This is a genomic window from Spirillospora sp. NPDC049024 (genome assembly GCF_040649235.1).
In the GTDB taxonomy this organism is placed as follows: domain Bacteria; phylum Actinomycetota; class Actinomycetes; order Streptosporangiales; family Streptosporangiaceae; genus Spirillospora.
The window spans coordinates 1-49,838 of record NZ_JBEZFD010000038.1 but is presented as its reverse complement, the minus strand read 5'-3'; the positions used below and the strand labels follow the sequence as shown (position 1 = coordinate 49,838).

Below are 49,838 nucleotides of genomic sequence, written 5' to 3'. Positions count from 1 at the left end.
AAACACCCGGTCCCATCCCGAACCCGGAAGTTAAGCCCTTCAGCGCCGATGGTACTGCATGGGAGACCGTGTGGGAGAGTAGGACGCCGCCGGACTTGAATTGGTCGAGGGTCGCCCCGGATTGTGCGGGGCGGCCCTCGACGCATGTCGTGGCCAGGCCAAAGTAGGCTGAAGAGTCCACCGAACCACATCAAAAACAGTGACGGACGTGATGAGCGCGGAAGAGGACGGCCGCGGCGACGACAGCCGCGAGCGGCGGGGCGACAACGGGCGGCGGAACACGCCGGCCCGGCGTGGGGGCGATTCCCGCGGCGGCCAGGGAGGGCCCGGGGCCCGCAAGGGCGGTGGTCCTCGCGGCGGGGCGTTCCGCGCCGGTGGCCCGCAGGGCGGGCGCGGCCGTCCTGGCGGCGGGCAGGAGCGGGACGCGCGCGGTAAACGCGACGACCGCAAGCCCGGCCGCCCCTTCAAGCGTTCCGAGGAGGGGCGCCCCGAATCCCGTGAGGGCCGCTCGGACAGCCGCTTCGGCGGCCAGCGCGGCGGTGAGCGCAGAGACACCCGGTTCTCGGGCCAGCGCGGTGAGCGCAAGGAAGGCCGCTTCTCCGGTCAGGGCGGCGAACGCCGCGACGGTCGGCCCTCGGGTCAGGGCGGTGAGCGTCGGGAGAGTCGATTCTCTGGTCAGCGCGATGAGCGTCGGGACAGCAGGTTTTCCGGGCAGCGCGGTGAGCGCAAGGAGGGCCGGTTCTCGGGCCAAGGCGGCGAGCGTCGCGACAGCCGTTTCTCCGGCCAGCGCGATGAGCGTCGGGACGGTCGGCCCTCTGGCCAGGGTGGCGAGCGTCGGGACAGCCGGTTCTCCGGCCAGCGTGGCGAGCGCAAGGAAGGCCGGTTCTCCGGTCAGGGCGGCGAACGCCGTGACGGTCGGCCCTCGGGTCAGGGCGGTGAGCGTCGGGACAGCCGGTTCTCCGGGCCGCGTGGGGAGCGCAGGGACAATCGGTTCTCTGGGCCGCGCGGCGAGCGTAGGGACAGCGGGTTCTCTGGGGAGCGCGGCGAGCGGCGGGAAGGGCGGCCCTTCGAGAGCCGCGGGCCCCGCGCGGGCCAGGGCGGCGGGCCGCGCCGTGAAGGGCGTCCCGGCGGGTTCCAGGGCCGCGGCGGTCAGGGTGAGCGGCGCACCGAGGGGCGTCCGCAGGACCGTCCGTTCCGGGGCCGCCGTGATGACCGCGACGACCGCCGTACGGGCGGGCAGCGGTTCGAAGGCCGGCGTGAAGGCCGCCCCGGCGACCGTGAGAAGCCGTTCAAGGGCCGCGGCGGGCCGCGGCGCCCCCAGGACGGCGGGCGCTCCTACGGACCGCCTCGCGACCGCGGGGAACGGCCCGCACGGTACGAGGAGCGTGAGCGGCCGGCGCCCAAGCACGACGATCCGCTGCTGCCCGAGGACGTCACCGGCGACGAGCTGGACGTCGAGGCGCGCGAGGAGCTGCGCACCCTGCCGAAGGAGCTGGCGACGAAGGTCGCCCGGCACCTGGTGATGGCGGGCCGCCTCGCCGAGGACGAGCCGGAGCAGTCCTACCGGCACGCCAAGGCGGCGCGGCGGCTCGCGTCCCGCGTCGGGATCGTCCGGGAGGCCGCCGGGATCGCGGCGTACCACGCGGGCGAGTGGGCGGACGCGCTCGCCGAGCTGCGGGCCGCGCGGCGGCTGGGCGCCGGCGACCACTCCTACCTGCCCCTGATGGCCGACTGCGAGCGCGGTCTCGGGCGGCCCGAGCGCGCCCTCGACCTGATCAAGTCGCCGGAGGCGGAGAAGCTCGACCCGATGGGACGCGTCGAACTGCGCATCGTGGAGTCGGGCGTGCGGCGCGACATGGGCCAGACCGACGCGGCCGTGGTCACCCTGCAGATCCCCGAACTGCGCGACCGGCGGCTCCGCCCGTGGTCGGTGCGGCTGTTCTACGCCTACGCGGACGCGCTCGTCGAGGCGGGACGCGAAAGCGAGGCGTCCGACTGGTTCGCGCGGGCCGCCGCGGCCGACCGGGACGGGGACACCGATGCCGCCGAACGGTACGCCGAACTCGAAGGCCTCCACATCCTCGACACCGAGGAGGACGACACCGACGACGTCCATGTGGAGGAGACCCACGACGTTCCGGTGGAGGACACTCACGACCTCCAGGCCGAGGAGAGCGACGACGTTCAGTCGGAGGAGGCCGACGGCGTTCAGGCCGAGGAAGCCGACGACATCCAGGCCGGGGAGGCCGACGGCGTCCCGGCCGGGGAGATCGACGGTGTTCGGGCCGAGGATGCCGGCGGTGTTCAGGTCGACGAGACCGTAGAGGCGGGGGAGACCGAGCCTGCCGACGTGCCCGAGGCCGAACACGGTGACGCGGAGGAGCCGCGGGAACCGGGCGAGGCGTCGGCCACGGACATCGAGTTCCGGCCCGCCGAGCCCGAGGTGCGGGAGACGACGGACGAGAGCGCCCCGCAGGCCCCGATGCTGTTCCTGGAGCCGAGGCAGGCCGACGAGGAGCGGCCGCCGCCGGAGGAATGACGGCCGGTACTTGACTGGCGGGTAGGTTTCCCGGATATTCACGGGACCGCGCCGTTCGGGGGGCCGTCGGACGCGTCCGGCGGTGATCGACTCTTTGGAGTTGCCATGCCCCTGGACCGACGCACGTTCCTGCGCGCCACCGCCGTCGCGGGCGGGACGACCGCCTTCTCGGGCGCGCTGTGGCAGCGGGCCTTCGCCTCGGGCCCGGCCCAGCCCGGTCCGAGTCCCTACGGTCCGCTGCGGCCCGCGGACGGCAACGGGGTGCAGCTGCCGGAGGGCTTCACCAGCCGGGTCGTGGCGCGCTCGCTCCAGCGCGTCGAGGGGACGAGGTACACGTGGCACCCCGCCCCGGACGGGGGCGCGTGCTTCCGCGACGGCGACGGCTGGATCTACGTCAGCAACTCGGAGGTGCCCGTCGTCGGCGGCGTGTCGGCCCTGCGGTTCGACGCGTCCGGGAAGGTCGCCTCGGCGTACCGGATCCTGAACGGCACGACGCTGAACTGCTCCGGCGGGGCGACCCCGTGGAGCACGTGGCTGTCGTGCGAGGAGCACGACCTCGGCCTCGTCCACGAGACGGACCCGCGCGGGCAGAAGGGGGCGGTCGCCCGGCCGGCGCTGGGCCGGTTCAAGCACGAGGCGGCGGCCTCCGACCCCGAGCGGAAGGTCGTCTACCTCACCGAGGACCAGCCGGACGGCTGCTTCTACAGGTTCCGGCCCCGGACGTGGGGCGACCTGTCGTCCGGGACGCTCGAGGTGCTGGTGGGCTCCGGGACGGGGCCCGTCCAGTGGGCGAAGGTGCCGAACCCCGAGGTCTGGCTCACGCCGACCCGGGACCAGGTGGACGGCGCCATGCGCTTCGACGGCGGCGAGGGCTGCTACTACACGCACGGCGTCTGCTACTTCACCACCAAGGGCGACAACCGCGTGTGGGCGTACGACGCGGCGGGCGGGCGGCTGGACATCGCCTACGACGACGACCTCGTCACCACCGGCGAGGCCCCGCTGCACGGCGTCGACGCCGTGACCGCGACGGCGTCCGGTGACCTCTACGTCGCCGAGGACGGCGACAACATGGAGATCAACCTCATCACCACCGGCGGGATCGTGACGCCGTTCCTGCGCGTCGTCGGCCACGACGAGTCGGAGATCACCGGGACCGCGTTCAGCCCGGACGGGGCGCGCCTGTACTTCTCCTCCCAGCGCGGCAAGAGCGGGTTCATCGCCGGGACGGACGGCTACACCTTCGAGGTGACCGGCCCCTTCCGCCGCTGACGGGCCCCGGGCGTGCCGGGTGCCGTCACGCGTGCCTGCTCAGGGCGTGCATGATCCCGGCGACGTTGCTCTCGGTGCTGTTCAGTACCTCGTACTTGGCGGCCAGCCCCGGATCGACGCCGTCCTTGGTGATCGCGTAGCGGTCCCTGGTGCGGTCGACGACCATGGCGACGGCGTGGTCCAGGTCGAGGCCCCGGTCGTGGGCGTCCTGGACGGCGTCCACCCAGATGCGCAGCTCCTCCGCGGAGCGCTCCAGCGTGTCCTGGACCTCCTGCACGGGCCCGTAGTGCGCGAACAGCAGGCGCTGCGGGCCCAGGGACCGGAACTTGCCGAGCGACTCCAGCGCCGTGTCGAGGTCGAAGTCCGGGGGAGGCGTGGCGGGCCGCACGTCGGCCGTCTCCGGGATGTAGATGCCCGCGGCGTCGCCCACGTAGAGGTCGCCGGTCTGCGAGTCCATCAGCCCGACGTGGTGCTTGGCGTGGCCGGGGGAGTAGTGCGACTCCAGCCGCCGCCCGCCGCCGAGGTCGATCACGCCGGTGTCCTCGACGGCCCGGATGCGGGCCGCGTCCGTCGGCTTCAGCTCGCCGAACAGGGTGTCGAGGCTGTCCCCGTAGACCATGCGGGCGCTGCGCATGAGGCGGGACGGGTCCGCCAGGTGCCGCGCGCCCTTCTCGTGGACGACGATCTCCGCCCGCGGGTACATCCCGGCGATGTCGCCGACGCCGCCCGCGTGGTCGAGGTGGATGTGCGTCACGACCACGCTCGCCAGGTCGTCGGGTCCGACGCCCAGTTCCCGCAGCGCCGCCTGCACGACGGGCGCCGAGCCGGACGTTCCCGGCTCCACCAGGCATGGCCGGTCGGAGAGGATCAGATATCCGGCGGTGATGCCGGAGTACCCGGCCATCCGCGTGTCGATCTCGTAGACGTCCCCGCCGAGCGGCGTGATGGTGGTCGTGGTGTCCATTCCCCGATCATGGCCTCTGCGGGGCGTCGGGGTCGAGCAGCCGCAGGACGAGGCCCGTGCGGGGCTTGGGGCCGAACGAGGTCGACTTGCGCGGCACGCGTTCGCCCCCGCCCGCGATCGCCAGCACGTCCTCCACCCGGAGCGGGTTCAGGATCACGGCCGTCCCGCCGCTGCGCCGGGCGCGGGCGACGGCCGCGGACGGGTCGTCGTGCACGACCTCGACGGTGTTCTCGTCCTCCGGGACGCCCCACACGCCGCCGATCAGGAGGTGGTCGAGGACGGCGGTGTCGAGCGCGGACCAGCGCGCCGAGTGCCCGGACGGCATGGCGTCGCGCAGGGCGTCCGGGTCCGGGCCCGTGAGCAGGTGGAGGGAGTCGCCGCCGCCGAGGAGGAACGCGGGACCCTCCGCGCGGGCGAGGGCGTCCAGGGCCGCCTCCTCGTCCGGGAAGGCGGACACGTGGAAGACCTGGCGCGCCTTGTCCAGCGCGACGTCCGGGCGGAGGCCGGGGAGCACGCGGTGGATGGCGCCGAGGTGCGGCGGGTAGCGCGTCGAGTCGACCAGCAGGGCGAGGCCCGCGTCCCAGGGGCCGGGGCCGTCGCCGGCCGCGTGGCGGCGCGCCTGGAGGGCGCGGTAGGTGGCGTAGCGGTGGTGCCCGTCGGCGATGAGGGCCTGCTTGCCGCGGAGGTCGGCCTCCACCCGCGCGTGCAGGGCGGGGTCGGCGACGCGCCACAGCCGGTGGGTCAGCCCGTCGTCGGCGTCGAACTCCATCAGCGGCGTCCCGGCCGCGGCGTCGTCGACGACGCCGGCCGCGTCGCCGCCGCCCTCGTACACCAGGAAGATCGGCTCCAGGTTGGCGTTCGCCGCCGCCATCAGCGCGAGCCGGTCGCGGACCGGGCCGGGGAAGACGTTCTCGTGCGGCAGCACGACGCCGTCGGACTCCGCGCGCAGGCCGAGGCCGCCGATCAGGCCGCGCTGCAGGACCGCCCCGCCGCGGGCGGCCTCGTAGACGTACAGGGCCGGCTCGGGGTCGACGGTCAGCGCGCCGCGCTCCAGCCAGCGGCGCAGCCGCCGGCCGGCCTCGGCGTAGGTCTCCCCGGCCGCGCGCGGGAGGTTGAGCCGGATGATGTTGTGGCCGCCCTCCGCCAGCAGCCGCAGCGCCGCCGCCTCGTCGATCAGGTCGTACGGCGGCATGGTCACCGAGGCGAGGTCGCCGGCCACCTCGGGGACGAAGCGGACGCCGCGGAACGGGGCCAGTTCCAGGCCGCCGCCCGTGCGCGGAGCCGCCGTCCCGAAGATCCGTGCGCTGAACTCCTCGGGGTCGAGACCGGAGGAGAGGTCGTCGTCCACGCTGGGCATGCTATTCAGCGGAGGGCGTCCGGAGGCGCGGCGGGTACGGTCGTAGTGATCGATGTCCGAGGGGAGGTCCACATGAGTACTCAAGGACCCGGACGGCCGGAGGATTCCCCAGGCGACGACCCGGACGAGCACGCGGCCCCGCCGCAGGGCGGCGTCTACGAGTGGTACACGCGGGGTCTGGAGCTGCTGCGGGCGGGCAGCGCCGCGGCGGCGCTCCAGCTGCTGACCAGGGCGGCCGAGGCCGAACCGCAGTCGCACAGCATCCGGGAGGCGCTCGCCCGCGCCCAGTTCGGGGCGCGGCAGTTCGACGCGGCCGCCGAGAGCTTCCGCGGGATCGTGGAGGAGGAGCCCGCCGAGGACTACGCGCGGTTCGGGCTCGGGCTGTCGCTCAGCCGGATGGGCGACTTCGAGGCCGCCGTCGAGCATCTCGCGCTCGCCGCGGCCATGCGCCCCGAGAACAAGGACTACGCGCGGGCGTTGCAGCACGCCAGAGCCACCCTCGCCGCCCGGCGCTGACCCGCCCCTTACCCGTCGGTAACACCCCCCGTACGATCCCAGGCATGAGGAGCCCGATGAAAGGCAGCGAACGCCCCCTGAGCGAGGCGTACGACGTCGCCCTGCTCGACCTCGACGGCGTCGTGTACGTCGGCCGCAGGCCCGTCCCGGCGGCGGCGGAGTCGCTCGCCAAGGCCCGCGCGGCCGGGCAGCGCCTGGCGTTCGTGACCAACAACGCGTCGCGGACGCCGTCGGCGGTCGCCGCGCTGCTCACCGAGGTCGGCGTCCCCGCGGAGGCGGAGGACGTGGTGACCTCGGCCCAGGCCGCCGCCCGGCTGCTGGCCGAGCGCCTGCCCGCCGGGTCGGAGGTGCTGGTGGTGGGCGGCATGGGCCTGCGCCACGCCCTCTACCAGCAGGGCCTCCGCCCGGTGTCGACGGCGTCGCGGCGCCCCGCCGCCGTCGTCCAGGGCTACCACCCCGACCTCGGCTACGGGCTGCTGTCCGAAGGCGCCCAGGCGGTCAGCATGGGCGCCCTGTTCGTCGGGTCCAACGGCGACCTGACCATCCCCGGCGGCGAGGGGCCGCCGCACCCCGGGAACGGGGCCCTCCTCCGCGTGATCAGCTCCGCCACCGGCGTGGAGCCGGTCGTCACCGGCAAGCCCGAGCGGCCGCTGCACCAGGAGTCGATCCTGCGCACCGGCGCCGAGCGCCCGCTGGTGGTCGGCGACCGCCTCGACACCGACATCGAGGGCGCCTACAACGGCGGCGCCGACAGCCTGCTCGTCTTCACCGGCGTAACCGGCCATCTGCAGGCGCTCACCGCCCCGCCCCACCGGCGCCCCACCTATCTCGCGCCCGACCTCTCCGGCCTGCTCGTGCCGCATCCGGAGACCGTCCGGGAGGACGGCGCCCACCGCTGCGGCGGCTGGACGGCGCAGCGCGACGGCGGAACGTTCGCGCTCAGCGGATCCGGCGATCCCTACGACGGCCTCCGCGCCCTCGCCTCCGCCGCCTGGGAGGGCGAGGAGCCGCCGCCGGCAGAGGCGTTCAGCGAGGCCCTGGAGACCCTTTCGCTCTGAAGGCCTGGGCGCTGCGGGACGGCCCGCGGTCAGAGGAGCTTGCGCAGGCGGAGGAGGTCGAAGATGCTCGCCTCGATCTTCAGGCGGCCGGCGGTCCACGCCTTGGCCGGGTTCAGCTCGTCGAACGCCATCGCGACGAGGTCGTCGCTCTCCACGGTGAGGCGCACCTGCGCGGCCCTGGGGTCGTCGTCGTGCTCGAACGGGTCGAGGCCGCCCTCGTGGAGCCGGGTCCGGTAGGCCAGCCCGAGGTCCGCGACACGGCAGCTGATCGTCCGCTCGACGACGTGCTCGGCGAGCCGGTCGGCGTCGACCTCCCCCAGGCGCGCCGCGATACGCTCCAGCGCCGCACGGCACTCCTCCTCGTTCGCCATGGTCAGGCCGTTCCCCGTTCGTCCGGCATCGATGTCGTTCAGGGACGGTAGCGTTCATGGTGAGCCGGAGGCGACTCGTCGCGTGGCTCCGGGAGCACTGGGAGGTAAACGTGATGTCCGACGAGGCCGCGGAGGAGCCGGAGTTCCCGGCCGTGCCGCCGCCCGACCCGACCGGCGACCCGCGCGTGGACGCGGCCGTCGCCCTCCTCGGCGAGCTCGGCGGGCGGCCCGTCCCCGCGCACGTGGAGGTGTTCGAGGACGTCCACCAGCGGCTCCAGGAGCTCCTCGCGGCCGCCGGCCAGGACGAGCGGCCCGCGCCGCCCCGGCCCGCCTTCCCCGACGCCCTGCGCCCCCGTGAGTAGCCGGCGCCGCCTGGACGCCGAACTGGTGCGCCGCGGGCTGGCCCGCTCGCGCGAGCAGGCCGGGCAGCTGATCGCCGACGGGCGGGTCCGCGTCGGCGGGCAGACCGCGGCGAAGGCGGCCACGCAGGTCGAGACCGGGTCCGCGATCGTCGTGGCCGACGCCGGCGGCGGCCCCGAGTACGTGTCGCGCGGCGGCCACAAGCTCGCCGGCGCGCTGGAGGCGTTCCAGGGCCTTGAGGTCAAGGGCCGCGTCTGCCTGGACGCGGGCGCCTCGACCGGCGGGTTCACCGACGTCCTGCTCCGCGCCGGCGCCGCGCACGTCTACGCGGTCGACGTCGGGTACGGGCAGATCGCCTGGTCGCTGCGCACCGACGACCGGGTCACCGTCATGGAGAGGGTCAACATCCGCGACCTGGAGCCCCGGATGCTCGGCGGCGCGCCGCCGAGCCTCGTCGTCGGCGACCTGTCGTTCATCTCGCTGAAGCTCGTCCTCGGGCCGGTCCAGCGGTGCGCGGCCCCCGAGGCCGACTACGCGGTCATGGTCAAGCCGCAGTTCGAGGTCGGCAAGGACCGCGTCGGCGCGGGCGGCGTCGTCCGCGACCCGGAGCTGCGCGCCGACGCGGTGCGCGGCGTGGCCGGGCACGCGGCGACCCTCGGCCTCGGCGTCCTCGGGGTGGCGGCGAGCCCGCTTCCGGGGCCGTCCGGCAACGTGGAGTACTTCCTGTGGCTGCGCGCCGGAGCCCCTCCGCTGGACGAGGACGCCCTGGCGAAGGCCATCGCGGAGGGCCCGCAGTGAGCGGCGGCGCAGCGCCGCGCGTACAGAGGGCGTCCGAACCGGGAACGCCCCGCGCGGGGGCGTTCGTCCAGACGTCTGTACGCCGGAGAGCGTCGGGGAGTGGGGCGAGAGCATGAGCACAAGGTCGGTGCTGGTCGTGACGCACACCGGGCGGCCCGAGGCGGTCCGCAGCGCCCAACTGGTCATCGAGCGGCTCAGCGAGGCCGGGATCTGCGTCCGGGTCCTGGACGGCGAGGCCGACGACATCGGCTGCACGGGCGTGGAGGTCATGCCCAGCAACGCCGCGGCCGCCGACGAGGCCGAGGTCGTCATGGTCCTCGGCGGCGACGGGACGCTGCTGCGCGCCGCCGACCTCACCCGCAGCTCCGGCACCCCGCTTCTCGGCGTGAACCTCGGCCATGTCGGGTTCCTCGCCGAGGCCGAGCGCGACGACCTCGCCGCCACCGTCGACCGGGTCGTGACCCGCCGCTACGACGTCGAGGAGCGCATGACCGTCGACGTCACCGCCCGCCGCAACGGCACCGTCCTCGGCACGACGTGGGCGCTGAACGAGGCCAGCATCGAGAAGGCCGAGCGGGAGCGGATGCTGGAGGTCGTCGCCGAGATCGACGGCCGGCCCCTGTCCAACTGGGGCTGCGACGGTGTGGTGTGCGCCACCCCGACCGGCTCCACCGCCTACGCGTTCTCCGCCGGCGGCCCGGTCGTGTGGCCGGAGGTGGAGGCGATGCTCGTCGTGCCGATCAGCGCGCACTCGCTGTTCGCGCGCCCGCTGGTGGTCTCGCCGCGCTCGTCGGTCGCGGTGGAGGTGCTGCCCGACACGCCCCGCGCGGTGCTGTGGTGCGACGGGCGGCGCACGCTCGACCTGCCGCCGGGCGCGCGGGTCGAGGTCCGCCGCGGCGCCGAGCCCGTCCGGCTCGCGCGGCTGCACCTCACCCCGTTCACCGACCGGCTGGTCACGAAGTTCGGGCTGCCCGTGACGGGCTGGCGCGGCCGGGTCCGGCAGCCGTCCCGGCCGTCCCCGCCGCTGGGCGACTCGCAGGTCGGGGACGCCCCGGCGGCCGGGGGCATCGCCGGCTACCCGGGGCCCGGCTTCCCGCCCGAGGGGGCGTCCCCGGGGCCGGACGGGGAGGCGGCGGGCGGGCAGAGGAGATAATCTCCACAGGCGCTGATCGGGGATCTGGTTGCGGAGGGTTGTGACGCTGGTGCGTCCGATGGTCGATGAGGTGCGGATCCAGGGCCTCGGGGTGATCGACGAGGCCGTGCTCGATCTGTCGCCGGGCTTCAACGTGGTGACGGGGGAGACCGGGGCGGGCAAGACCATGGTGGTCACCAGCCTCGGGCTGATGTTCGGCGGCCGCGCCGACCCGCAGCGGGTCAGGCCCGGTGCGGGACGCGCCACGGTCGAGGGCCGCATCGTCGTCGACCCGGGCGGCCGCGTGGTCGAGCGGGTCGAGGACGCCGGCGGCGAACTCGACGACGGCGCGCTGATCGTCACGCGCTCGGTGTCGGCGGAGGGCCGGTCCCGCGCGTTCCTCGGCGGCCGGTCCGTCCCCGTCAGCGTGCTGATCACCCTGGCGGACGACCTGGTCGCCGTGCACGGGCAGTCCGACCAGCAGCGGCTGCTGCAGTCGTCGCGGCAGCGCGGCGCGCTCGACCGGTACGCGGGCGGCTCGCTGACCAAGCCGATGCGCGCCTACACCAAGACCTACCAGCGGCACCGCCAGGTCAGCGCGCTGCTGGAGGAGCTGACCACGCGGGCGCGCGAGCGGGCCCAGGAGGCGGACGTGCTCCGCTTCGGCCTGGAGGAGATCGAGAAGGTCGACCCCAAGGACGGCGAGGACACCGACCTCGCCGCCGAGGAGGAGCGCCTCGGGCACGCCGACGCGCTGCGCGGCGCCGCCGACACCGCGCACGAGGCCCTGCTCGGCGACCCGGCCGCCGCGTTCGAGGCCGCGAACGTGACCGGCCTGCTGGGCCAGGCCCGCAACGCGCTGGACGCGGTCCGCGACCACGACCCGGAGCTCGCGGCCCTCGCCGACCGGCTCGCCGAGGCCGGCTACCTGGTCTCCGACGTCGGCACCGACCTGGCGTCCTACGCCGAGTCCGTGGACGCCGACCCGGCGCGGCTCGCGGCCGTCCAGGAGCGGCGCGCCGAGCTGACCGCGCTCACCCGCAAGTACGGCGGGACGGAGGGGACGGTCACCGAGGTCCTGGAGTGGGCGCGCAGGTCCGCGGCCCGGCTCGCCGAGCTGGAGGGCGACGACGACCGCATCGACGAGCTGCGGTCCGAGCACGCCGAGCTGACCGAGCGGCTCGCCGCCGAGGCCGCGGAGCTGACCGCGGTCCGGACCCGGGCCGCCGAGCGGTTCTCCGAGGCCGTCACCGAGGAGCTGACCGCGCTGGCGATGCCGCACGCCCGCGTCGTCGTCACCGTCACCCCGACCGGCGACCACGGCCCCCACGGCGTCGACGAGGTCGAGGTGCGGCTCGCCCCGCACCCCGGGTCGCCGCCGCTGCCGCTGCACAAGGGCGCCTCGGGCGGCGAGCTGTCCCGCGTGATGCTGGCGATCGAGGTCGTGTTCGCGGGCGCCGACCCCGTCCCGACGTTCGTGTTCGACGAGGTCGACGCGGGCGTCGGCGGCAAGGCGGCGGTGGAGATCGGGCGGCGGCTGGCGCGGCTGGCCCGCAACGCCCAGGTGATCGTCGTCACGCACCTGCCGCAGGTCGCCGCGTTCGCCGACCAGCACCTGCTGGTGGAGAAGTCCGACGACGGCACCGTCACCAGCAGCGGCGTCACCGCCCTCGACCGGGAGGGCCGCGTCCGGGAGCTCTCGCGCATGCTCGCCGGCCTGGAGGACTCCGAGCTCGGCCGCGCGCACGCCGAGGAGCTGCTCGCCATGGCCGCCGAGGAACGGTAGCGGCGGCCCCGGAATCCCCCGTCAGACCGCACGTCAGACCCCATGTCAGCGCCGCCGCGGGCCGCCGCCCGCTCCGGCAAAGATTACAGAGAGTGCGTGAACGGACACGCCTGGACAGTCGTCGTTTCCGGCGTCCGCTCCCGTGCTCTGGCAGGATGGCAGTTGATGAACGAGTCATCACCCACCGCGGAGCGGCGCGCCCGGCTGGCCCAGAGGCTGCCCCGGCGCGTGCTCACGCTGGGCCGCGGCCGCGACGACGGGCGGCCCGGGGTCAGCTCCACGGTCCGGCTCGACCGCCGCACCAAGGACCTGACCAAGCGGCTGCAGCCCGGCGAGGTCGCGGTGATCGACCACGTCGACCTCGACCGCGTCAGCGCCGAGGCGCTGGTGTCGCGCGAGGTCGGCGCCGTCGTCAACGTCGCGCCCAGCATCTCCGGCCGCTATCCGAACCTCGGCCCGCAGATCCTGATCGAGGCGGGCATCCCGCTGGTCGACGACGTCGGCCCCGAGATCTTCAGCAAGCTGCAGGAGGGCGACCAGGTCCGCGTCGAGGGGCCCGCCGTGCACCGGGGCGAGGAGGTCGTCGCCAAGGGCACCGAGCAGACCGCCGAGTCCATCGAGGAGGCGCTGACCGAGGCCAAGGCCGGGCTCGCCTCCCAGCTGGAGGCGTTCGTCGCCAACACGATGGAGTACGTCAAGCGCGAGCGCGACCTGCTCATCGACGGCGTCGGCGTCCCCGACGTGGCCACGAGGATCGGCGGGCGGCACGCCCTGATCGTGGTGCGCGGCTACCACTACCGCGAGGACATCGCGACCCTGCGCCCCTACATCCGCGAGTACCGCCCCGTGCTGATCGGGGTGGACGGCGGCGCCGACGCGCTGATGGAGGCCGGCTACCGCCCCGACATGATCGTCGGGGACATGGACTCGGTCTCCGACGACGCGCTCACCTGCGGCGCCGAGCTCGTCGTGCACGCCTACCGCGACGGCCGCGCGCCGGGCCTGAAGCGCGTGCACGAGCTGGGCAAGGACGCCGTGGTGTTCCCCGCCGCCGCCACCAGCGAGGACATCGCGATGCTCCTCGCCGACGACAAGGGCGCCACCCTGATCGTCGCGGTCGGCACGCACGCCAACATGGAGGAGTTCTTCGACAAGGGGCGCGCCGGCATGGCCAGCACGTTCCTCACCCGGCTCCGCGTCGGCAGCAAGCTCGTCGACGCCAAGGGCGTCAGCCGGCTCTACCGCAGCCGGATCTCCACCTGGTCGCTGCTGTTCCTCGTCCTCGGCGCGTTCATCGCCATCGTCACCGCCGTCGCCATGTCCCCGGCGGGGGACGTCATCAGTCCCCTGCTCGCCGACCGCTGGCACGCCTTCCTCTTCTGGCTGACCGGACTCTTCACGTGATCGATTTCCGCTACCACCTCGTCTCCATCGTCGCGATCTTCCTCGCGCTGGCGCTCGGCATCGTCCTGGGCTCCACCACGCTGTCCAACTCGGTGAGCGACACCCTGCGCCAGCAGGCGAACTCGGCCGCCAAGACGGCCCAGCAGGCGCGGCTCGACCAGCGCACCCTGCGGCACCAGCTGGACGGCGAGGAGCAGTTCACCAAGGCGCTCTCGCCGCAGATCGTCGCCGACCGGCTCAAGGGCCAGTCCGTGGTGCTGGTCGAGACGCCGGGCGCCGGCAACGACAGCATCGAGCAGGTCAGCCGGCTGGCCAAGGACTCCGGCGCCGCCGTCACCGGGCGCGTCACGATCCAGAAGAAGCTCCTGGACGACGACCAGCAGACCACCGTCGACGAGCTCGCCACCCAGCTCAAGACCGACGAGGTGAAGTTCCCGGAGAACGCGGGCGCCTACGGCAAGGCGGGCGCCGTCCTCGCGGCCGCGCTCGTCACCAGGGACCCGGCCAAGTCCGGCCGCGAGGACGCCGCCGGGGGCGCCGTCCTCAACGGCTTCAAGCAGGCCGGATACGTCACCACCAGCGGCAAGCCCGGCCAGCACGCCACCCTCGCCGTCATGGTCGCGCCCGCCGCCGCGTACGCCTACGCGGGCGGCGGCGACGACAACAAGGCACTGATCTCGCTGGCCTCCGCACTCGACGCCGCCGGGCGCGGTACCGTCGTCGGTGGCCCGCCGACCTCCGCCCAGGAGGGCGGGCTGATCGCGGCGCTGCGCGACTCCGACGCCGCCGACTCGGTCTCCACCGTCGACGTGGTGGACACCGCGGCCGGCCAGGTCGTCACGATCCTGGCGCTGCAGAACGAGATCGGCGGCAAGTCCGGGCAGTACGGCACGGGCGCCGGCGCGAGCGGCTACCTGCCCTCGCCCGCGCCCACGGCGGGGAAGAGCGGGTGACCTGATGGGACGAGGCATCGCCAGGAGCACGCGGCCGGCGGTCGGCGTCGGCCTGGGCGCGGTGGCCGCGCGCGCCGCGTACGCGGCGCTGACGCGGCGCCCGCCCGGCCTGAACGGGCTGCCCGGCGAGCAGGTCTGGGGCCGCACCAACCACCGCGGCGAGCCGGTCACCCTGCTGGAGGGGCCCGCGTTCGTCGCGGGCGCCGCCGCGGCCGGGCTGCTCGCCCCCGGCGCCACCGGCCGGATGCGCGCCGCCGCGCTGCTCGCCGGCGCCGGCGCCGGCGCCCTCGGCGGCTACGACGACCTCGCCGGCTCGGCGTCCTCCCGCGGCTTCAAGGGCCACCTGGCCGCGCTCGCGCGCGGCGAGGTGACCAGCGGCGCGGTGAAGATCCTCGGCATCGGCGCGACCGGGCTGGCCGCCGCCGCCGTCGCCGGCTCGCCCGCCCCGAGCCGGATGGGCCGGGCCTTCGACACCCTCGTCAACGGCGCCGTCATCGCCGGGTCCGCGAACCTGATGAACCTGTTCGACCTGCGCCCCGGACGGGCCGTGAAGGTCGGCCTCATCGCGGGAACGCCGCTGGCGCTGACGCGGTCCGGCTCCGCCGTGGTCGCCGCCCCGCTCGGCGCCGCCGCCGCGCTGCTCCCCGAGGACCTCGGCGAGCGGGCGATGCTCGGCGACACCGGCGCCAACGCGCTCGGCGCGCTGCTCGGCCTCGCCGCGACCCGCCTCGGCCGCGGGCCGCGGCTCGCCGTCCTCGCCGGGATCGCCGGGCTGAACGCCGCCAGCGAGTTCGTCAGCTTCACCAAGGTCATCGCGGGCAACCCGGTGCTGAACCGCATCGACATGCTGGGCCGCCGCCCCGCCGCCGTCCCCGCGCCGGCCCCGGCCGAGACCGCGCGGCCGGGCGCCGAGGCCGGCACCGGGAAGGCGGAGCCCGAGAAGGCGGACTCCGAGAAGCCCCACGCCGAGGACGCGTTCCGCCCGGCCGTCCCGCCGCAGGCGGGCCCGGTGGGCGACGGCGTCACCGATCCCGCCTAGCCCGCCCCACGGCCCCCCGCAGACGTCCACGAGCGTGCCTTCGCCTACCGTGCCCCCGTCACAAGCGCCACCGCCGGCCCGGCGGCGGCCGGGCATGCGCCGGCTGACCGGCGGGCTCGCCGGCGCCGCCGTCGTCATCGCGGTCATCACCGTGCTGGCGCGGCTGGCGGGGTTCGGCCGCACCTACGCCTTCTCCCAGACGGTCACCACCTCCTGCCTCAGCCAGGCGTACTTCAGCGCCACGCAGCTCCCCAGCAGCGTCTACGAGATCGTCGCGGGCGGCGCGCTGGCCAGCATGGTCGTCCCGGTCCTGGCCGGGCCCGCCGAGCGCGGCGACCGGGAGGAGGTCCGCCGGATCGGGTCGGCGCTGCTCACCTGGATCGTCGTGCTGATGGTGCCGCTGTCGGTGCTGATGGCGCTGCTCGCCCACCCCCTCATGGAGCTGGCGGTGGCCGAGCACCCGCAGGGCTGCTCGCGCGGCGAGGTGGTGCGGGTCGGCGGCGACATGCTGGCGATCCAGTCCGTGCAGATGGTGATGTACGGGATCGCGGTCGTGCTGTACGGGCTGCTGCAGTCGCACCGCCGGTTCGTCGCGCCCGCCCTCGCGCCGCTGGTCTCCAGCCTCGTGGTGATCGGCGCCTACGTCGTCTACGCGCCGCTCGGCAGGGGCCACGAGAACGACCTGGCAGGGCTCCCGCTCGGCGCCGAGCTGACGCTGGCGGTCGGGACGGCGCTCGGCGGCGTCGCGATGGCCGCCACGGCGGCGGTCGCGGCATGGCGGCTGCGCCTGCGGCTGCGGCCTGCCCTGCGCTTTCCTCCCGGGGTGGCGCGGCGGGTGCGGCGGCTCGCGGCGGCCGGGATCGCGACGGTCGCGGCGCAGCAGCTGGCGACGCTGCTGGTCGTCCGGCTCAGCTCGCAGGGCACCCGCGGCGCGCTCGCCAACTACCAGTACGCGTGGGCGGTCTACCTGCTGCCGTGGGCGATCCTCGCGGTGCCGATCGCGACCAGCGCGTTCCCGCTGCTGTCGGCCCGGATGAGCGCGGCGGACCACGAGCGGTTCGACCGGGTCACCGCGTCCACCACCCGCGCGGTGATCCTGGTGTCGTGCGCGGGCGCCGCCGCGCTGGCCGCCGTCGCCGTCCCCGTCGCGGCGGTGTTCAACCCCGGCCACCCCGACCAGCAGGAGGTGCTGTCGCGCGCGGTGCTCGCGTTCGCGCCCGGCCTCCTCGGCTACGGGCTCGTCGCGCACCTCGGCCGCGTCCTGTACGCCTGCCACAAGGGGCGGATGGGCGCGACCGCCGTGGTCGCGGGCTGGACCGTCGTCATGGTCGCCGAGGTCGCGCTGGTGCTGTCGGTCGACCGGCAGTGGGTCGTCGCGGCCCTCGGCGTCGGCAACGCCGTCGGGATGACCGTCGCCGGGGTCCTGCTGCTCGTGACGCTGGTGCGCGCGCGGGGCGCCGCGGCGGTGCGGGGCGTGCCGCGGGCGCTGGCCGCCGGGCTGCTCGGCGCCGCCGCGGGCGGCGCCGCCGGGTACGCGACGGCCGCGCTGCTCGGCCTCGGCGGGACGGGCCCCGCGGCGGAGCTGCGCAACGTCGGGACCGGGGCGCTCGCCGCGCTGGTCGCCGGCGCCGTCTTCGTGGTCATCGCATTCGTGATCGACGGCCGGGACCTGCGGGCCGTCCTCAGCCGGAAGGTCGTCCGCAATGTCTGACAGGCAGGATCTGGACGGGCTGCGCGTCGCGCTCGTCCTCGGCACCAGCGCGGGCGGCGTCGGCCGCCACGTCCGGTCCGTCGCCGAGGGCCTGGTCGAGCGCGGCGCCCGCGTCGTGGTGTGCGGGCCCGCCGCCACCGAGGAGCTGTTCGGGTTCGGCGCCGCCGGCGCCCGGTTCGCCGAGGTCGACCTCGCCGACCGGCCCCGGCCCGCGGGCGACGCCAGGGCCGTCGCCCGGCTGCGCCGGCTGCTGCGCGGCGCCGACGTCGTCCACGCCCACGGCCTGCGCGCCGGGGCGCTCGCGGCGGCGGCGTGCGCGCGCGTCGTGCCGGGCCCGCTGCGGTTCGCGCGGGGCGGCCCGCCCCTGGTCGTCACGCTGCACAACGCCGTCATCACCGGCGGCATGACGGCCGCGGTCTACGGGCTGCTGGAGCGCGTCGTCGCGCGCGGCGCCACCCGCGTCCTCGGCGTCTCGCCCGATCTCGAGGAGCGGATGCGGGCCCTCGGCGCCCGGTCGGTCGGGCACGCGATCGTCCCGGCGCCCGCGCCGCAGGCGCAGCCGGGCCCCGCCGTCCGCGCCGACGTGCGGGCGGAGCTGGGCGCGGGGGAGCGGCCCCTGGTCGTCACCGTCGGCCGGCTCGCCGCGCAGAAGGGCCTGCCGACGCTGCTGGACGCCGCGGCGGTGTGGGCGGGACGCACCCCGCCGCCGCTCGTCGCGATCGCCGGCGACGGGCCGCTGGAGGACGAGCTGCGCGCCCGGATCGAGGCCGAGGACCTGCCCGTCCGGCTGCTCGGCCGCCGCTCCGACGTCGCCGGGCTGTTCGCCGCCTGCGACGTCGCGGTCGTGCCGAGCGTGTGGGAGGGGCAGCCGCTGGTCGTCCAGGAGATCCTGCGGGCGGGCCGGCCGCTGGTCGCGACCCGCGTCGGCGGGATCCCCGGCATGCTGGGCGCGCAGGAGCGGTCCGAGAGGGGCCCGCTGCTGCAGGGGCCGGAGTCCGACGCGGCGCTGCTGGTGCCGCCGAACGACGCCGAGGCGCTCGGGCGCGCCGTGAGCCGCGTCCTGGACGACCCCGCCCTCGCGGCGCGGCTGGGCGCGGCCGCCGCCCACCGGTCGGCGCTGCTGCCCGGCGAGGACGACGCCGTCGACCAGCTCGCGGAGCTGTACCTGGAGCTGACCGGTCCTTAGACGCGGTCTCCGGCGCCCCGGTTCGGATCGGGGCCGGAAAATCGCGGGGCGGGGGAACCGCCCCGGTGCGGGCCGCGTTGAAGCAGGTAAGCGGAGGGGAGTATCCCTGCGCGCGGTTCTCGTCAATACGGTCGGCCCATGCCGGCCCGGGTTCCGCGGCCCGTGCCGATCCCAGGGCGGGAGAGACCTCCGGCGCTCGTCTCATGTCCGCCGGAGGTGTTCACGTTGTCGGTATCCCCCCTCGTCTGGGGCGCCACCATCGCGGTGATCCTTGCGATCATCGCGGCCGACCTGTTCCTGATCCACCGCAACGACGCGCGGGAGTTCACCACCCGCCGCGCCGCGTTCTGGTCGGCGGTCTACATCGGCCTCGCCGTGCTGTTCGGCCTCGGCGTCTGGGCGTTCTACGGCGGCGAGTACGCCGCGCAGTACGCGGGCGGCTTCGTCACCGAGAAGAGCCTCAGCGTCGACAACCTCTTCGTGTTCATGGTGATCCTCGCCCGGTTCGCGGTGCCGAAGCACGCCCAGCACACCGTGCTGATGGCGGGCATCGTGATCGCGCTGCTGCTGCGCGGCGCGTTCATCGCCGTCGGCGCCGCCGCCATCGCGACCTTCACCTGGGTCTTCTTCATCTTCGGCGCGGTCCTGGTGTGGACGGCGATCGGCCTGGTGCGCGGCGGGGACGAGGACGAGTTCAAGGAGAACGCGCTGCTGCGGTGGGCCAAGCGCGTCATCCCGACGTCGGAGGAGTACGACGGCAGCCGGTTCCTCACCCGCCGGAACGGGCGCCGGATGCTCACCCCGATGGCCATCGTCATGATCGCGATCGGCTCCACCGACGTGCTGTTCGCGCTGGACTCCATCCCCGCGATCTTCGGGCTGACGACCGAGCCCTACCTGGTCTTCACCGCCAACGCGTTCGCGCTGATGGGCCTCGTCCAGCTGTACTTCCTGCTCGGCGGCCTCACCGACCGGCTCGTCTACCTCGCGCACGGGCTGGCGTTCATCCTCGGCTTCATCGGCGTCAAGCTGATCCTGCACGCGCTGCACGAGTACGGCGTCGGGTGGGCGCCGGACATCCCGACCTGGCTGTCCCTGGCCGTGATCGCAGGGACCCTGGTCGCCACCACGGTCGCCAGCCTCGCCGCCGGCCCCAGGGTCTCCCGGGAGCCGCTCCCGAAGGCGGAGACCGCCACCGAGGCCGAGACCGGCGCGACACGCGAGAACTGAGAGCGGGGCCGCGTCCCCACAACATCCGAATGCTGTTCTAGAATCTCGGTCAAAACGGTCGAGAGAGGGTTGACGCATGGCCATCGGGCTGACCGAGGAGCACGAGGCGCTCGCCGAATCGGTGCGCGGCTTCGCCGAGCGCAACATTCCGGCGGCGGCCGTCCGGGCCGCGCTGGACGCGGACGAGGAGACCAGGCCCGGCTTCTGGCCGGCCCTCGCCGAACAGGGCCTGCTGGGCCTGCACCTGGACGAGGAGCACGGCGGGCAGGGCTTCGGCCTGCTGGAGCTGTCGGTCGTGCTGGAGGAGCTGGGCCGCGCCGCGGCGCCCGGGCCGTTCCTGCCGACCGTGCTCGCCAGCACGGTCATCGACGCCTCCAGCAACGCCAAGCTGCGCGCCGAGCTGCTTCCGGGCCTCGCCGACGGGTCGCGGACGGCGGCCGTCGCGCTGGACGGCGAGCTGACCGGCCGCCGCGACGGCGACTCGCTCGTGGTGTCGGGGACGGCGGCCGCGGTCCTCGGCGCCGCGCTCGCCGACGTGCTCGTCCTGCCGGTCGCCGTGGACGACGGCGAGCAGTGGGTCGCGGTGGACGCCGCCGACCTCGCCGTCACCCCGGTGCCGAGCCTCGACCGGGTCCGCCGCGTCGCGTCCGTCGAGGTCTCCGGCGCCGCCGTGGCCGCCGACCGCGTCCTGGACGGCCTCACCACCGGCCGGGTGAAGGACCTGGCGGCCGCGCTGTTCGGCGCCGAGGCCGCGGGCCTCGCCGGATGGCTGGTCGGCACCGCCGCCGAGTACGCGAAGGTACGCGAGCAGTTCGGCCGCCCGATCGGGCAGTTCCAGGGCGTCAAGCACAAGGCCGCCCGCAGCCTGATCGCGCTGGAGCAGGCCCGCGCCGCCGCCTGGGACGCGGCCCGCGCTCTGGACGAGGGGACCGAGGAGGCGGGGTTCGCCACCGCCGTCTCGGCCGTCATCGCGCTGGACGCGGGCGTGCAGACCGCCCGCGACGCCATCCAGATCCTCGGCGGCATCGGCTTCACCTGGGAGCACGACGCCCACGTCTACCTGCGCCGCGCGCTGACGCTGCGGGCGCTGCTCGGCCCGTCCAAGGGCTGGTCCGCCAAGGTCGCCGAGCTGGCGCTCGGCGGCGGGCGCCGCGAGGTCGTGCTGGAGCTGGACGAGGACGCCCAGCCGCTGCGCGAGCGGATCCGCGCCGAGATCGCCGAGATCGCCGAGCTGGCCGCGATCGACGACAAGGAGGCGCTGGCCGAGCGCCTCGGCGACGAGGGCTGGACCGTCCCGCACTTCCCGAGGCCGTGGGGCCGCGAGGCCGGGCCGGTCGAGCAGATCCTCATCCAGCAGGAGCTGCGGGCCGCCAAGGTCAAGACCCCGAACCTCGGGATCGGCGCCTGGCTGGTGCCCTCGCTCGTCCGCTACGGGACCGAGGAGCAGAAGGAGCGGTTCCTGCGGCCGACGCTGCGCGGGAAGATCGTGTGGTGCCAGCTGTTCTCCGAGCCGGGAGCCGGCTCGGACCTGGCGTCGCTGTCGATGAAGGCCGAGCGGGTCGAGGGCGGCTGGAAGCTCACCGGCCAGAAGATCTGGACGTCGCTCGCCCACCACGCCGAGTGGGGCTTCTGCATCGCCCGCACCGACCCGTCCGCCGCCAAGCACGACGGCATCACCTACTTCCTCGTGGACATGAAGTCCGAGGGCGTGGACGTCCGCCCGCTGCGGGAGCTGACGGGTGACGCCCTGTTCAACGAGGTCTTCCTGGACGGCGTCTTCGTCCCCGACGACCGCGTGGTGGGCGAGGTGAACCAGGGCTGGCAGGTCGCGCGCAACACCCTGTCGAACGAGCGGGTGTCGCTGTCCACCGGCGGCGGCCTCGGCATGGGCGTCCCCGAGCTGCTGCGGTTCTTCGCCGACCGGAAGCTCGACGCGGTCGCGGCCGCCGAGGTCGGCAGGCTCGTCGCCCAGGGCCAGTCGATCGACCTGCTCGGCCTGCGCACCACGCTCAAGCAGCTGAACGGCGTGGAGCCGGGCGCGGAGGCCAGCGTCCGCAAGCTGCTCGGCGTCCAGTTCAACCAGGACGTCGCCGACTACTGCTGGGCGGCGCAGGGCACGGCCGCCGCCACCGAGGTCCCGATGGCCGAGAGCGGCATCGTGGGCCGCGCGATGCTGTTCAGCCGAGCGATGACCATCTACGGCGGCACCACGGAAGTGCAGCTCAACATCATCGGCGAACGCATCCTCGGCCTCCCCCGAGACCCCGAACCAGGCAAGTAGGGGTGTGGACCCAGGGGGGCGACCCCCTGGGTCACCGCGGGCGGAAGGTGTAGGTGAAGTTGATAAGGACGATGCCGACTAGGGCGAAGATGAGGCCGGGGAGGCCGGCGTTGACGACGCCGATCGCGCTCAGCGGGATCGCGGCGAGCAGCGACAGCACCGCCAGGGCGAGGCTGTGATCGCGGTCGCCGCGCCGGGGCTCCGGCACCGGGACCTGGCGCCGGCGGCGCGGCGCGGCGGCCGCGCGGGCGTCGAGGGTCTCCTCGATGCGTTCGACGACCGTCTCGATGAAGGCGTCGTCGTAGTCGGGCCCCAACTCGCGCCGGGCCGCCATGGCCGCCGTGAGGTCCTCGCGCGGCAGTCGTGGGGTCGTCATGACACCGTTATAGGCGGATCGACCGGGCGCGGGCGTCACCCCTCGGTGCCATGTGCGGGCTACCCCTCAGGGATGAGCGGACGCGCGGGTAGGATTCCGCTCTTGTCCCAGGAAAACCGGAGGTCTCCGTGACAGTGCGGGCCCGTTCGACCGTCCTCGCCGCCTGCGCCGCCGCGGCCGGGCTGGCCCTCACGGGCTGCGGCGGCGAGAAGGAGGCCGCGGACGCGGCCCCGTCCGCGCCGCCCACCACGCTGGCGCCGCTGCCGGCGGTGCAGCCCGCCGACGTCAAGCCGCTGGTGGGAGTCTGGATCGGCGCGGCCAAGGACTACTTCCAGTTCAAGGCCGACGGCAGCGGCGTGTGGGTGCGGGGCAGGCAGAAGCTGTGGAGCGGCACGGCCATCCCCGAAGGGGGCGGCAAGTTCCGCTTCTCGTGGAACGGCGGCGACCCCAAGACCGCGTCCTACTGGGGCGTCGCGCTCAGCGAGGACAAGGCGTCGCTCGTCTTCGCCGGGACCAACCAGACCTACAAGAAGGCCGCCGCGCGGAAGGGCAAGGGATGACCGACGCGATGTTCGCCTCGCCCGCCGATGTGGGGCGCAGGCTCGCCGAGGTCCGCTATCTCGCGGACGAGTCGATCGCCACGACGGTGTTCCTCGCCCAGGCGCTCGGCAAGCCGCTGCTGGTGGAGGGGCCCGCGGGCGTCGGCAAGACGGAGCTGGCGAAGGCCGTGGCGGCGTCGACCGGCGCGGAGCTGATCCGGCTCCAGTGCTACGAGGGCCTGGACGAGGCCCGCGCGCTCTACGAGTTCAACTACAAGAAGCAGCTCCTCGCGATCCAGGCGGCGCCGTCGGACCGCGCCTGGCAGGAGACCCACGACGACATCTTCTCCGAGGAGTTCCTGCTGGAGCGGCCGCTGCTGGCGGCGATCCGGCGCAGCGAGCCGACCGTCCTGCTCATCGACGAGGCGGACAAGGCCGACGTCGAGGTCGAGGGCATGCTGCTGGAGGTCCTGTCGGACTTCCAGGTGACGATCCCCGAGCTCGGGACGGTGTCGGCGGTCCGCCGCCCGTTCGTGCTGATCACCTCGAACGCGGCGCGGGAGCTGTCGGAGGCGCTCAAGCGCCGCTGCCTCTACCTCCACCTGGACTACCCGGCGCCCGACCGGGAGCGCGACATCGTCCTCGCGCAGGTGCCGGGCATCGAGGCGGAGCTGGCCGAGCAGCTCGTCCGCACCGTCGGCACGCTGCGCGACCTGGAGATCAAGAAGGCGCCGTCGATCGCGGAGACCGTCGACTGGGCGCGCACCCTGCTCGCGCTCGGCCTGGACGACCTGGACGAGGCCGCCGTGGGCCGCACGCTCGGCGTCGTCCTCAAGCACGTCTCCGACCAGGAGCGCGCCGCCAAGGAACTCGGGCTGCGCGGCTGACATGGCCTCACTCGTCGACCGGCACACCGGGTTCGTCGCGGAGCTGCGGCGGGCCGGGCTGCCGGTGTCGGTCGCCGAGGGGCTGGACGCGGTGCGCGCCCTGCAGGCCGTCGACCTGCTCGACCGCGAGTCGGTGCGCGCCGCCTACGCCGCGACGGTCGTCAAGAGGCCTCAGCACCGCCCCACGTTCGACACGCTCTTCGACCTGTGGTTCCCGGCGGCCGTCGGGGACGGGGCGGGAGCGGTGCGGGACGACGACGGCCCGGCCCGGACGGTGGACGACGACGGGCGTCCCGTCCCGGCCGCGCTCGACCCGCAGGTCCAGCGGCGCCGCGCCGAGCTGGCCGACCTCCTGCTCGCCGGGGACGACGCCGGGCTGCGGCAGTTCGCCCGGCTCGCCGTCGCCGAGTACGGCCGGACGCCGGGGCAGGAGTCGTGGTTCTCCTCGGGCGTGCTGAGCGCGCTGTCGCCGGAGACGCTGATGGCGCGGCTGCTGGAGGCGGTCCTGACCGGGCGGGAGCGGGGCGGCATGGCCGAGCGCGTCGCGCGCCGGACCTTCCGCGACCGCATCGCCCGGTTCTCCGACCTCGTCGCGGGCGAGGTGCGGCGCCGCATCGCCGAGGACACCGGCGTCGAGCGCACCGCCCGCATCGCCGTCCGGCCGCCGCTGGAGCGGCTCGACTTCGCCGGCGCGACCCGCGCCGAGATGGAGGCGCTGCGCCGCGAGGTGTATCCGCTGGCGCGCAAGCTGGCGTCCCGGCTCGTGCAGCGGCAGCGGCACGGGCGGCGCGGCCGGCTCGACTTCCGCCGGACGGTCCGCGCGTCCCTGGCCAGCGGGGGAGTGCCGCTGACCACCCACCACCGGCCCCGCCGCCCGCACCGGCCCGAGCTGGTCGTGCTGTGCGACGCCAGCGACTCGGTGTCGGCGTTCGCGCACTTCACGCTGCTGCTCACGTTCGCCCTGCGCGAGCAGTTCACCAAGGTCCGCGCGTTCGCCTTCATCGACGCCACCGACGAGATCACCAAGTACTTCGCGCCGGGCGCGGACGTCACGGACGCGATGACCCGCCTCGCCGCCGAGGCCGACCTCGTGTGGATCACCGGCCGGTCCAACTACGGCCACGCCTTCAAGGTGTTCGACGACAGGTACCGCGACGCCGTCACCCCGAGGACGTCGCTGCTGATCCTCGGGGACGCCCGCTCCAACTACGGCGAGCTGTCCCTGCCGATCGTGCGGTCGATGGTGGACCGGGCCCGGCACGCGTACTGGCTCAACCCCGAGCCGCGCGCCCAGTGGGACACCGGCGACTCCGCCGCGTCCCGCTACGGCGAGCTGCTCCCCATGTACGAGTGCCGGAACCTGACGCAGCTGGCCGCCTTCATCGAGGAGCTCGCCTAGCCTCAGCGGGCACGCTCCCGGATCACCAGCGCGAGGACGGCGTAGCCGAGGGCGGTGGCGGCCGAGACGACCATCGCGACGTTCGTGCCGTGCGCCAGCGAGGCCGGGTCGTGCCCCGAGCCGGTCGCGATGGCCCCGACGATCGCCACGCCCAGCGACGCCCCGATGTAGCGGGCGGTGTTGTTGGCGCCGGCCCCCATGCTCGCGCGGTCGGCGGGGACGCTCTCCACGGCCAGCCGGGCGAGCATCGCGTTGGTCAGGCCGCTCGCGACGCCCGCGACGGCCAGGCCGGGGACGAGCCGCCACCAGTGCGCGTCCGGCGCCAGGTCCGCCATCGCGAACTCGCTGACGGCGGCGAGCGCGAACCCGGCGGCCAGCAGGCGCCGGACCGGCAGGTGCGCCGGCAGGCGGTGCGCCTGCAGGGCGACGAGGAACGACAGCGCGGACCAGATCGCCAGCACCAGCGCCGCCGCGACGGCCGACAGGCCCATCACCAGGCTCATCATCGTCGCCAGGTAGGTCATGACGCCGATCACGGCGAGCCCGGTGACGAGCGCCCCGGTCACCGACAGCAGGAACGCCGGCCGCCGGAACAGCCCCAGATCCACCATCGGCTCCCTGCGCCGCGACTCCACGAGGACGAACGCGGCCAGCAGGACCGCCGCGGCGGCGAACAGCGCGAGGACGCCCGGGGCCGTCCAGCCGGCGCGGCCCCAGGTGATCGCGGCCACCAGCGCCGCGACGCCGAGGCTCATGGTGGAAAGGCCCGGCAGGTCCACGCCGCGCGGGCGGTCCGCCCGCGACTCGGTGAGCGCGCGGGACGCCGCCGCCGCGAGCAGCACGGACGCGGCGACCGTGGCCCAGTACCACAGCCGCCAGCCCCCGGCCGAGGTCAGCACGGCCGCCGCGATGGGGCCGAGCGCGATGCCGAGGCCGACCATCGCGCCCCACATGCCGGTGGCCCGCGCCCGCGACGGCCCCGCCGCGAACGATGCGCCGATGATGCCGAGCCCGGTCACCAGGAGGGCGGCGCTGGCCGCGCCCTGCGCGACGCGGCCCGCGATGAACACCGCGGCGTTGGGCGCGAGCGCGCACGCGACGCTGGAGACGGCGAGCGCCACCGCGCCGGCCACGAACGTGCGCTTGCGGCCGTGGTCGTCGGCGAGGCTGCCGGCGGCGAGCAGCGCCGCCGCGAGCCCTAGGCTGATCGAGCTCATCAGCCAGATCTGCGCGGTCGCCCCGGCGCGCAGCCCGCGGGCGGTGTCGGCCAGCGTCGCCGCGGGGGCGCAGTAGTTCATCAGGGCGAGCAGGGTGGCGGCGGCGGGCAGCGCCAGCGCGGCGGCGGTGCCCGGCGCTCTGCGCGCGGCGAGGGGGGTCGCCAGGGTCGTCATGCGGTCTCCTGAGTTCATTGAACGAACCGAATGGGGTGACCGTAGCACGAGTGAGTTCAATCAATGAACCCCCGGGCGGGTACTGTGGTGGGCATGGCACTCGGCAAGGACTACGCGGCGCAGGACTGCTCGCTGGCCCGTGCGCTGGAGGTCGTGGGGGAGCGCTGGACGCTGCTCATCGTCCGGGACGCCTTCTACGGCGTCCGCCGCTTCAGCGACTTCCTCGTCCACCTGGACATCCCCCGCGCGGTGCTGTCGGCGCGGCTCCAGTCGCTCGTCGACGCCGGCGTTCTGATCAAGGACGGCCACGACTACGTGCTGACGGAGATGGGCAAGGAGCTGTGGCCCGTGGTCCACACCCTCGCCCGCTGGGCCGAGGACCACCTGTCCGCCGAGCCGTGCCGCGTCTTCGTCCACCTCGCCTGCGGCACCCAGATCGGTCCGGACGGGCAGTGCGCGGCGTGCGGGAGGCACGTCGGGCCGGAGGAACTGGAGATCCACGCCGGGCCCGGCGTCCGCCGCCGCACCGACCCGGTCAGCATGCTCCTGCGCAACCCGCACCGGCTCCTGGAGCCGATCCGCACCTGAGTGAGCAATCCCTCCCCGAGGTCGCTCGCCGGCGGTGGAGTCCGTGGGGATCCGACCGGATAACCTCCTCGCTCATGAGGACCGAACGGGCGAGGCCCGCTCCGCGGACCAGGCGCCGCCCGGGGAGCCTGCTCGGTCCCCTGTGGCGGCTGATCGACGGCGCCCCGGACGACACCCGCGCGCAGATCGCCCACCGGGCCAGGGTGCTGGTGCGGATCTCCACCGGGCTGGCGAACCTCGGCGGGGCGCTGGTCGTGCTCGCGTTCGCCGTCGTCGTCCCCGACCCCGTCGGCGCGGTGTCCGAACGGCTCCGGTTCGTCAACCTGGTCGTCTTCACCGTCTACGTCACCGCGGCGGTGCCGGTCGGCCTCCTGCTCGGCGAGCGGTTCTTCCGCCGCGTCCGGCGCCTGGTCGAGCAGCACGACGAGCCCGACCGGCACGAGCGCTCCCTGCTGCTGTACGGGCCGCTGCGGCTGATGGCCCTGCACCTGACGCTCTGGGGGATCGGGACGGTCGGCTGGGTCGTCATCAACGCCCCCTTCTCCGGCCTGCTCGCCGTCAAGCTGGGCCTGACGAGCCTGCTCGGCGGCCTCACCACCTGCACGGTCGTCTACCTGCTGACCGAGCGGCTGCTGCGGCGCGCGGTGACCACGGCGCTGCGCAGCGAGATGCCGCGCCGGACCGGGCTGCCCGGCGTCGTCGCCCGCTCGGTGCTGGCCTGGAGCCTCGGGACCGCCGTCCCGATCCTCGGGCTGATCACCCTCGCGGTCGGCTCGTTCCTCATCGCGAGGATCACCGTGCGGGAGTTCGCCGTCGCGGTCCTCGCGCTCGGCGGCATCGCGCTGGTCGTCGGGTTCGGCATCACCTACGGCGCCGCCCGCGCCATCGCCGACCCGGTCGAGTCGGTGCGGCTCGGCCTCGCCCGGATCGAGCGCGGCGACCTGGACGTGGAGGTCCCCGTCTACGACGCCAGCGAGGTCGGGCTGCTCCAGGCCGGGTTCAACCACATGGCCGCCGGGCTGCGCGAGCACGAGCGGCTGCGCGACCTGTTCGGCCGCCAGGTCGGCGCGGACGTCGCGCGCGTCGCGGTGGAGCGCGGCATCGACCTCGGCGGCGAGCTGCGCGAGGTCGCGGTGATCTTCGTGGACATCATCGGCTCCACCCGGCTCGCGGCCGACCGGCCGCCCGCCGAGGTCGTCCGGCTGCTGAACGACTTCTTCGCCGTGGTCGTCGAGGTGGTCGGCCACCACGGCGGCTGGATCAACAAGTTCGAGGGCGACGCCGCGCTGGCGATCTTCGGGGCGCCGCTCCCGCTGGACGGCGCGCCCGCCCGCGCGCTCGCCGCGTCCCGCGAACTGGCCCGCCGGCTGGGCGCGGACGTCCCGGCGCTGCGCGCCGCCGTCGGCGTCTCGGCGGGGGAGGCCGTCGCCGGGCACATCGGCGCGGAGGAGCGGTTCGAGTACACCGTGATCGGCGACCCGGTGAACGAGGCGGCCCGCCTCACCGACCTGGCCAAGACGACCCCCGAGCGCGTGCTGGCGGCGGGCTCGCTCGTCGCCCGGGCGGGACCGGACGAGGCGGCGCACTGGTCGCTCGGCGAGGAGGTCACCCTGCGGGGCCGGACGCAGGCGACCCGCCTGGCCTCACCTCGCCCGGTCGAGCGCGTCCCGTCCTAAGGGCTCCAGGGCGCGACCGGGCTAGGACGGCCCGAGGGTGGCGCCGCTCAGCGTCGTGTAGAAGGGCGACTCGGCCAGCCGCGGCCCCTTCTCCTCGCCGATGTAGACGTCGGCGTGGTTCTCGCCGCCGTATCCGGGGCGGAACAGGTCGGTGACCGTCCAGTTCGCCTTCCGGAACGCCGCGCACACCTCGTCCTCGATCGGGCGGCCGTTGCCGTCCCTGCCGCAGTCGACGATCGCGAACCGCTGCCCCCGCGCCAGGACGGACTTGTCGGCCGCCGCCGACGCCCACGGCCGCAGCGGTTGCCCGCGCGAGTCGCGGGTGGTGTCGTCCAGCCAGAAGCCGACGCTGTGCGACCAGTTCAGGTACCGGCCGGCCTGAGGCCCCTCGGTGATGCGCCCGCTGCCCTCGGTCTGGACGACCTTGAGGAAGTCCTTCGGGTACGAGCCGAGGGGGGTCTTCCCGTGCGAGCAGTGGAAGCGGGCGCAGCCGCGCACCGGCTTGCGGGCGCCGTGGTAGAGGCTCTCCAGCGCCGTGTAATAGGTGGTGATGCGCCACCCTCGGACCCGTCCGAGCGGCACGGCCCTGTCAGGCGCGGCCGTGGGGACCGGAGTCGCGGAGGGCGGGCTCACGGTGGGGGCCGACGCGGGGGGCGCGACCGGCGGCGGCACGTCCGCGCCGCGCGCGCTCTGGCCGCACCCCGCGACGGCCCCGCAGAGCAGGAGCGCCAGCGGTGCCCTGCCCCGCATCGCACCCTCCCGGCTCTGGACGACCGCCCGCCACCGGGGACACTATCCCGGTCAGAGGCCCCGGGCTATCCATTCCTCCAGATGCGGGGCCTCCGCCGCGATGGTGGTGGAGTCGCCGTGCCCGGTGCGCACGGTCGTCTCCGGGGGGAGCGTCAGCAGCCGCTCCCGGATCGAGGCGATGATCGTCGGGAAGTCGGAGAAGGACCGGCCCGTGGCGCCCGGTCCGCCGCTGAACAGGGTGTCGCCGGAGAAGACGGTCGCGAGGCCGGGGGCGTGGAGGCACACCGCCCCGGGGCTGTGGCCGGGCGTGTGCAGGACGGTGAGGTCCGTGCCCGCGACCGTGATGACCTGCCCGTCGGACAGGTCGCCGTCGGGCGAGGTGTCCGGATGCCTCTGCTTCCACAGCATCAGGTCGTCCGGGTGCAGCAGGATCGGCGCGCCCGTGCGGGCCCGCAGGGCGGGCGCCGCGTCGATGTGGTCGTCGTGCCCGTGCGTGGACACGATCGCCACCAGCCGCCGGCCGCCGACCGCCGCGGCGATCGCCTCGGCGTCGTGCGCGGCGTCGATGACGACCGCCTCGCTGTCGTCCCCGACGATCCAGACGTTGTTGTCGACGTCCCAGGTGCCGCCGTCCAGCGAGAACGTCCCGGACGTGACGACGTGGTCGATGCGGGCCGGCATCAGAGCACCACCACCGAGCGCAGCACGTCGCCGCGGTGCATCTTCTCGAACGCGGCCTCGACGCCGTCCAGCTCGATCGTCTCGGACACGAAGGCGTCCAGGTCGAGGCGGCCCTGCAGGTACAGGTCGATGAGCATGGGGAAGTCGCGGGACGGCAGGCAGTCGCCGTACCACGACGACTTCAGCGACCCGCCGCGCCCGAAGACGTCCAGCAGCGGCAGCTCCAGTCTCATCTCGGGGGTCGGCACCCCGACCAGCACCACCGTCCCGGCGAGGTCGCGGGCGTAGAAGGCCTGCTCGTAGGTCTCCGGGCGGCCGACCGCGTCGATGACGACGTCCGCGCCGAACCCGCCGGTCAGCTCCCGCACCGTCTCGACCACGTCCTGCTTCCCGCCGTCGACGGTGTGCGTGGCGCCGAGCGAGGAGGCGGTGGCGAGCTTGCGCTCGTCCAGGTCCACGGCGATGATCCGGGCGGCGCCGGCCAGCCGGGCGCCGAGCACGGCCGCCGCGCCGACGCCGCCGCAGCCGATGACCGCGACCGAGTCGCCGCGCCCGACCCCGCCGGTGTTGATCGCCGCGCCGAGCCCCGCCATCACGCCGCACCCGAGCAGCCCGGCGACCTCGGGCCGCGCCGCGGGGTCGACCCGCGTGCACTGCCCGGCCGCGACGAGGGTCTTGTCGGCGAACGCGCCGATGCCGAGCGCGGGCGACAGCTCGGTCCCGTCCTCGAGGGTCATCTTCTGCTTCGCGTTGTGCGTGTCGAAGCAGTACCAGGGGCGTCCGCGCGTGCAGGCGCGGCACTGCCCGCACACCGCGCGCCAGTTGAGGACCACGAAGTCGCCCGGCGCGACCTCGGTCACCCCCTCGCCCACCGACTCGACGACCCCGGCGGCCTCGTGCCCGAGCAGGAACGGGAACTCGTCGTTGATGCCGCCCTCGCGGTAGTGGAGGTCGGTGTGGCAGACCCCGCACGCCTGGACCTGGACGACCGCCTCCCCGGGCCCCGGGTCCGGAACGACGATCGTCTCGATCCGCACCGGCTGTCCCTTGCCGGGTGCGACGACCCCGCGTACCTGCTGCGCCATGCTGCCGCCTCTCGTCGTCTCGACTCCTCCCGACCCTACCCACACGCCCCTTCCACCCCCTGGCTCACGACCGGAGGGAGCCCGTCCGCCGGTTCGGCGGGTTCAGGTGAAGCGGATGGCCTGGAGCTTGTCGGCGGCGTCGCGGTCGAGGACGACGACCCCGGCGGCGGGCGGCAGCGGGCCGCCCTCGCGGGCACGGGCGATCAGCGGGTTCCAGCGGCGGCAGTGGCGGGCGAACGTGGTGGAGGTGACGACCCGGCCGCGGGCGTACTGGCCGGCGCGGGCGGTCTCCGGCTCGACGTCGATGAGGATCAGGTGCAGCCGCCCGCCGCGGCGGCGGGCCAGCCACGCGAAGCAGTGCAGGATGTGCGGCCAGGTGCCGCGGGTGTGGGCGACGACGCCGTGCCCGGCGCGGACCGCGCGGGCGATGCGCCAGACGTGCGTGGCGTGCACGATCGGGGTCCGCAGCCGGACGGGCAGCGGCCCGAGGAACCGAGCCCACCAGTTGCGGGACTGGCGGGAGTCGATGACCCGGACGTCCCCGGCGCGCACCGGGGCCGTCTCGTCGCCGCGCAGCCCGTACAGGCGGTTCAGCAGGGTGCTCTTGCCGGCGCCCGGCAGGCCGGCGACCAGCACGAGGGAGCCCGCGGGATAGCGCAGCGCGGGTCCCGGGTCGGCCTCGTCGGGTTGGGGGATGGTCGACTCCATGGGCTCGGGCCGGAAGTGTGTTGGGGCAAACGAACACCCCGCACCGCTTGTTCCGGACCGGGCCGGGAGCGTCACCAGCCGCGGGCGCGCCACTCCGGCAGCGAGGGCCGCTCCCGGCCGAGCGTGGAGTCCTTGCCGTGGCCCGGGTAGAACCAGGTGGCGTCGGGCAGGCGGTCGAAGACGCGCTCCTCCACGTCCGAGAGCAGCTGCTTGAAGCGCGTCGGGTCGCCCCAGGTGTTGCCGACCCCGCCGGGGAACAGGCTGTCGCCGGTGAACAGGTGCGGGCGGTCGGCCAGCTCGCCGCCCGCGTCGTAGAGCAGCGCGATCGAGCCGGGCGTGTGGCCGCGCAGGTGGATGACGTCGAGGGACGCCCGGCCCACCGTGACGGTGTCGCCGTGCTCGACGGGCTCGGCGACCGGCTCGGGGAGGGGGCCGGCGTCGCGCGGGTGGGCGACCACCGGCGCGCCGGTGGCCCGCACGACCTCGCTCAGCGCCATCCAGTGGTCCTCGTGGCGGTGCGTGGTGACGATCCGCGCGAGGGGCCCGTCGCCGATCAGCTCCAGCAGCCGGGGCGCCTCGTTCGCCGCGTCGATGAGCAGCTGCTCGCCGGTGGCGGTGCAGCGCAGGAGGTAGGCGTTGTTGTCGTACGGGCCGACCGCCACCTTCGTCACCCGCAGCCCGGGCAGTTCGCGGACGTCGGGACGCCCGCCGGCCTCGACGTTCCCGGTGTAGGTCATGCGTCCTCCCCGTCGGTCGTTCGAAGACCATCTTCCCTCATCGGGGCGCGCCCTCCGCCGCGACCCGGGGGCGTGCCGGAAATGAGTCACCAGACTCAGCCGAACCGTGCGCTGCCGGACGGACTTTTCCCCTTCCCGGCCGCACCATGGGAACTGGAAGATCAGGTTCGACCCCCCGAAAGGACGGTGAGGCGTTGGTGACCGCATTCCGTCCCGGACCGGACAAGGAGCGCCCGGAGGACCTCCTCGGGCAGGCCTGCACGCTGGTCCGGCTGTGCGGCAGGGACTCCGCCGTCGCGGCCGTGGTCCTCGCCCTCGTCCTGGTCGGGACCGTCTCCCGGCTGGCGGCGGGCCCGCCGGGGCTCGCCGCGCTGGCGCTGCTGCCGGTGCTCGCCGGCGCGTTCGCCGTCTCCACCGGATACGCGGTGCGGTCGCGGCGGACGCTGCTGGCCGTGCTCGGCGAGGTCCGCGGCCGCACCGGGTCGCCCGTCGACCCGGGCGTGCCGTGGACGCCGTTCGGTTCGGCGGTCGCGCTGGACGAGCGGGTCCGCGACGCGGAGCTGCGCCGCCTGCTGTCGGCGGCGCACCGCTGCGGGGAGCTGTCCTGGCAGGCCGTCGCCTGGTCGGCGGCGACCGCGGTGCTGTTCCTGTTCTGGACGCTGGCGGCGGCGATGGCGGGAGGGTGACCGCATGATCGGTGACGGTCCGGGGGTCCGGCCGGGCAGCTTCTGGGAGCGGCTCGCCCCCACCGACCGGCAGGCGCTGCGCGCCATGGGCCGGCGCACCGACATCCCGCCCGGCGGCATGCTGTGCCACCAGGGGACGGTCGCGCCGGCCGTCTACGTGGTGTTCAAGGCGTCGCCGCGGTCCGCGAGCAACGCGGTGGCCAAGGAGTTCGTGGACTCCAGCGACGGCGACGAGTCGATCATCGAGCTGTTCGGCGCGGGGGACCTGGTCGGCGTCCTCGCGCCGTGGGGGCATCCGCAGCGCGGCACGGTCGCCGCGCTGGACCACGTGACGGCGCTGCGCGTGGACCGCGGCAAGTTCCGCAGCCTGCTGGCGGCGAGCCCGCAGGTCGCCGAGGCGATGATGCACGCGATCTCCGAGAGCGTCACCTACGGGGGCCGCCGGCACGCGGTGCGGGCCGCGGACCATCCCCAGCGGCTCGCCTACCACCTGCTGGAGCTGGCGCACCGGTTCGGCGAGCCCGCCGCCGGCCAGGGGACGCGGATCCCCCTGCGGCTCAGCCAGGCGGAGCTGGCGAACTGGGCGGGGATCTCCCGCGAGACGCTGGTGCGGTGGTTCCGGTCGTGGCGGGCGAAGGGGATCCTCGACCAGCGGGCCCGCCCGCTGACCGTCCTCGACCTCGAACGGCTCCGCCGCGCCGCCAGCCCCTGGGGCGACGAGTGGCCGGCCGCCGAGCCCGAGCGGTCGCCGGGGGACGCGGCGGGCCGGGACGGCGGCGCCGGGATCGCGGCGCGCGAACCGGTGCGCCTGGAGACCCCGGCCGGGCCGCCCGCCGTGCGGATCCCCGCCGACAACCCCTACTTCGCCGGCCGCGCGGTCAGCCTGGGCAAGCTCGACCTGCTGGTCGGCCAGTCGGTGTGGCCGCGCGCGGTCGTCGTCCAGGGGATGGCGGGCGTCGGCAAGACCACGCTGGCGCTGCACTGGGCGCACCGGGTCGCCGACCGCTTCCCCGACGGCGTCCTGTTCACCGACCTGCGCGGCACGTCCCGCAGCCCCGTCACCCCGGCGGAGGCCATGGGGCAGGTGCTGCGCGCGGCGGGCGTGCCGGGCGACCAGGTCCCGCGGACGCAGGCGGAGCTGGCGGCGCAGTGCCGGTCGCTGCTCGGCGACCGCCGGATGCTGCTGATCCTCGACAACGCCGCGCGGCCCGAGCAGATCAGGCCGCTGCTGGCGGCGATGGCGTCCGGGCTGGTGGTCGTGACGAGCCGGCGGCGGCTGCCGGCCCTGCTCGAAGGCGCCGACGTCCGGACGCTGGAGCTGCGGGAGATGGCGACGCAGGAGGCCGTGGACCTCATCTCCAACGTCCTCGGGCCGGGCGACCCCCGCCTCCGCGAGGAGGACAAGGCGGTCGAGCGGCTCGCCCGCGAATGCGGCCACCTGCCGCTCGCGCTCGGCGTCATGGCCGGCCGGCTGGCCGAGAACCCCGGCGAGTCGATCGCCGGGACCGTCCGGGAGCTGGCCGCCCGGGACGTGCAGGACGCCGCGCTGTACGGGCCGGGCCTCGCGGGGGCGGGCCTGGGCGACGGCGCGGCGCCCGGCGCGTCCGGGACGGCGCTGCTGGCCGTCCTCAGCCCGACGTTCGACGTCGCCTACCGGAGCCTGGGCCGCGGGCAGCGCGAGGCGTTCCGCAGGCTCGGCCTCGTCGCCGGCCCCGACTTCACGCCCACCGCCCTCGCCGCCTTGCAGGACGGCTCGGTCGACGAGGCGCGCGAATGCCTGGAGGGGCTCCGCCAGGCGTACCTGGTGCACGACGTGGGGCCGGACCGCTACCGGATGCACGACCTGCTGCGCGAATTCGCGCGGGAGAGGGGACTGCGCGAGGACTCCGACGGCGAGCTCCAGGCGGCGCAGCGGCGGCTGCTGGCCTCCTACCTCGCGGAGGCGCGCGCGGCGGGGGACGCCCTGGCGCGGCGGTCCCGGCCGAGGGCCCACGCGGTGGAGGATCGGCGCCGCGCCTCCACCGCCGCCGAGCGCGCCGCCGGGCTCGCCTGGTTCGAGGCCGAGCGGCGCAACCTGGTCGCCGCGGTGCACCAGGCCGCCCGGCTCGGCCTGCACCGGACGTGCTGGGAGCTCGCGGACGCGCTGTTCGACTTCCAGGAGTTCCGCCGCTACAGCGAGGACGCCATCGCCGTCCACCAGGCGGGCCTGCACGCCGCCCGCAGCGAGGAGGACTGGGCGGCCGCGGCCGTCATGCTCCACAACCTGGCGATGGCGCACTTCGGGGTGGGCGACTCCGTCCAGGCCATCGGGTACGGGGAGGACGCGCGGCGCGGCTTCCGGGCCGTCGACCCGCCCGACCTCTACGGGGAGGCCGCCGCGCTCGCCACCCTCGCCCACGTCCACGTGGTGCTGGGCCGCTACCCGACGGCGATCGACCACGCGCGGCGCTCCCTGGCCATCCACGGCGAACTGCGAGACGACGCGGGAACGGCCAAGGGCCACGACATCCTGGCCCGGGCGCACCTGGGCCTCGGCGCCTACGAGACGGCTCTGGACCACGCCGCGAAGGCGCTCGGCGTCCGCCGCCGGACGGAGGACCAGCCGGGTGTCGCCGAGACCCTGCTCACCGTCGCTCAGGTGCACCGCCGCCAAGGGAACGTCCACGGCGCGGTCTCCCACGCCCTTGAGGCGCTCGCCATCCGGCAGGAACTCGCCGACATGCACGGCGCCGCGCAGGCGCTGACGGAGCTGGCGCGTATGAACGCCGCGCTCGGCCTGCGGGACCTGGCGCAGCAGGACGCCGAACAGGCGCTCCACACCTACCGCGCCCTGGGCGCCCGCCACGGCGAGGCGCGCGCGCTGACCACCCTCGGCATGCTCATGTGCGAGGCGACGCGGTTCGCCGAGGCGTTCACCTACTGCGGGCAGGCGCTGCGGCTGCACCGCGACACCAGCGACCGGCACGGCGAGGCCGAGACGCTCGCGCAGATCGGGATCGTCCACTGGCGCCTCGGCCGGTACCGCGAGGCCCGCGAGCACCTCCTGCGCGCCCTGGAGATCCGCCGGGAGATCGGCGACCAGCACGGCGAGGCCCACGACCTGGAGCACCTCTCGGTGGTGATGCGGCGCCTCGGACGCCACCAGGAGGCGTTCATCCTCGGCCTGGAGGCGCTGGACCTGTGGCACCGCCTCGGCGCGCGGGGCGGGATGGCCGGCACGCTCGGCAGCCTGGCCCGCACGTACTCGGCGCTCGGCCTGCCCGAGGACGCCGAGCGCGCCGCCCGGCAGGCGCTCGGCCTCCGCGAGTCCGGCGGCGACTGGTACGGCCTCGGCGTCGGCATGGACACCCTCGCCGCCGTGCTGCGCCGCGCCGGCCGCCCCGAGGAGGCCCTGGAGCGGGAGGTGGAGGCGCTGCGGATCCTCGGCGAGGTCGGCGACCGGCACAGCGAGGCCGTCGGGCTCGTCCACCTCGCCGCCATCCACCTCGACCTCGGCCGCGCCGGCGAGGCCCTGGCCACCGGGCGGCGCGCCCGCGACCTCGCCGCCGAGCTCGGCGCCACCCGCGAGCAGGCCCAGGCCCTGCGCACCATGGCCCGCGCGTCCCAGCTGCTCGGCGAGCACGACCGCGCGGTGGAGCACGTCACCGCCGAGATCGCCATCCGCCGCGACACCGACGACCAGCGGGGGCTGCGGCGGGCGCTGGCACTGCTGCGCGAATCCCACCTGGCCCTCGGCGACCAGGCCGCGGCCGCGGACTGCGGCCGGCGCGTCCGCGCCCTCGACGGCCTCCTCGCCTCCGAGAGATCCCTCGACATGTGACGGACGACCTGGTCGGTCCGCGCGGGGCCGCGTTCACTGGACCGCGAGGCACCCGATCATGAAAGGCCGCGGCCCGGCCGGATGCGGGTCCGGTGAGGAGGCGAGATGCACACCACCCGGTTCTGGGACGCGCTGACCCCCCGCGCCCGGGAGGCCCTGCGGCGGGCGGGCGCCCCGGTGGTGATCCGGCCCGGCGCGTTCCTCACGCGCGAGCACACCCGCGCGTCCCAGGTCTTCGTCCTGCGCTCCGGGGCGGTGAAGGTGTGGGTGGACCGGGACGGCGACGTCGCGATCCTCGACGTCCTCGGGCCGGGCGACCTGGTCGGGGAGCTGGAGGCGGTGGACGGCGGCGTCCGGCACGCCAACGCCGAGGCGCTGACCCGGGTCGAGGCCGTCGTGCTGCCCGCCGCGCGCTTCCGCGGCGTCCTGGACGCCGAGCCCGGCGCGGTGTGGGCCGTCGCCGCCGTCCTCGCCGAGCGGCTCCGCGACGCCAACGAGCTGCGCGTCGCGCACTTCCCCGACGACCCCGAGCGCCGCCTCGCCGGCCGGCTCCTGCGGCTGGCGGTGCGGTTCGGCTCCCCGGTCAAGCGGGAGCGCCCGGACGGCGTGACCGAGGAGGGCGTCCTCGTCCGGGTGCCGTTCACTCAGCAGGACCTCGGCCGCTGGGCCGGCATGGGCCGCCGCAAGGTCGCGCAGATCCTCGCGACCGAGCCCGTGCGCGGCAGCGTGACCGTCGCCCGCAGCGCGATCGCCGTCCGCTCGGCGGACGTCCTGCGCCGGCTCGCCGGCGACGACCCGCCCTAGGCCGACGTGCCCAAAAGGGCCCGACGTGCCTGAAAGCGGCGCTTCTCAGAAGCCCGACTCCTCCGGGAAACCGGACGGCTCGTGCGGCCAGGGCGGCGGCACCGGGAGCGGCCCGTCCGGGCGGAGGTGCACGCCCGCGCCGTCCGACCGTCCGCTCAGCCAGCCCAGCAGCGCCCGCGCGGAGCCGGACGCCTCCGGGCCGCCGGGCGTCCAGCCGAGTTCGGCGGTCTCGCCGGAGTCGGTCGCGGTGATCCGGAGCCCGGCCACCTCGCCGAGGGCGTCCCTCGGCAGCGCCGCCATGTCCGCCAGCGTGGCCGCCGCGGACCACCGGACGTAGGGCTCGGGCCAGTCGGCGGGGCCGTACCCGGCGGCGAGGTCGACGTGGTGGGCCTCCACCTCGTTCCAGCGGCGGAACACCGTGTACCAGGCCGGATGGGGCCAGCCCGTCATCGCCCGCACCGGAGCGTTCCAGGCGCTCTCGGGCAGCGACCTGGCCTGCTCGGAGAACCGCGCCTGCGTCGCCCGGACGTCGGCGACCAGCTCGTCCCGGCCGCGCCCCGCGCCCGCGGCGACGTCGGCGTTGCGCCGCTCCAGGCTCGGGTACTGCGGGATCTCCGTCCCCGTGCGCGCCCCTTCGAGGAGGTTCCACAGGGAGTCGGCGTTGCGCGCGATGTGCGTCGCCACGTGCCCCCGGCTCCACCCCGGCAGCGCCGACGCGCCGCGCAGGGCGTCGTCGGCCAGCCCCTCCAGCGTCCGCGCGATCCGCTCCACGCCCGCGTCCAGCTCGTCGACCACGTCGCGCCAGTCCATGACCCCTCCTCGGCGAAAAGGACGCTCCATCCTGTCGCACCGGCCCGGCCCGCGCCAGACTGGTGATCATGACGCTTCCGATCTGCGTGACGTGCGGCGTCCAGTACGCCGGGCCCCGCCCCGACTGCCCGATCTGCGAGGACGAGCGGCAGTACGTCGGCTGGGAAGGCCAGAAATGGACGACCCTGGAGGCACTGCGCGCGGACCACCGCGGCCGCGTCGCCGAGGAGGGCCCGGACGTCATCGGGATCGGCACCGAGCCGTCCACCGCCATCGGCCAGCGCGCCCTCCTCCTGCGCGCCCCCTCCGGGAACGTCCTGTGGGACATGGTCACCCACATCGACGACGACCTGGTGCGCCAGGTGAACGAGCTCGGAGGCGTCTCCGCGATAGCGATCAGCCACCCGCACTTCTACGGCAGCATGATCGAGTGGGCGCGCGCCTTCGACGCGCCCGTCTACATCCACGAGGCAGACCGCCGGTGGGTGGCCCGCCCGGACGACGCGGTCGTCTTCTGGTCGGGCGAGACCCGCGAACTGGCCGACGGCCTCACGCTGGTCAACGCCGGCGTCCACTTCGCCGGGGGCCAGGTGCTGCACTGGCGCGACGCCCGAGCGCTCTTCTCCGGCGACATCCTGACGGTCGTCAACGACCGCGACTGGGTGAGCTTCATGTACTCCTATCCGAACTTCATCCCGGAGCGTCCGCGCACGGTCCGCCGCGCCCTGCGCCTGCTGGAGCCTTACGACTTCGACCGCGTCTACGGCGCCTGGTGGAAGAAGGTCGTGCACACCGACGGCAAGGGCGCCGTCCGCCGCTCCGCCGAGCGCTACCTCTCCTTCGCGCTCGACGACGGGTGACCTGCGGGAATGCGGGCCGTGACGGGCGGCCGGGGAGGGGCGCGGGGTTCCCCTGGTGTTCCGGTGGCGGGCGGCGTTCGAACACGTGTACGGTGCGATGGTGCCGTCCGGACCGCTCGGACGGCCGGGTAGCGTCATGAAATGCAGCGGCGCGCGCCGCTGTTGAGAACTCGGGGCATCCTGTCGCACCCCGTGGCTAGCCTTGATACCGAGCCGTATCCGCAGATCGCCGCGCCCAGAAGAGGAACCGGAAGTACGCCGTGCATGACCGACTCATCGTGCGTGGAGCGCGCGAGCACAACCTGAAGGACGTCTCGCTCGACCTCCCGCGGGACGCCATGATCGTGTTCACCGGTCTGTCCGGTTCGGGGAAGTCCAGCCTGGCCTTCGACACGATCTTCGCCGAGGGGCAGCGCCGGTACGTGGAGTCGCTGTCGGCCTACGCCCGGCAGTTCCTCGGGCAGATGGACAAGCCCGACGTCGACTTCATCGAGGGCCTGTCGCCCGCGGTATCGATCGACCAGAAGTCCACCAGCAAGAACCCCCGGTCCACGGTCGGGACGATCACCGAGGTCTACGACTACCTGCGGCTGCTCTACGCGCGGATCGGGCACCCGCACTGCCCCGAGTGCGGCCGGCCGATCAGCCGGCAGGCGCCGCAGCAGATCGTCGACCGGGTGCTGGAGCTGGAGCAGGGCACCCGGTTCCAGGTGCTGGCGCCGGTGATCCGCGGCCGCAAGGGCGAGTACCTGGAGCTGTTCCGCGAGCTGCAGTCCAAGGGCTACTCGCGGGCGCTGGTCGACGGGCAGATGATCCGGCTGGACGAGCCGCCCAAGCTGAAGAAGCAGGAGAAGCACGACATCTCCGTCGTGGTCGACCGGCTCTCGGTGAAGGACTCGGCCCGGCAGCGGCTCGCCGACTCGGTGGAGACGGCGCTCGGCCTGGCGGGCGGCACGATCGTCCTCGACTTCGTCGACCTCCCCGAGGACGACGAGCACCGCACCCGGATGTACTCCGAGCACCTCTACTGCCCCTACGACGACCTGTCGTTCGAGGAGCTCGAGCCGCGGTCGTTCTCGTTCAACTCGCCCTACGGCGCCTGCCCCGACTGCACCGGCCTCGGGACGCGCATGGAGGTCGACCCCGAGCTCGTCGTCCCCGACGGGGAGCTGACGCTGGGCGAGGGCGCGATCCAGCCGTGGTCCAACGGGCACGTGAGCGACTACTTCCTGCGGCTGCTGTCGGCCCTGGGCGACGCCATGGGCTTCGACCTGAACACCCCGTGGGACAAGCTGCCCGCCAAGGCGCGCAAGGCCGTCCTGAACGGCCACGAGACGCAGGTCCACGTCCGCTACAAGAACCGCTACGGCCGGACGAGGTCCTACTACACGGCCTACGAGGGCGTCGTCCCCTACATCCAGCGGCGCCACGCCGAGTCCGAGAGCGACTCCAGCCGGGAGCGGTTCGAGGGCTACATGCGCGAGATCCCGTGCCCGACGTGCGAGGGCGCCCGGCTCAAGCCGGTCGTGCTCGCGGTCACCATGGGCGGGATGTCGATCGCCGAGGTCGCCGCGATGCCGATCGGCGAGGCCGCGAAGTTCCTGCTCGCGCTCGAGCTGAACGAGCGCGAGCGGCACATCGCCGAGCGCGTCCTCAAGGAGATCAACGCCCGGCTCGGCTTCCTGCTGGACGTCGGCCTCGACTACCTCACCCTCGACCGGGCGTCGGCGACGCTCGCCGGCGGCGAGGCGCAGCGCATCCGGCTGGCGACGCAGATCGGCTCCGGCCTGGTCGGCGTCCTGTACGTCCTCGACGAGCCGTCCATCGGCCTGCACCAGCGCGACAACCACCGGCTGCTGGAGACGCTGCTCCGGCTGCGCGACATGGGCAACACCCTGATCGTCGTCGAGCACGACGAGGACACCATCGCCGCCGCCGACTGGATCGTCGACATCGGCCCGCGCGCGGGCGAGCACGGCGGCGAGATCGTCGTCTCCGGCACGGTCGAGGACCTCAAGAAGTCCGAGCGCTCGCTGACCGGCGCCTACCTCGATGGGCGCCGCGAGATCGCCGTCCCGCAGATCCGGCGGCCGCGCACCAAGGGCCGCGAGGTGACGGTCAAGGGCGCCCAGCAGAACAACCTCCGCGGCGTGGACGTCGCGTTCCCGCTCGGCGTCCTCACCGCCGTGACCGGAGTGTCGGGGTCCGGCAAGTCGACGCTGGTCAACGACATCCTCTACAACTCGCTGGCGAAGAAGCTGAACGGGGCGAAGACCGTCCCCGGCAAGCACAAGCGCGTCAACGGCGTCGACCAGCTCGACAAGGTCGTGCACGTCGACCAGTCGCCGATCGGCCGCACCCCGCGGTCCAACCCGGCGACCTACACCGGCGTGTTCGACCACATCCGCAAGCTGTTCGCGCAGACCACCGAGGCGAAGGTGCGCGGCTACCAGCCCGGCCGGTTCTCCTTCAACGTCAAGGGCGGCCGCTGCGAGAACTGCTCCGGCGACGGCACCATCAAGATCGAGATGAACTTCCTGCCGGACGTCTACGTCCCGTGCGAGGTCTGCCACGGCGCCCGCTACAACCGGGAGACCCTGGAGGTCCACTACAAGGGCAAGACGATCTCCGAGGTGCTCGACATGCCGATCGAGCAGGCCACCGAGTTCTTCGAGCCGATCACGGCGATCCACCGGCACCTGAAGACGCTGAACGACGTCGGCCTCGGCTACGTGCGGCTCGGCCAGCCCGCCCCGACCCTGTCCGGCGGCGAGGCCCAGCGCGTCAAGCTGGCCTCCGAGCTCCAGAAGCGCTCCACCGGCCGCACCGTCTACGTGCTGGACGAGCCGACCACCGGCCTGCACTTCGAGGACATCCGCAAGCTCCTCGGCGTGCTGAACGGCCTGGTCGACAAGGGCAACACCGTCATCGTCATCGAGCACAACCTCGACGTCGTCAAGACCGCCGACTGGATCATCGACATGGGCCCCGAGGGCGGCTCCCGCGGCGGCACCGTCGTCGCCACCGGCACCCCCGAGGACGTCGCCGAGGTCGAGGCCAGCCACACCGGCCAGTTCCTCAAGAAGATCCTCGGATAGCCGCGGGCCCGGGCCGGTGCGGAGCGGCCGGACCCGTCCACCAAGATGGAGCCATGGGAGATGAAGTGACGCCCGGGGCCCCAGCGGCCGCCGGGGGCGGGGGAGTCGGCCGGCGCGCGGTGCTGTGCGGGGCCGGAGCCGTGGGCGCCGCGGCGCTCGCCGGATGCGCGTCCGGCGGCGGGGAGAAGTCCGCCGCGGACCTCAAGGGCAAGGAGATCGCGAAGGCCGCCGACGTTCCGGTCGGCGGCGGCAAGGTCAACGCGGCCGAGAAGGTCGTGGTGACCCAGCCGACCCAGGGCGCCTTCAAGGCGTTCACGGCGGTGTGCACCCACCAGGGCTGCACGGTCGGCGGGGTGTCGAACGGGGTGATCAAGTGCCCCTGCCACGGCAGCGAGTTCAGGATCGCCGACGGGTCGGTGCAGAAGGGCCCCGCGACGAAGCCGCTCAAGGAGTACCCCGTCCAGGCCAAGGGCGGCGGCATCGTCGTCACCTGAGCACGGGGTCACCTGAGCACGGGGTCACCTGAGCACGGGGTCACCTGAGCACGGGTCCGGACGCTCACGCCCGCCTGAGCGACTTCGCGCGCGCCGGGCCGTCCTCGCGGGGGACGGCCCGCGCGCCGTCCGCGTGCCGCCCCTCCGCGACCTCCTCCTCGGCGGCCGGCGCCCGGTCGTCCGCCGCCGTCCCGGTGCCGTCCGCGACGGGCTCGGGGCCGATGCGGAGCCGGGGGAGGGCCTCCGGATGGCGGTCGCGGATGTAGGCGACCAGGTGCTCGCGCACGTCGCAGCGCAGGTCCCAGGTGCTCGCCGAGTCGGCGGCGCTCATCAGCGCGCGAACGGTGACGAGGCCGCTCGGCAGCACGTCCACCACCTGCAGCATCCACTCGCGCCGGTCCCACAGCGGGTTCTCCTTCAGCGCCGCGTACAGCTCGGCGCGCAGCTCCTCCACCGGGACCGTCCAGTCCACGTGGAGCTCGACCGAGCCGAGCAGGCGGCTGGAGTGCCGGGTCCAGTTCTCGAACGGCTGCTCGGTGAAGTGCGACACCGGGAAGATCATGCGCCGGTCGTCCCAGAGCTGCAGGACGACGTAGGACAGCGTCAGCTCCTCGACCCGGCCCCAGATCCCCTGCGTGACGACGACGTCGTCCAGGCGCAGCGCGTCGCTGAACGCCAGCTGGAGCCCGGCCAGCAGGTTGCCGAGGGTGGGCCGCGCCGCGATGCCGACCACCAGGCCGGCGACGCCCGCCGAGGCCAGCACCCCCGCGCCGACCGCGCGCACGGCGGGGAAGGTGAACAGCGCCGCGCCGACGGCGAGGACCACGATGATCATGGCCGCGATGCGGCGCAGCAGCAGCATCTGCGTGCGGGCCCGCCTGGCCCGCCGGTTGCGGTCGCCCTCGACGCGCATCAGCCGCGCCAGCGGCGGGTCGCTCAGCGCGTAGGCGATCCGCAGCACCAGCCAGGTGGAGGCGCCGATCGCCGCGATCCGCATCGCGTGCCGGACCACGTCCTCGGCGTGCCCGCCGATGACCTGGTACGGCATCGCGGTGCTGGAGCTGACGACCACCGCGAACGCGAACGCGGGCGCGGTGCAGCGCCGGGCGACCCGGCCCGCCCCCGGCCAGCGGTGCGACAGCCGGCCCGCGACGAGCCGGCGGCCCCCCTCCACGACGATCACGGACGTCCCGACCACGGCGGCCAGGATGATCCATGCCCAGAGTGCGGACACGTCCGGAACGACCCCCTTCGAAGATCAGCGGACCCGTTTGACCCTCCCTTTCCGGTGGATTTGCGAACATCCGGGCATCGGGGAGAGATCTACGTCACCCTCCGGGAAGCCGCGGAGCGGGCCCGGCTCGCGGGGGCACGGCGTGTCGGTGCCGCCCATTAGGCTTTCGAACGTGGCAGATCCGGCGACCTACCGACCCGCACCCGGCTCCATCCCGGAATCCCCGGGGGTGTACCGGTTCCGCGACGAGCACGGCCGGGTCATCTACGTGGGCAAGGCGAAGAACCTGCGCTCGCGGCTGAACTCCTACTTCGCCGACTTCTCCGCCCTGCACCCCCGCACCCAGACGATGGTGCAGACCGCCGCCCGCGTCGACTGGACGGTCGTCGGCACCGAGGTCGAGGCCCTCCAGCTGGAGTACTCCTGGATCAAGGAGTTCGACCCCAGGTTCAACGTCCGCTACCGCGACGACAAGTCCTATCCCTATCTCGCCGTCACCCTGAACGAGGAGTTTCCGAGGGTGATGGTGATGCGGGGAGCCAAGCGGAAGGGCGTGCGCTACTTCGGGCCGTACTCCCACGCGTGGGCGATCCGGGAGACGGTCGACCAGCTGCTGCGCGTGTTCCCCGTCCGGACGTGCAGCGCCGGCGTGTTCAAGCGGCAGCACCAGCTCGACCGGCCCTGCCTGCTCGGCTACATCGGCAAGTGCTCGGCGCCGTGCGTCGGCCGCGTCTCGCCCGACGAGCACCGCCTGCTCGCCGAGGACTTCTGCGATTTCATGGCCGGGAACACCACCCGGTTCATCAAGCGCCTCGAACGCGACATGCGCGAGGCCGCCGCCTCCCAGGAGTACGAGCGCGCCGCCCGCCTCCGCGACGACATCCGCGCCCTGGAGCGCGCGCTGGAGAAGCAGGCGGTCGTGCTGCCCGACCGCACCGACTGCGACATGATCGCCTTCGCCGAGGACGAGCTGGAGGCGGCCGTCCAGGTGTTCTACGTGCGCGGCGGGCGCATCCGCGGGCAGCGCGGCTGGGTCGTCGACAAGGTCGAGGACGTCACCACCGCCGACCTCGTCGAGCACTTCCTCATCCAGATCTACGGCGAGAGCGAGTCGGTGCCCCGCGAGGTCTGCGTCCCGGCCCTGCCGCCCGAGGAGGACGCCATGGCCGAGCTGCTGGCGGAGCAGCGCGGCGGGCCCGTCCGGCTGCGCGTCCCGCAGCGCGGCGACAAGCGCTCCCTGCTGGAGACGGTCGCGCGCAACGCCCACGAGGCGCTCAAGCAGCACAAGACGCGCCGCGCGTCCGACCTCACCACCCGCAGCCGCGCCCTCCAGGAGATCCAGGAGGCTTTGGAACTCGACGACGCGCCCCTGCGGATCGAGTGCTACGACGTGTCCAACCTGCAGGGCACCGACGTGGTCGCGTCGATGGTCGTGTTCGAGGACGGCCTGGCCCGCAAGAGCGAGTACCGCCGGTTCACGATCAAGGGCGTGGAGGGGCAGGACGACGTCCGCTCCATCCACGAGGTCATCACCCGCCGGTTCAGGCGCTACCTCGCCGAGAGCGAGAAGACCGGCGAGCTCGACGCCCTCGGCGACCCGGAGGAGGACGGCGCGCACCAGCCGATCGACCCGGAGACCGGCAGGCCGCGCAAGTTCGCCTACCCGCCCAACCTGGTGCTCGTCGACGGCGGCCCGCCGCAGGTCGCGGCCGCGCAGCGCGCCCTCGACGAGCTCGGTGTCGACGACATCGCGGTGTGCGGGATCGCCAAGCGGCTGGAGGAGCTCTGGCTCCCCGGCGAGGCCGACCCGGTCATCCTGCCGCGCAACAGCGAGGGCATGTTCCTCGTCCAGCGGGTCCGTGACGAGGCGCACCGCTTCGCCATCACCTTCCACCGGCAGCGGCGGTCCAGGTCCATGACGGTCAGCGAACTCGATAACGTTCCGGGTCTGGGCCCGGCGCGCCGCGCGGCGCTGCTGAAACACTTCGGTTCGCTGAAGCGGCTGAAGGACGCGACGCCCGAGCAGGTCGCCGAGGTCCCGGGAATCGGCATGCGCAGCGCCGAGAGCATCGTGGCGGCGCTGCACGGCGGGGCCGCCCCGGCGGGCGGCGCGGGCGAGGGACCCGGCGGGGACGGCGGGGAGCACAGGGGGAGACGGGCATGACCAGCGAGACCAAGATTCCGGACATCGTCATCGTCACCGGCATGTCCGGGGCGGGCCGCAGCACCGCGGCCAAGTCGCTGGAGGACCTCGACTGGTTCGTGGTCGACAACCTGCCGCCCGGGCTGCTCGCCACGATGGCCGACCTCGGCGGCCGGGTGAAGGACGCGGTGCCGCGCATCGCCGTCGTCGTCGACGTCCGCAGCCGCGCGTTCACCGACGACCTGCACTCCTCCATCGCCGAGCTGGAGGCCCGCGGCGTCCACCCGCGCGTGGTGTTCCTGGAGGCCGGCGACGCCGACCTCGTGCGCCGGTTCGAGAGCGTCCGCCGCCCCCACCCGCTGCAGGGCGACGGCCGCCTGGTGGACGGCATCGCCCGCGAGCGCGAGCTGGTCCGGGAGGTCCGCGCCGAGGCCGACCTGGTGATCGACACCAGCGGCCTCAACGTGCACGAGCTGCGCAACAAGATCATCGGCTTCTTCGGCAACGACAGCGGCGAGTCCAGCCTGCGCGCCACCGTCGTGTCGTTCGGCTACAAGTACGGCCTGCCGGTCGACGCCGACCTCGTCGTCGACTGCCGGTTCCTGCCGAACCCGCACTGGGTGCCGGAGCTGCGGCCGAAGACGGGCCGCGACGGCGCCGTGCGCGACTACGTCCTCGGCCAGCGCGGCGCCAAGGAGTTCCTGGACGCCTACGCCGAGGTGCTGCGGCTCCTCGCGGACGGGTATGAACGCGAGGGCAAGCACTACGTGACGCTCGCCGTGGGATGTACCGGCGGAAAACACCGTAGTGTTGCCATGGCGGAACAGATCGCCGCCCGGCTGCGGGACGAGGGCATCGAGGTGCAGGTCGCCCATCGTGACCTCGGCCGCGAATGACGGCCCGCGCCGGGACCCGGCGGGGGTCCCGGACGAGGAGAGTAACGGCACGGTGAAGCCCCTCGGCCCGAAGGTCGTCGCGCTCGGCGGGGGCCACGGCCTCTACGCGTCGCTGTCGGCGCTGCGCCGCGTCACCGACCGGCTGACCGCGATCGTCACCGTCGCCGACGACGGCGGCTCCAGCGGCCGGCTGCGCCGCGAACTCGGCGTGCTGCCGCCCGGCGACCTGCGGATGGCGCTCGCCGCCCTCTGCGGAGACGACGAATGGGGGCAGACCTGGCGCGACGTCGTCCAGCACCGCTTCCGCAGCGAGGGCGACCTGCAGGGCCACGCCGTCGGCAACCTGCTCATCGTCGCGCTGTGGGAGCTGTTCGGCGGCGACGGCGCCTCGCCCGGCTCCACCGTCGCCGGCCTCGACTGGGTCGGCCGGCTGCTCGGCGCGCACGGCCGCGTGCTGCCGATGGCGGCCATCCCCATGGACATCGTCGCCGAGGTGCGCGGCGCCGACCCCGCCAGGCCCGACGAGATCACCCATGTCAAGGGGCAGGTGGCGTGCGCCAAGACGCCCGGCAGCGTGCTCGGGGTGTCGCTCGTGCCCGCCGACCCGCCCGCCTGCCCGGAGACCCTCGCCGCCGTCGACGACGCCGACTGGATCGTGTTCGGCCCCGGCTCCTGGTTCACCAGCGTCCTGCCGCACCTGAAGGTGCCCGCGCTGGCCCGCGCCCTCACCGGCGCCCGCGCCCGCCGCGTCGTCGCGCTGAACCTCGCGCCGCAGCCCGGCGAGACCGACGACTACTCGCCGCAGACGCACCTGGAGGTCCTGCAGGCGCACGCGCCCGACCTGCGCGTGGACGTCGTCCTCGCCGACCGCGGGGTGGTGGACGACCCGGACGCCCTCGACAAGGCCGTCCAGGAGCTCGGCGGCCGCCTCGTGCTCGCCGACGTCGCCGCCGACGACGGCTCGCCGCGTCATGAACCCGCCCGTCTGGCCCAAGCCTTCGTACAGATATTCACCGAGTGACGACCGGTGGGGCCGGAATCGGCCAGACTGCTGGAAGTCCGATAGGGGGAGGGTTCTTCAGATGGCGATGACCGGTGTGGTCAAGGACGAGCTGAGCAGGCTCACGGTGCTGAAGCCGTGCTGCCGCAAGGCCGAGGTCTCGACGCTGCTGCGGTTCGCGGGCGGCCTGCACCTGGTCAGCGGCCGCATCGTGATCGAGGCCGAGATCGACACCGGCGTGGCGGCCCGGCGGCTGATCAAGGACATCGCGGAGGTGTTCGGGCACACCTCCGAGGTCGTCGTGCTCGCGCCGAGCGGCCTGCGCAAGGGCAACCGCTACGTCGTGCGCGTCTTCCGGGACGGCGAGTCGCTCGCCCGGCAGACCGGCCTCATCGACAACAACGGCCGGCCCGTCCGGGGCCTGCCCCGGCACGTGGTCGCGGGCGCCGCCTGCGACGCCGAGTCGGCCTGGCGCGGCGCGTTCCTCGCCCACGGCTCGCTCACCGAGCCCGGCCGCTCCATGTCGCTGGAGGTGACCTGCCCCGGCCCCGAGGCGGCCCTCGCCCTCGTCGGCGCCGCCCGCCGCCTGAAGATCCACGCCAAGGCCCGCGAGGTCCGCGGCGTCGACCGCGTCGTCGTCCGCGACGGCGACGCGATCAGCGCCCTGCTCACCCGGCTCGGCGCCCACGACAGCGTCCTCGCCTGGGAGGAGCGCCGGATGCGCCGCGAGGTCCGCGCCACCGCCAACCGGCTCGCCAACTTCGACGACGCCAACCTGCGCCGCTCCGCCCGCGCCGCCGTCGCCGCCGGCGCCCGCGTCGCCCGCGCCCTGGAGATCCTCGGCGACGACGCCCCCGAGCACCTCGTCAACGCCGGCCGCCTCCGCCTGGAGCACAAGCAGGCATCCCTGGAGGAACTCGGCCAGCTCGCCGACCCGCCCCTCACCAAGGACGCCATCGCCGGCCGCATCCGCCGCCTCCTCGCCATGGCCGACAAGCGCGCCGGCGACCAGGGCATCCCCGGCACGGAGGCGAACCTCACGGCGGACATGCTCGCGCAGTAGTTTTCTGGGGGGGCGACCCCCCAATCCCCCCGTTGCGAGCCGGGCGATCCTCACGCCACGGTTTCGGTGTGTTGTGCCCGTGCGGGTTTGTGGCGTGGCGCTGCGGTCGCCCGGCTCGGCGGGTCGGGCGGCCTCCAGGCGCTTAGAGCGCCTTCC

At 74.4% G+C, this 49,838-nt stretch carries 42 protein-coding genes, 1 rRNA gene and 1 pseudogene; 31 read left to right on the top strand and 13 right to left on the bottom strand.

Going from position 1 to position 49,838, the window contains the following annotated elements:
• Window positions 1–95: ribosomal RNA gene (rrf, locus tag AB0C21_RS41310) — 5S ribosomal RNA — on the top strand; the annotation flags it as partial.
• Between the two features lie 95 nt (window positions 96–190).
• Here the strand turns inward: rrf and AB0C21_RS41305 are convergent.
• Entirely contained in the window at window positions 191–1,570 is a 1,380-nt protein-coding gene (locus AB0C21_RS41305) for a hypothetical protein (RefSeq protein WP_500211774.1), read from the bottom strand.
• On the opposite strand from AB0C21_RS41305, the gene AB0C21_RS41300 reads away from it, so the two are divergent.
• Together AB0C21_RS41300 and AB0C21_RS41295 are read left to right on the top strand one after the other, a co-directional pair.
• Entirely contained in the window at window positions 1,523–2,539 is a 1,017-nt protein-coding gene (locus AB0C21_RS41300; protein WP_500211780.1) for a hypothetical protein, read from the top strand. The two genes, AB0C21_RS41305 and AB0C21_RS41300, sit on opposite strands and share 48 nt — an antisense overlap.
• Window positions 2,540–2,644: 105 nt before the next feature.
• Window positions 2,645–3,811 carry an alkaline phosphatase PhoX gene (locus tag AB0C21_RS41295; protein WP_500211772.1) on the top strand — a complete coding sequence of 389 codons (1,167 nt, stop codon included), beginning with the start codon at window positions 2,645–2,647 and terminating at the stop codon, window positions 3,809–3,811.
• A 25-nt stretch (window positions 3,812–3,836) separates the two neighbouring features.
• Here AB0C21_RS41295 and AB0C21_RS41290 read toward each other — a convergent pair whose 3' ends face one another.
• Window positions 3,837–4,775 carry an MBL fold metallo-hydrolase gene (locus tag AB0C21_RS41290; RefSeq protein WP_500211770.1) on the bottom strand — a complete coding sequence of 313 codons (939 nt, stop codon included), beginning with the start codon at window positions 4,773–4,775 and terminating at the stop codon, window positions 3,837–3,839.
• A gap of 7 nt (window positions 4,776–4,782) precedes the next feature.
• Window positions 4,783–6,132, bottom strand: coding sequence for a DUF1015 family protein (locus AB0C21_RS41285; RefSeq protein ID WP_500211768.1), 1,350 nt, complete (start codon window positions 6,130–6,132; stop codon window positions 4,783–4,785).
• Between the two features lie 72 nt (window positions 6,133–6,204).
• Between AB0C21_RS41285 and AB0C21_RS41280 the strand changes: the two genes are divergently transcribed.
• Window positions 6,205–6,648, top strand: a complete 444-nt coding sequence (locus AB0C21_RS41280) for a tetratricopeptide repeat protein (RefSeq protein WP_149258094.1) — start codon at window positions 6,205–6,207, stop codon at window positions 6,646–6,648.
• A gap of 56 nt (window positions 6,649–6,704) precedes the next feature.
• Entirely contained in the window at window positions 6,705–7,706 is a 1,002-nt protein-coding gene (locus AB0C21_RS41275; RefSeq protein WP_500211778.1) for an HAD-IIA family hydrolase, read from the top strand.
• A gap of 29 nt (window positions 7,707–7,735) precedes the next feature.
• Here AB0C21_RS41275 and AB0C21_RS41270 read toward each other — a convergent pair whose 3' ends face one another.
• Window positions 7,736–8,077, bottom strand: a complete 342-nt coding sequence (locus AB0C21_RS41270; RefSeq protein WP_500211766.1) for an SCP2 sterol-binding domain-containing protein — start codon at window positions 8,075–8,077, stop codon at window positions 7,736–7,738.
• Window positions 8,078–8,190: 113 nt separating this feature from the next.
• Between AB0C21_RS41270 and AB0C21_RS41265 the strand changes: the two genes are divergently transcribed.
• From AB0C21_RS41265 to AB0C21_RS41215, 11 genes and pseudogenes are all read left to right on the top strand, one after another.
• Window positions 8,191–8,439, top strand: coding sequence for a hypothetical protein (locus tag AB0C21_RS41265; protein WP_149258096.1), 249 nt, complete (start codon window positions 8,191–8,193; stop codon window positions 8,437–8,439).
• Window positions 8,432–9,235 (top strand): TlyA family RNA methyltransferase, encoded by an 804-nt coding sequence (locus tag AB0C21_RS41260; protein ID WP_500211764.1) that lies wholly within the window; start codon window positions 8,432–8,434, stop codon window positions 9,233–9,235. The genes AB0C21_RS41265 and AB0C21_RS41260 overlap by 8 nt, the downstream gene beginning before the upstream one ends.
• Before the next feature lie 112 nt (window positions 9,236–9,347).
• Window positions 9,348–10,235, top strand: a pseudogene (locus AB0C21_RS41255) (NAD kinase); the annotation flags it as partial.
• 211 nt (window positions 10,236–10,446) lie between these two features.
• Entirely contained in the window at window positions 10,447–12,153 is a 1,707-nt protein-coding gene (gene recN / locus AB0C21_RS41250; RefSeq protein WP_149258099.1) for a DNA repair protein RecN, read from the top strand.
• Between the two features lie 165 nt (window positions 12,154–12,318).
• Complete coding sequence (gene steA / locus AB0C21_RS41245) at window positions 12,319–13,557, top strand: putative cytokinetic ring protein SteA (protein ID WP_500211762.1); 1,239 nt, start codon at window positions 12,319–12,321, stop codon at window positions 13,555–13,557.
• Entirely contained in the window at window positions 13,554–14,510 is a 957-nt protein-coding gene (locus AB0C21_RS41240) for a copper transporter (RefSeq protein ID WP_149258101.1), read from the top strand. Before steA ends, AB0C21_RS41240 begins: the two co-directional genes overlap by 4 nt.
• Before the next feature lie 4 nt (window positions 14,511–14,514).
• The gene (locus AB0C21_RS41235) at window positions 14,515–15,549 is read left to right on the top strand and encodes a hypothetical protein (RefSeq protein ID WP_500211760.1); all 1,035 of its coding nucleotides are present in this window, start codon (window positions 14,515–14,517) and stop codon (window positions 15,547–15,549) included.
• A gap of 94 nt (window positions 15,550–15,643) precedes the next feature.
• Entirely contained in the window at window positions 15,644–17,260 is a 1,617-nt protein-coding gene (gene murJ / locus AB0C21_RS41230) for a murein biosynthesis integral membrane protein MurJ (protein WP_500211758.1), read from the top strand.
• The gene (locus AB0C21_RS41225) at window positions 17,253–18,446 is read left to right on the top strand and encodes a glycosyltransferase family 4 protein (RefSeq protein ID WP_500211757.1); all 1,194 of its coding nucleotides are present in this window, start codon (window positions 17,253–17,255) and stop codon (window positions 18,444–18,446) included. Before murJ ends, AB0C21_RS41225 begins: the two co-directional genes overlap by 8 nt.
• A 225-nt stretch (window positions 18,447–18,671) precedes the next feature.
• On the top strand, window positions 18,672–19,676 hold the full coding sequence (locus AB0C21_RS41220; RefSeq protein WP_500211755.1) for a TerC family protein: 1,005 nt from the start codon (window positions 18,672–18,674) through the stop codon (window positions 19,674–19,676).
• Between the two features lie 76 nt (window positions 19,677–19,752).
• Window positions 19,753–21,957 carry an acyl-CoA dehydrogenase family protein gene (locus tag AB0C21_RS41215; protein ID WP_500211753.1) on the top strand — a complete coding sequence of 735 codons (2,205 nt, stop codon included), beginning with the start codon at window positions 19,753–19,755 and terminating at the stop codon, window positions 21,955–21,957.
• 31 nt (window positions 21,958–21,988) lie between these two features.
• On the opposite strand, the gene AB0C21_RS41210 is transcribed toward AB0C21_RS41215, so the two are convergent.
• Window positions 21,989–22,333, bottom strand: coding sequence for a hypothetical protein (locus AB0C21_RS41210; protein WP_500211751.1), 345 nt, complete (start codon window positions 22,331–22,333; stop codon window positions 21,989–21,991).
• Between the two features lie 128 nt (window positions 22,334–22,461).
• On the opposite strand from AB0C21_RS41210, the gene AB0C21_RS41205 reads away from it, so the two are divergent.
• From AB0C21_RS41205 to AB0C21_RS41195, 3 genes are read left to right on the top strand one after another with little or no spacing between them, the layout of a single operon-like run.
• Window positions 22,462–22,893, top strand: coding sequence for a hypothetical protein (locus AB0C21_RS41205; protein WP_500211750.1), 432 nt, complete (start codon window positions 22,462–22,464; stop codon window positions 22,891–22,893).
• Window positions 22,890–23,759 (top strand): AAA family ATPase, encoded by an 870-nt coding sequence (locus AB0C21_RS41200; RefSeq protein WP_500211748.1) that lies wholly within the window; start codon window positions 22,890–22,892, stop codon window positions 23,757–23,759. Before AB0C21_RS41205 ends, AB0C21_RS41200 begins: the two co-directional genes overlap by 4 nt.
• A 1-nt stretch (window position 23,760) precedes the next feature.
• Complete coding sequence (locus AB0C21_RS41195; protein ID WP_500211747.1) at window positions 23,761–25,158, top strand: vWA domain-containing protein; 1,398 nt, start codon at window positions 23,761–23,763, stop codon at window positions 25,156–25,158.
• 2 nt (window positions 25,159–25,160) lie between these two features.
• On the opposite strand, the gene AB0C21_RS41190 is transcribed toward AB0C21_RS41195, so the two are convergent.
• A complete protein-coding gene (locus AB0C21_RS41190) occupies window positions 25,161–26,549 on the bottom strand; it encodes an MFS transporter (RefSeq protein ID WP_500211745.1) in 1,389 nt (462 codons plus the stop codon).
• Window positions 26,550–26,642: 93 nt separating this feature from the next.
• Between AB0C21_RS41190 and AB0C21_RS41185 the strand changes: the two genes are divergently transcribed.
• Window positions 26,643–27,137: a winged helix-turn-helix transcriptional regulator gene (locus AB0C21_RS41185; RefSeq protein ID WP_500211743.1), complete on the top strand. Its 495-nt coding sequence runs from the start codon at window positions 26,643–26,645 to the stop codon at window positions 27,135–27,137.
• Window positions 27,138–27,211: 74 nt separating this feature from the next.
• Complete coding sequence (locus tag AB0C21_RS41180; protein ID WP_500211741.1) at window positions 27,212–28,813, top strand: adenylate/guanylate cyclase domain-containing protein; 1,602 nt, start codon at window positions 27,212–27,214, stop codon at window positions 28,811–28,813.
• Between the two features lie 21 nt (window positions 28,814–28,834).
• Here AB0C21_RS41180 and AB0C21_RS41175 read toward each other — a convergent pair whose 3' ends face one another.
• The 5 genes from AB0C21_RS41175 to AB0C21_RS41155 form a co-directional block, all read right to left on the bottom strand.
• Window positions 28,835–29,563 carry a hypothetical protein gene (locus AB0C21_RS41175; protein ID WP_500211739.1) on the bottom strand — a complete coding sequence of 243 codons (729 nt, stop codon included), beginning with the start codon at window positions 29,561–29,563 and terminating at the stop codon, window positions 28,835–28,837.
• A gap of 51 nt (window positions 29,564–29,614) precedes the next feature.
• Window positions 29,615–30,244 carry an MBL fold metallo-hydrolase gene (locus AB0C21_RS41170; protein WP_500211738.1) on the bottom strand — a complete coding sequence of 210 codons (630 nt, stop codon included), beginning with the start codon at window positions 30,242–30,244 and terminating at the stop codon, window positions 29,615–29,617.
• Window positions 30,244–31,329, bottom strand: a complete 1,086-nt coding sequence (locus AB0C21_RS41165; protein ID WP_149258112.1) for an S-(hydroxymethyl)mycothiol dehydrogenase — start codon at window positions 31,327–31,329, stop codon at window positions 30,244–30,246. The genes AB0C21_RS41170 and AB0C21_RS41165 overlap by 1 nt, the downstream gene beginning before the upstream one ends.
• Window positions 31,330–31,431: 102 nt before the next feature.
• Window positions 31,432–32,037, bottom strand: coding sequence for an AAA family ATPase (locus AB0C21_RS41160; protein ID WP_500211736.1), 606 nt, complete (start codon window positions 32,035–32,037; stop codon window positions 31,432–31,434).
• A 71-nt stretch (window positions 32,038–32,108) separates the two neighbouring features.
• A complete protein-coding gene (locus tag AB0C21_RS41155) occupies window positions 32,109–32,774 on the bottom strand; it encodes an MBL fold metallo-hydrolase (protein WP_500211734.1) in 666 nt (221 codons plus the stop codon).
• Between the two features lie 197 nt (window positions 32,775–32,971).
• Between AB0C21_RS41155 and AB0C21_RS41150 the strand changes: the two genes are divergently transcribed.
• The 3 genes from AB0C21_RS41150 to AB0C21_RS41140 all read left to right on the top strand — a co-directional run bounded on the left by AB0C21_RS41150 (window position 32,972) and on the right by AB0C21_RS41140 (window position 38,084).
• A complete protein-coding gene (locus AB0C21_RS41150) occupies window positions 32,972–33,460 on the top strand; it encodes a hypothetical protein (RefSeq protein ID WP_149258115.1) in 489 nt (162 codons plus the stop codon).
• Between the two features lie 4 nt (window positions 33,461–33,464).
• Window positions 33,465–37,280, top strand: a complete 3,816-nt coding sequence (locus tag AB0C21_RS41145) for a tetratricopeptide repeat protein (protein ID WP_500211732.1) — start codon at window positions 33,465–33,467, stop codon at window positions 37,278–37,280.
• A 105-nt stretch (window positions 37,281–37,385) separates the two neighbouring features.
• Entirely contained in the window at window positions 37,386–38,084 is a 699-nt protein-coding gene (locus AB0C21_RS41140; RefSeq protein WP_500211730.1) for a Crp/Fnr family transcriptional regulator, read from the top strand.
• Between the two features lie 45 nt (window positions 38,085–38,129).
• On the opposite strand, the gene AB0C21_RS41135 is transcribed toward AB0C21_RS41140, so the two are convergent.
• A complete protein-coding gene (locus AB0C21_RS41135; RefSeq protein ID WP_500211728.1) occupies window positions 38,130–38,894 on the bottom strand; it encodes a maleylpyruvate isomerase family mycothiol-dependent enzyme in 765 nt (254 codons plus the stop codon).
• A 68-nt stretch (window positions 38,895–38,962) separates the two neighbouring features.
• On the opposite strand from AB0C21_RS41135, the gene AB0C21_RS41130 reads away from it, so the two are divergent.
• From AB0C21_RS41130 to AB0C21_RS41120, 3 genes are all read left to right on the top strand, one after another.
• On the top strand, window positions 38,963–39,754 hold the full coding sequence (locus tag AB0C21_RS41130; protein WP_500211726.1) for an MBL fold metallo-hydrolase: 792 nt from the start codon (window positions 38,963–38,965) through the stop codon (window positions 39,752–39,754).
• 260 nt (window positions 39,755–40,014) lie between these two features.
• On the top strand, window positions 40,015–42,852 hold the full coding sequence (gene uvrA, locus AB0C21_RS41125) for an excinuclease ABC subunit UvrA (protein ID WP_500211724.1): 2,838 nt from the start codon (window positions 40,015–40,017) through the stop codon (window positions 42,850–42,852).
• A gap of 53 nt (window positions 42,853–42,905) precedes the next feature.
• Window positions 42,906–43,346: a Rieske (2Fe-2S) protein gene (locus tag AB0C21_RS41120; RefSeq protein ID WP_500211723.1), complete on the top strand. Its 441-nt coding sequence runs from the start codon at window positions 42,906–42,908 to the stop codon at window positions 43,344–43,346.
• A 64-nt stretch (window positions 43,347–43,410) separates the two neighbouring features.
• Here the strand turns inward: AB0C21_RS41120 and AB0C21_RS41115 are convergent, their stop codons facing one another.
• Window positions 43,411–44,580 (bottom strand): mechanosensitive ion channel family protein, encoded by a 1,170-nt coding sequence (locus AB0C21_RS41115; protein ID WP_500211721.1) that lies wholly within the window; start codon window positions 44,578–44,580, stop codon window positions 43,411–43,413.
• A gap of 172 nt (window positions 44,581–44,752) precedes the next feature.
• Here AB0C21_RS41115 and uvrC point away from each other — a divergent pair, with 172 nt between their 5' ends.
• The 4 genes from uvrC to whiA all read left to right on the top strand — a co-directional run bounded on the left by uvrC (window position 44,753) and on the right by whiA (window position 49,682).
• Window positions 44,753–46,744 carry an excinuclease ABC subunit UvrC gene (uvrC, locus tag AB0C21_RS41110; protein ID WP_500211719.1) on the top strand — a complete coding sequence of 664 codons (1,992 nt, stop codon included), beginning with the start codon at window positions 44,753–44,755 and terminating at the stop codon, window positions 46,742–46,744.
• Entirely contained in the window at window positions 46,741–47,619 is an 879-nt protein-coding gene (gene rapZ, locus AB0C21_RS41105; RefSeq protein ID WP_149258123.1) for an RNase adapter RapZ, read from the top strand. Before uvrC ends, rapZ begins: the two co-directional genes overlap by 4 nt.
• A 52-nt stretch (window positions 47,620–47,671) precedes the next feature.
• Window positions 47,672–48,640, top strand: coding sequence for a gluconeogenesis factor YvcK family protein (locus AB0C21_RS41100; RefSeq protein WP_500211776.1), 969 nt, complete (start codon window positions 47,672–47,674; stop codon window positions 48,638–48,640).
• A gap of 61 nt (window positions 48,641–48,701) precedes the next feature.
• Window positions 48,702–49,682, top strand: a complete 981-nt coding sequence (whiA, locus tag AB0C21_RS41095; protein ID WP_149258125.1) for a DNA-binding protein WhiA — start codon at window positions 48,702–48,704, stop codon at window positions 49,680–49,682.
• The last annotated feature ends 156 nt before the right edge of the window (window positions 49,683–49,838 follow it).

What these genes read in the sequence shown, in the direction of transcription:
- AB0C21_RS41190 (WP_500211745.1), bottom strand. Translation starts at nt 26,549, where the DNA reads ATGACGACCCTGGCGACCCCCCTCGCCGCGCGCAGAGCGCCGGGCACC.
- AB0C21_RS41265 (WP_149258096.1), top strand. Translation starts at nt 8,191, where the DNA reads ATGTCCGACGAGGCCGCGGAGGAGCCGGAGTTCCCGGCCGTGCCGCCG.
- AB0C21_RS41275 (WP_500211778.1), top strand. Translation starts at nt 6,705, where the DNA reads ATGAAAGGCAGCGAACGCCCCCTGAGCGAGGCGTACGACGTCGCCCTG.
- steA (WP_500211762.1), top strand. Translation starts at nt 12,319, where the DNA reads ATGAACGAGTCATCACCCACCGCGGAGCGGCGCGCCCGGCTGGCCCAG.
- AB0C21_RS41285 (WP_500211768.1), bottom strand. Translation starts at nt 6,132, where the DNA reads ATGCCCAGCGTGGACGACGACCTCTCCTCCGGTCTCGACCCCGAGGAG.
- AB0C21_RS41155 (WP_500211734.1), bottom strand. Translation starts at nt 32,774, where the DNA reads ATGACCTACACCGGGAACGTCGAGGCCGGCGGGCGTCCCGACGTCCGC.
- AB0C21_RS41215 (WP_500211753.1), top strand. Translation starts at nt 19,753, where the DNA reads ATGGCCATCGGGCTGACCGAGGAGCACGAGGCGCTCGCCGAATCGGTG.
- AB0C21_RS41270 (WP_500211766.1), bottom strand. Translation starts at nt 8,077, where the DNA reads ATGGCGAACGAGGAGGAGTGCCGTGCGGCGCTGGAGCGTATCGCGGCG.
- AB0C21_RS41200 (WP_500211748.1), top strand. Translation starts at nt 22,890, where the DNA reads ATGACCGACGCGATGTTCGCCTCGCCCGCCGATGTGGGGCGCAGGCTC.
- AB0C21_RS41225 (WP_500211757.1), top strand. Translation starts at nt 17,253, where the DNA reads ATGTCTGACAGGCAGGATCTGGACGGGCTGCGCGTCGCGCTCGTCCTC.
- AB0C21_RS41180 (WP_500211741.1), top strand. Translation starts at nt 27,212, where the DNA reads ATGAGGACCGAACGGGCGAGGCCCGCTCCGCGGACCAGGCGCCGCCCG.
- recN (WP_149258099.1), top strand. Translation starts at nt 10,447, where the DNA reads ATGGTCGATGAGGTGCGGATCCAGGGCCTCGGGGTGATCGACGAGGCC.
- AB0C21_RS41175 (WP_500211739.1), bottom strand. Translation starts at nt 29,563, where the DNA reads ATGCGGGGCAGGGCACCGCTGGCGCTCCTGCTCTGCGGGGCCGTCGCG.
- whiA (WP_149258125.1), top strand. Translation starts at nt 48,702, where the DNA reads ATGGCGATGACCGGTGTGGTCAAGGACGAGCTGAGCAGGCTCACGGTG.
- AB0C21_RS41130 (WP_500211726.1), top strand. Translation starts at nt 38,963, where the DNA reads ATGACGCTTCCGATCTGCGTGACGTGCGGCGTCCAGTACGCCGGGCCC.
- AB0C21_RS41170 (WP_500211738.1), bottom strand. Translation starts at nt 30,244, where the DNA reads ATGCCGGCCCGCATCGACCACGTCGTCACGTCCGGGACGTTCTCGCTG.
- AB0C21_RS41120 (WP_500211723.1), top strand. Translation starts at nt 42,906, where the DNA reads ATGGGAGATGAAGTGACGCCCGGGGCCCCAGCGGCCGCCGGGGGCGGG.
- AB0C21_RS41300 (WP_500211780.1), top strand. Translation starts at nt 1,523, where the DNA reads ATGGCGGGCCGCCTCGCCGAGGACGAGCCGGAGCAGTCCTACCGGCAC.
- AB0C21_RS41235 (WP_500211760.1), top strand. Translation starts at nt 14,515, where the DNA reads ATGGGACGAGGCATCGCCAGGAGCACGCGGCCGGCGGTCGGCGTCGGC.
- rapZ (WP_149258123.1), top strand. Translation starts at nt 46,741, where the DNA reads ATGACCAGCGAGACCAAGATTCCGGACATCGTCATCGTCACCGGCATG.
- AB0C21_RS41135 (WP_500211728.1), bottom strand. Translation starts at nt 38,894, where the DNA reads ATGGACTGGCGCGACGTGGTCGACGAGCTGGACGCGGGCGTGGAGCGG.
- AB0C21_RS41210 (WP_500211751.1), bottom strand. Translation starts at nt 22,333, where the DNA reads ATGACGACCCCACGACTGCCGCGCGAGGACCTCACGGCGGCCATGGCG.
- AB0C21_RS41185 (WP_500211743.1), top strand. Translation starts at nt 26,643, where the DNA reads ATGGCACTCGGCAAGGACTACGCGGCGCAGGACTGCTCGCTGGCCCGT.
- AB0C21_RS41195 (WP_500211747.1), top strand. Translation starts at nt 23,761, where the DNA reads ATGGCCTCACTCGTCGACCGGCACACCGGGTTCGTCGCGGAGCTGCGG.
- AB0C21_RS41145 (WP_500211732.1), top strand. Translation starts at nt 33,465, where the DNA reads ATGATCGGTGACGGTCCGGGGGTCCGGCCGGGCAGCTTCTGGGAGCGG.
- AB0C21_RS41290 (WP_500211770.1), bottom strand. Translation starts at nt 4,775, where the DNA reads ATGGACACCACGACCACCATCACGCCGCTCGGCGGGGACGTCTACGAG.
- AB0C21_RS41140 (WP_500211730.1), top strand. Translation starts at nt 37,386, where the DNA reads ATGCACACCACCCGGTTCTGGGACGCGCTGACCCCCCGCGCCCGGGAG.
- AB0C21_RS41160 (WP_500211736.1), bottom strand. Translation starts at nt 32,037, where the DNA reads ATGGAGTCGACCATCCCCCAACCCGACGAGGCCGACCCGGGACCCGCG.
- murJ (WP_500211758.1), top strand. Translation starts at nt 15,644, where the DNA reads ATGCGCCGGCTGACCGGCGGGCTCGCCGGCGCCGCCGTCGTCATCGCG.
- AB0C21_RS41280 (WP_149258094.1), top strand. Translation starts at nt 6,205, where the DNA reads ATGAGTACTCAAGGACCCGGACGGCCGGAGGATTCCCCAGGCGACGAC.
- AB0C21_RS41165 (WP_149258112.1), bottom strand. Translation starts at nt 31,329, where the DNA reads ATGGCGCAGCAGGTACGCGGGGTCGTCGCACCCGGCAAGGGACAGCCG.
- AB0C21_RS41295 (WP_500211772.1), top strand. Translation starts at nt 2,645, where the DNA reads ATGCCCCTGGACCGACGCACGTTCCTGCGCGCCACCGCCGTCGCGGGC.